The organism is Burkholderia sp. BCC1993 (genome assembly GCF_905339865.1).
In the GTDB taxonomy this organism is placed as follows: Bacteria; Pseudomonadota; Gammaproteobacteria; order Burkholderiales; family Burkholderiaceae; genus Burkholderia.
Map to the genome: position 1 here is coordinate 225,179 of NZ_CAJPGZ010000004.1, position 55,124 is coordinate 280,302.

Here is a 55,124-nt window from a genome sequence, read left to right on the forward strand (position 1 = left end):
CTTGCGGCGGATCGCGTGCATGTCGGTCTGCAGGAACACGTCGAGCCCGCATTCGACCATCGACATCGACACGATCGGCTGCGTACCGCACAGGAAGCGCGCGATGCCCGGATCGGGCGCGAAGCCCGGCTGCATCGCGAACGGCGCGCGGTGGCCCCACCAGCCCGACAGCGGCTGCGAGAAATGCGCGAGATGGCGCTGCGGTACCCACACGAACGCCGGCGAACCGGGGCCGCCGTTCAGGTACTTGTACGTGCAGCCGACCGCGCCGTCCGCGTGCGCGCCGTTCAGGTCGACCGGCACCGCGCCGGCCGAGTGCGCGAGATCCCACAGCATCAGCGCGCCCGCATCGTGCACGAGCTGCGTGACGGCCGGCATGTCGTGCATGTAGCCGGTGCGGTAGTTCACGTGCGTGATCATCGCGACGGCCGTATCCGCGCCGAGCGCGTCGGGCAGGTCCGCCGGATCGTCGATCAGGCGCAGCTCATAGCCGCCGCCGAGCTGTTCGATCAGCCCTTGCGCGATGTACAGGTCGGTCGGGAAGTTCGAGCGCTCCGACACGATCACGCGGCGCTCCGGCGCGCGTTCGGCCTGGTGGCGCAGCATCGCCGACAGCAGCTTGAACAGGTTGATCGAGATGGTGTCGGTCACGACGGTCTCGCCGGGCGCGCCGCCGATCAGCGTCGCGAGCTTGTCGCCGAGGCGGCGCGGCAGCGCGAACCAGCCGGCGGTGTTCCAGCTGCGGATCAGGCCTTCGCCCCATTCGGCGCCGATCACCTGTTGCGCGCGGGTGGCCGATGCGCGCGGCTGCGCGCCGAGCGAGTTGCCGTCGAGATAGATCACGCCGTCGGGCAGCGCGAACTGGTCGTGCAGCGTGGCGAGCGGGTCGTCGCGGTCGAGGGCGAGCGCGTCTTCACGGGTCTTGATGATCATGATGTCGGGTCAGTAGTTCGCGGGTGAATGGTCCGCGGGTCGATGGTTGGATGAATCAGGAGGACCGGCCGGGCAGCGCGCGCAGCACCGCACGCACGGGGCTCGCGTCGAGCGTCGCGAACTTCAGCGGCAGCGCGATCAGCTCGTAGTCGCCGGGCGGCACGTCGTCGAGCACGATCCCTTCGAGGATCGCCATCCGGTGCGCGCGCACGCGGTGATGCGCATCCATGGTCTTCGATTCCTGCGGGTCGAGCGACGGCGTATCGATGCCGATCAGCTTGACGCCGTGCGCGGCGAGCAGGTCGACGGTCTCGGGCGCGACCGCGCAGAAGCCGCTGTCCCATTGCTCGACGCTGGCGCGCGCATAGGTGCGCAGCAGCACGCGCGGCGGCACGCCGGCGAGCGCGGCCTCGAGGTCGGCCGGGCGCACGACCGGCGACGCGCCGATGCAGTGGATCACGCGGCACGGGCCGAGATAGGTGTCGAGCGGCACCGCGCCGATCGGCGCGCCGTCGGCATCGTAGTGGAGCGGCGCGTCGCAGTGCGCGCCGGTATGCGGCGACAGCGTCAGGCGCGCGACGTTGACCGGCGAGCCGGCCTCCATCCGCCAGACGCGTTCGACGGAAACCGGCGTGTCGCCCGGCCACACGGGGGTGGCGGGGCTGACGGGCGGCGAGATGTCCCAGAGTGTGTCCATGGCATGACGAGTCGGTGAATCGATGCTTCGAATGATAGGTGGACGCTCGCAGAAAGTGCTTGCGAAATAAACATGGACAATCCGCCCGATTGGCAGATAATTCGACTCAGAGGGAAAACGGGGACCAAAAATGCACGCGATCACGCTCGATGCCACCGACTGCCGGATTCTGGCGGTCCTGCAGGAAGAGGGCAGAATCAGCAATCTCGACCTGGCGGAACGTATCTCGCTTTCGCCATCCGCCTGTCTGCGCCGGATGCGCCTGCTCGAGGAGCAGGGCGTGATCGAGCACTATCGCGCGTGCCTGAGCCGCGAGAAGCTCGGCTTCGAGCTCGAGGCGTTCGTGCAGGTGTCGATGCGCAACGAAGAGAATCAATGGCACGAGCGCTTCGCGGAGGCGCTGCGCGAATGGCCGGAGGTGGTCGGCGCGTTCGTCGTGACGGGCGAGAGTCACTACCTGCTGCGCGTGCTCGCGCACAACCTCAAGCACTATTCGGATTTCGTGCTGAACCGGCTCTACAAGGCGCCGGGCGTGATGGACATCCGTTCGAACATCGTGCTGCAGACGCTGAAGGACGAAGCGGGCGCGCCGGTCGGGCTGGCGCGCATGGGGGCGATCAAAGCGGTGTGAGGCCGTGGAAGCCGCCGCCGTGGAACACGAGCGGCGGAGCGGCATCCGACACGGCACGCACGCCGCAGCGTTCCACTTCGCCGACGAAGATCACATGGTCGCCTTCGTCGTAGCGGCTGCGGTTGTGGCATTCGAACCACGCGAGCGCACCGTCGAGCACCGGCATGCCTGAGTTGCCGGCCGCGTGCGCGATCCCTTCGAAGCGGTCGCCCTTGTAGGTCGAGAAGCGCTTGCACAGGTCGAGTTGCGACGCCGCGAGCACGTTCACCACGTAATGGCTGTTGCTGCGGAACACCGGCGTCGACGCCGATTTGTGCGCGAGGCTCCACAGCACGAGCGGCGGATCGAGCGACACCGAGTTGAACGAGCTCGCGGTGATGCCGATCAGCTGCCCGGACGGCGCACGCGTCGTGATGACCGTGACGCCGGTCGCGAACTGGCCGAGCGCCTGGCGAAAGGCGGCCGAGTCGAAATCGGGCGGGGTGGCATGCTTCATCGGGCGGCCATCCGGATCGAAACGGACAAGCGCGGCGCGCGGCGGGTGCGGGAGGCGCGGCGGACGAAAGGCAGCAAGGCCAGGGCGGTCGGTCGGGAAGTGGTGCGCATGGCGCGATTTTAGCGGAATCGCGACCGCCGGGCCCGTGCGGACGGTGCATTGCGGGGCCAGCGTGAGATAGCGAACACAGTCGCGCGGCGCGGCGATCGGGCCGGCGGCGGCGTTTCTGGCGCGTTTTATCGCGCGCGGTCGGCGGCGCGCCCATGCGGCAGGCCATCCGCCACGCCATGCATCACGCGCGACCGCCGCGGCAGCCGCCGGGCGTGCGCTACCGCGCCGCCGCCAGCCCGAGCGACAGCGCACCCGTCAGGATCAGGCTCGACGCCCACACCGCATCGAGGTTGAACCAGCTCCGTGCGACGAACTTCAGCCCGAGATAGCGGTACACGAGCCACGCGAGCACACCGCCCGTGCCGATCATCGCGGCCGCGTGCACGGCCGCGACGACGAGCGCCATCCCGAGATGCGCGTCGACGAGCGTGGCCGCCGCGCGATGGCCGGTGTCCGTGTCGAGCCCGCAAAGCCCCAGATAGATCGGCACCAGCATCAGCCCGGCGCCGTGCGCGAGCGCGACCGCGAACGACCACAGCCCGAGCCGCGCGGGCGGAATCCGCGCGAGCGCACGCGGGTGGCGCCGCCGGATCAGCAGCACCGCGCCGAAGCCGATCACGAGCGCGCTCGCGCCGATCCGGATCGCCGTCTGCCACGCGAGCAGCGCGGCGAGCAGCCCGAACGGCAGCATCACCATGAATACCGCGAGCGCATGGCCGAGCGCGAGATAGCCGAGCGCCGCGACGAGCGCGCCGCCGCGGCGCGTCATCAACGCGTTCGACACCGCGAGCGGCCAGCCCATCGCCGGATTGAGCCCGTGATAGACGCCGCTCGCGAGCACGGCCGCCCACAGCGCGAGCGGCGCGGAGAGGCCGGCGCTCAACGCTTGACCGACGGATAGCAGAACGAGTCGGTCGAGCAGTCGCCGCCTTCCAGTCGGATCTGGTGCGCGCGATAGCCGTCGGGGAACTCGACCCAGTAGTCGTCGGCGAGCGTCAGCCCGCCGTCCGGCCCCGCATGCGCGAGCACCTGTGCGGCCGGCACGCCGTCCGGATAGAACTGGTCGTCCCACGTCGAGTAGAGCGAGTTGGTCCAGTACACGCGCCGGCCGTCGCGGCTGATCTCGACCATCTGCGGGCCGCCGGCGAACGCGCGGCCGTTCGAGTGCGGCGCGCGGCGCACGATCCCGCCGATGCGCACCGACCCCGCGAGCACCGGGTGATGCGGATCCGACACGTCGTACTGACGCATCTCGCCCGTGCCCCAGCACGATACGTACAGGAAACGGTCGTCGAGCGACAGGTCGATGTCGGTCACGAGCGGCGGCACCGCGCCGAATCCCTGGAGCAGCGGCGGCAGTTCGTCGGCGGCGGCCGGCTCGGGCGGAATCGTCGCGGTCTTCTCCACATGGAACTGGCCGTCCTCGCGCCACCAGGTCCAGATCGACCCTTCGAGATTGGTCGTGTCGACCACGACGCCGACGAACCCGTATTCGCGCACCGGATCGTGCGCGGGCCGCACTTCGAGCGCCATCTGGTGCTGCGCGCCGAGATCGATCGTCTGCACGTTTCGCCGCGCGCGCAGGTCCCAGAAATGCAGCCGGTGGCCGTAGCGGTTCGCGAGCAGGTCTTCCGGCACGATGCCGTTCTCGAATTGCGGCGGCAGCGCCCATTCGCTCGACACCATGTAGTCGCGCGGCAGGTTCCACCAGAAGTCGTAATGCTTGTCCTGCGGGCCGCGGTCGATTTCCCAGCGGCCGAGCACGTCGAAGGTCTCGCAGTCCATGATGAAGATGCCGGGCGCGCCGTCGGTGCCGTCCGGGCCCGCACCGCCGAGCGTGCTCACGTAGATGCCCTCGGGGCCGCAATGAACCGTGTGCGGCCGCGAATAGCCGGTCTTCGCGAACACCTCGCCGGGCTCGATGATCTTGTGGATGCGCGCCTGCGTCGGGTGCGGCTTCGTGTCGATCACGTAGATCCGCGACGAGCGCAGGCCCGGGATGATCAGGTAGCGGCGCTCGAGAAACGCGTGACCGGTCAGCGGCGACAGCGACGACGAGCACGCATTCCAGCCGAAGTGGTGGAATTCGTCGCCGGCGTTCGGCATCGTCACCGTGTGCACGATCTTGCCGTAGGTCGCCGAGCCGGGTTTCACGTCGATCACGGCGAGCGCGTCGGGCCTGGAAAAATCGGGGCTCAGCAACAACGTATAGGCAAATTCCTCCGCCGGCGCCTGCATCGCAAGTTCCGGCGAAGCGTGAAAGGTCGGGTCAGGCCGCATGCTCATCGTGGTGCCTCTCTCGGTTGTATCGGATCACGGGCGCACGGCCGTTCACTGCGGGCGTGCGGGTCGAACAGGTTGCGTGACGGGAATGCACCGGCGGTTGCGCGCGATTGCAGGACGCGCGGTGCGGTGCGTCAGGTCGGGAAAGCGGGGAAACGCGGTGCGCCGGATCGTCGCGCAGGCGGCGCAACGGGCGCACGGTGAGGCGAGGGTGCGTTGAACGCGACGGCGCGCGGGGCACCGGCGGTCAGGCCCGTCATGCGGGTGATTTCTGCTGAGGCGTGCATATCGATGTTCCGGCAGATGTTGTTGGCATCAGGGCGGGCATGCATCGGACGCTGCGTGCGGCCGGACGGTGTGCCGTCGCGGCGAAGCGTGCCTAAGTGTAGTCGAGAAACGCGCAGCCGGTGGTGCGCGGCGCGCATGCGGTTCTGCCGGATTCGCGCGCGAGTGAGATACTTGAACGCTGCCGCTGCCGCTGCCGCTGCCGCTGCCGCTGCCGCTGCCGCTGCCGCTGCCGCTGCCGCTGCCGCTGCGCGCCGGGCAACCGGGCAGCAACCGGGCAGCAACCGGGCAGCGGCGATAAGGACCGGCGGCGCCGGCGCGCGCCTGCGTGCCGGCCGCCGTCTTCAACGAGGGAATGATTTCATGGTGAACGAGATGCTTGAAACCGCGACTGTGGGCGGCGGGTGCTTCTGGTGCACGGAGGCCGTGTTTCTCGACGTCGACGGCGTGACGGCCGTCCAGTCGGGCTATGCGGGCGGCCATACGCGCAATCCCGGCTATCGCGACATCTGCGACGGCGACACCGGTCACGCGGAGGCCGTGAACGTGACGTTCGATCCGGCGCGCATCGGTTATCGCGAGATCCTCGAGATCTTCTTCGCGACGCACGATCCGACCCAGCTGAACCGGCAGGGCAACGACGTCGGCACACAATACCGGTCGGTCGTGTTTACGCATTCCGACGCGCAGCGCGACGTCGCGCTCGACGTGATCCGCGAACTGGAGCGCGAGCAGGTGTTCGGGCAGCCGATCGTCACGCAGGTCGTGCCGCTCGACGGCAACTACTGGCCGGCCGAGGACTATCATCAGAACTATTACGCGCGCAATCCGGGGCAGGGCTACTGCTCGGTCGTGATCGGGCCGAAGCTCGCGAAATTCCGCCAGAAGTTCTCGCACCGGCTGAAGTCGCTGCGCGGCGCGTAATCGACGCGTAATCGGCGCGTCAGCCGCAAGCGTCGCGGGCTCCGCGCCGCGACCCCTACGCCGCCTCGCTGCGCCAGTGCGCGCACGCGGCGGCGATCTCGCGCGCGAGCGCGAGGCACGACAGCGGCGCGGAGCCTTCCGCCTTGTTGTTGATCGTGATGATCACCGGCTGTCCGGCCAGCGCGTAGCGCGCGGCCAGCTCGGCGAGCGCCGCGCGCGTGGCCGGATCCTCGTCGACGAGCTTGTCGAACGGCTCGTACTTCGCTTTCGCCTGTTCGTACTTGAAGCCGCCGTGCAGGCTCCAGCGCACGATCAGCGGGCCCGGCGCATCGCCGTCGAGCAGCGCGAGCGCAGCCGCCTGGCGCAGCGGGTCGGGCATCCGCGCGTGCAGGCCGACGCAGTAGCGCACGCCGAGCGCCGCGAGCGCGCGGATGAAGCGCGGCGTGAGCAGGCTCGCGTCGCGGATCTCGATCGCGTAGCGCGTGCCGTCGGCGTCCGGCGGCAGCGGCGGCAATGCCGCGAAGAACGCCGACAGCCGGTCGATCAGCGCGGCCGGCTCGGCGAGCAGTTGATCGGGCATCGGCGAGAACTGGAACACCAGCACGCCGGCCTTCCTGCCGAGCCCTTCGAGGCACGGCTGCACGAATTCCCGGGTCGCGAGCGGCGCGTCGAGGAAGGTCGGGTTCGGGCCCGACGGCTCGCCGCGCCTGCCGCGCACGACCGCGTCGGTGACGGACGCCGGCGCCTTCACGACGAAGCGGAAGTCGTCCGGCACCTGTTGCGCGTAGCGCAGGTAATCGGCCACCGACAGCGGCCCGTAGAACGACCGGTCGAGGCTCACGCTCTTCAGCAGCGGATGCGCGCCGTACGCCTCGAGCCCTTCGCGCGACAGCTTCGTCTGCGCGAAATCGCCGTCGTAGACGATGCCGTCCCAGCCGGGGAAATACCACGACGACGTGCCGAGCCGCACATTGGGCGGCAGCGCGGCCGCGGCGGCGGCGACTTCCGCGGAAACCGGGGCGGGCGGCACGCCGCGCCGGCGCCGGCTTTTCTTCGGCGGCGCGGCCGGTGGAGACGGCTCGTCCCACAGCAGGCCGGAGGCAGGGGGCGGTTCCGCCGGTTCCTGGTCGGCGGAAGGGCGGGGCGATGCACGGCCGGGGCGCGCGGGCGACTTTGCCGGCCGCGCAGTGTCGTGTTCGTCCGGCGTCACGCGTTCGCCGGCGCCGGCAGGGTTGTCGTCATCCGCGGGCGCAGCCGCGCGCGCGTCGTCGGGCGACGCGCCACCGCCACCGAACAGGTCGAACTGCCCGTCGGCGTGCGATTCGTCCGGTTCGTCGCGCTGCTGTCGTTGCGGCGGCGTGTTGCGCCGCGTCCTGCCGTCACCCATGCATGCCCAGCGTGAAGTGCCGCCTAGCGCGGCAGCGTGTGTTCGTACATGTAGCGCCGCGACCACGGCAGCGTTTTCGCGCTGCGTCCGGCCTTGCGGCACACGATCTGGAAGATCGACACGTCGTCGTGCTCGAACGCATACGCGCAACCGGCGAGGTACACGCGCCAGATGCGGAATTTCTCGTCGTCGACGAGCGCGCGCGCCTGGTCCGCCTTCGCCTCGAAGTTCTCGGTCCAGATGTCGAGCGTGCGCGCATAGTGCCGCCGCAGGCTTTCGACGTCAATCGCCTCGAGCCCGCCGCGCTGCGCCGCTTCGAGCGCGAGGCTGACGTGCGGCAGCTCGCCGTCCGGGAACACGTAGCGGTCGATGAATTCGCCGCCGCCGAGCGCCGTTTCGCCGCTTTCCGCGTCGGTCGACGTGATCCCGTGGTTCATCGCGATGCCGTCGTCGGTCAGCAGGTCGTGCACGCGCGAGAAATAGAGCGGCAGGTTCTTGCGGCCGACGTGCTCGAACATCCCGACGCTCGTGATGCGGTCGAACTGCCCGTCGATCTCGCGGTAGTCCTGCAGGCGGATCTCGATCTTGTCCTCGAGCCCGGCGGCTTTCACGCGCGCGGTCGCGAGATCGAACTGGTTCTGCGACAGCGTCACGCCCAGGCACGTCGCGCCGAACTTCTGCGCGGCGCGCAGCACGAGCGCGCCCCAGCCGCAGCCGATGTCGAGCAGGCGCTGGCCGGGCTCGAGCTGGATCTTGGTCAGGATGTGGTCGATCTTCTTGATCTGCGCGGTCGCGAGATCCTCGTCGCCGTTCTCGAAGTACGCGCACGAGTACACCATGTTCTCGTCGAGCCACAGCTGGTAGAACTCGTTCGAGACGTCGTAGTGATACTGGATCGCCTTCCGGTCGGTGTTCTTCGTGTGATTGAAGTAGCGCCTCACGCGCGCGAGCTTGCTCGCGCTGGTGACCGTGCTGCGCGCGAGCGAATAGCTGATGTTGATGATGTCCGACAGCCGGCCTTCGATGTCGATCTTGCCCTTCACGTACGCCTCGCCGAGATTGTCGAGGCTCGGTTCGAGCAAGAGCGGCAGCGCCGACGCGCTGTTGACCTTCAGCGTGACCTGCGGCGCGCTGAAGGTGCCGAAATCGAGTTGATCGCCGTTCCACAGCACGAGGCGCGCCGGTATGTTCGCTTTCGCCCGTACCTCGTCCGCCCACTGTGCCAGCTTCTTTTCCCAGAACATTTGGATTCTCCGTTTGTTCGTTGAATCGAATACAGCCAAGTATCTTGACCGGCGCCCGCCTCCTGCGAGGCGGGCGCCCGGATGCAACACGAGACACGGCCGGCGAGCGCCGGCACCGCGGCCGCAGTTCGGCTTACGGCGACAGGCGCGAGATCGTCCAGCCCGACGCCGCAGCGGCGTCGCGCGTATAGAGCAGGCGGTCGTGCAGCCGCGACGGGCGGCCCTGCCAGAACTCGATCGCGTCGGGCACGACGCGATAGCCGCCCCAGTGCGGCGGGCGCGGCGGGTTCTCGCCGTAGCGTTCGGCCACGTCCTTCTCGCGCGCTTCGAGCGTCGCGCGGCTGTCGATCACGGCGCTCTGCTCGGACGCCCACGCACCGATGCGCGAGCCGAGCGGGCGCGACGCGAAATAGCGGTCGCTTTCGTCGGCGCTGGTTTTCTCGATCCGGCCCTCGATGCGCACCTGGCGCTCGAGCTCGATCCAGTAGAACAGCAGCGCTGCTTGCGGATGGGCGGCGAGGTCGCGCCCCTTGCGGCTTTCGTAATTGGTGAAGAAGACGAACCCGCGTTCGTCGACAGCCTTGATGAGCACGATGCGTGCCGACGGCCGGCCGTCGTCGCCGACGGTGGCGAGCGTCATCGTATTGGGCTCGGGGAGCTTGGCGGCGAGCGCCTCCTTGAACCAGCGATCGAACTGGGCGAAGGGGTCGGGGGCGGCATCGGCTTCGTCGAGCGAAGCACGCGAATAGTTGATGCGGAGATCGGCGAGAGTCGTCATGTTATGCAAACGCTTCAATCTGGGGCCAGTATAGCGAACGCGCGAGAATCGTGCGTGCACAGTGGCGCGTGCCGGCGGGGAGTTCAGGCAAAATAGAGGGCTGCTCGACTTACGTTTTCCTTGCTGCCATGTCCGCTGCCGACACCGCCCCGCTCAGTTCCTCTGATCTTACCCCGACCCCGACAATCCAGCTTGACGTGGATCGCGAGCGCCGCTTCGGCGGCATCGCGCGGCTGTACGGCGCCCCGGCGCTCGCCGCGTTCGAGGGCGCGCACGTGGCCGTGATCGGCATCGGCGGCGTCGGGTCATGGACGGCCGAGGCGCTCGCGCGCAGCGCGATCGGCACGCTGACGCTGATCGATCTCGACAACGTCGCCGAAAGCAATACGAACCGGCAGATCCACGCGCTCGACGGCAATTACGGCAAGCCGAAGGTCGACGCGATGGCCGAGCGGATCGCGCTGATCGATCCCGCGTGCCGCGTGAACCGGATCGAGGATTTCGCGGAGCCCGACAACTTCGACGCGCTGCTTGGCGGCGGCTTCGACTACGTGATCGACGCGATCGACAGCGTGCGCACGAAGGTCGCGCTGATCGCGTGGTGCGTCGCGAAAGGGCAGCCGCTCGTCACGGTCGGCGGCGCAGGCGGGCAGCTCGACCCGACGCGCATCCGCATCGACGATCTCGCGCTGACGATCCAGGATCCGCTGCTCTCGAAGGTGCGTGCGCAGTTGCGCAAGCAGCACGGCTTTCCGCGCGGGCCGAAGGCACGCTTCAAGGTCAGCGCCGTGTATTCGGACGAACCGCTGATCTATCCGGAAGCGGCCGCCTGCGACATCGAGGATGGCGCGGAGCCATCCACCGCCGCGCATGTCGCGGGGCTCAACTGCGCGGGGTTCGGTTCGAGCGTGTGCGTGACCGCGAGCTTCGGTTTCGCGGCCGCCGCGCATGCGTTGCGGGCGATCGCGGCGCGGGCCGCGGGTTGATCGGGGCGTCGATCGACGCGCAAAGGAATGTTGCGGCGCGGCAGACCCGCCGCGCGCGACAAGGCGAGTCGGCCGGGCCCTCGCGGCCCGGCCGATCGTTCGTCAGTTGAGCGCCATGCTCAGCTTGCGCCGCCACGCGGCGACGAGTTCAGGGCGATCGCCCGCCAGCTCGAACACCGAGATCATCGTGCGGCGGCCGAGGTCGTCGCCATACGCGCGGTCGCGCAACACGATTTCCAGCAACTGCTCGAGCGCGCCTTCGTACGCACGGCGCGCGATCAGGCTCTGCGCGAGGTCGAAGCGTGCCTCGAGATCGGCGGGGTTCGCCGCGATGCGCGCCTCGAGCGCGTCGGTCGGCGGCAGGTCGGCCGTCGCGTCGAGCGCATCGAAACGGGTCTTGATCGCCTGGTAGCGCGGATCGGTGCCCTCCACGGTCTGCGGCGACAGGCGTTCGGCCTCGGCGCGCGCGGCGTCCACCTGGTTGTTCGCGAGCAGCAGTTCGATCAGGTCGAGCCGCGCGTCGTCGAAGCCGGGGTTCAGCGCGAGCGCCGCTTCGAGGTGGGTGATCGCATCGTCGTAGCGCGATTCGGCGATCGCGTATTGTGCGGCGCGGCGCTCGGCTTCGTCGGGCGCGGGTAGCAGCCGGTCGAGGAACGCGCGCAACTGGCCTTCCGGCAGCACGCCGATGAACTGGTCGACGGGGCGCCCGTCGGCGAACGCGATCACGTGCGGGATGCTGCGCGTCTGGAAGTGCGCGGCGAGCTCCTGGTTCTCGTCCACGTTCACCTTCACGAGCTTCCAGCGGCCTGCGTAGTCGGCTTCGAGCTTTTCGAGCAGCGGACCGAGCGTCTTGCAGGGGCCGCACCACGGCGCCCAGAAGTCGACCAGCACGGGCGTGTCCAGCGACGCCTCGATGACGTCTTTCTCGAAAGTGGCAAGCGTGGTGTCCATGTCGTTCTCTTTCGGTTCGAATGTCGTCAGGATGGGGGCGGCGCGCCCCTTTTTCAACGCGGCTTCGACTCGGGCAGCGGAATCCACTCGGTTTCGCCGGGCACCTTGCCCATTTCCTGGTTCGTCCACGCCTGTTTCGCGCGCTCGATCGCGTCGCGGCTGCTGGCGACGAAGTTCCATTCGATGAAGCGCTCGCCGTCGATCTTGTCGCCGCCCAGCAGCATCGCGCGCGCGCCGTTGCCGCTCGCGAGCGTGGCGGTGGCGCCCGGTGCGAGCACGGCCATCTGCTCGGCCGGCACCGGCGTGCCGTCGATCGAGAGGTCGCCTTCGACCACGTAGACCGCGCGCTCCTCGTGCGACGCGTCGAGTTCGAGGCGGCCGCCGGCCGCGAATTCGGCGGCGACGTACAGCGTGCGCGAGAACGTCGTGACGGGCGAGCGCAGGCCGAACGCGTCGCCGGCGATCACCGTCAGCGACACGCCGTTCTCGTCGCGCTTGGGCAGCGTGTCGGCCGCATGGTGCTCGAACGACGGCTCGGTGGTCTCGTTGGCAACCGGCAGCGCGACCCAGGTCTGGATCCCGTGCACCGTGTGGCCGCTCGCGCGCTGCGCGTCGGGCGTGCGCTCCGAGTGGACGATGCCGCGGCCGGCCGTCATCCAGTTCACGTCGCCCGGCACGATCTCCTGCAGCGAGCCGAGGCTGTCGCGGTGCAGGATCGCGCCGTCGAACAGGTAGGTGACGGTGGCGAGCCCGATATGCGGATGCGGGCGCACGTCGAGCCCGGTGCCGGCCGGCAGCGTCGCGGGCCCCATGTGATCGAAGAAGATGAACGGGCCGACGAGGCGTGCGGCGAGCGCGGGCAGCGTGCGGCGCACCTGCAGGTTGCCGATGTCGCGGATGTGCGGCTTCAGCAGGGCTTTGATCGGATCGGTCATGGCGGGCCTCGTGGGGAACGGCGGGAATGCCGGTCATTGTACTGGCGGCACGGCGGTCACGCGTGCAACGGGGAACGCCGGATGCCCGCCGCGCCATGCGGCCGCGGGCAGGCACGCGTCATGCGGCGCGTCGATGGCGCCGTGCCTGGCGCCGATTCCATGTGCGCCGCGCGGGTATCGGGCCATGCGGCGAAATTCGGTAGACTGAACGGCTTCAGCAAACCATCCGACAAAATCGAGGAGACGCCGATGATGGCCCCGAAGGACTTGCTGCTCGCGCTGGTCGTGATCCTGGCGTGGGGCGTGAACTTCGTCGTGATCAAGGTCGGCCTGCACGGCATGCCGCCGATGCTGCTCGGCGCGCTGCGCTTCACGCTCGCCGCGGTGCCCGCGGTGTTCTTCGTGCGCCGGCCGCAGATTCCGTGGCGCATGCTGATCCTGTACGGCGCGACAATCCAGCTCGGCCAGTTCGTGTTCCTGTTTACCGGCATGTACGTCGGCATGCCGGCCGGCCTCGCGTCGCTCGTGCTGCAGTCGCAGGCGTTCTTCACGCTGGTGTTCGCGATGCTGTTCCTCGGCGAGCGGCTGCGCGTGCAGAACCTGGTCGGGCTCGCGATCGCCGCGGCCGGACTCGTTGTGATCGCGGCGCAGGGCGGCCGCGCGATGACGCTCGCGGGCTTCCTGCTGACCCTCTGCTCGGCCGCGATGTGGGCGTTCGGCAATATCGTCACGAAGAAGGTGGGCAAGGCCAACCTGGTGTCGCTCGTCGTGTGGGCGAGCCTCGTGCCGCCGGTGCCGTTCTTCCTGCTGTCGCTGTGGTTCGAGGGGCCGCAGCGGATCGAGGCCGCGCTGCTCGGGCTGAACGGCGCGTCGATCTTCGCGGTCGTCTATCTCGCGTTCGTCGCGACGCTGGTCGGCTACGGCTTGTGGAGCCGCCTGATGTCGCGTTATCCGGCCGCCCAGGTCGCGCAGTTCTCGCTGCTGGTGCCGATCGTCGGGCTCGCGTCGTCGGCGCTGTTGCTCGACGAGCAACCGACGGGCGCGCAGCTGATCGGCGCCGCGCTCGTGATGGGCGGGCTCGCGGTGAACGTGTTCGGCGGGAAGCTCGCGCGCCGCTTCGCGGCGTCGTGACGCGCCGGCACGCAGCGCGTGCCGGCGGCGGGGAAGGGCGGCCGGTCAGGCCATCCGGCTCTTCGCGAGCGGCGGATTCGCAGCGAAGTAACGCTTGATGCCGCGGAAGATCGCGTCGGCCATCTCGTCGCGGTAGCTGTCGTCGTTGAGCCGGCTTTCCTCTTCCGGATTGCTGATGAACGCCGTCTCGACGAGGATCGACGGAATGTCGGGCGCCTTCAGCACCGCGAACCCGGCCTGCTCGACCGAGCCCTTGTGCAGCTTGTTGATGCCGCCGACTTCCTTCAGCACGTAGTTGCCGTAGCGCAGCGAATCGCGGATCTGCGCGGTCGTCGACATGTCGAACAGCGCGCGGCTGACTGCCGCGTCCTGGGTCTTGATGTTGATGCCGCCGATCAGGTCGGACGAGTTCTCCTTGTTCGCGAGCCAGCGCGCCGCGGCGCTCGACGCGCCGTGGTCGGACAGCGCGAACACCGACGAGCCGCGCGCGGACGGCGTCGTGAACGCATCGGCGTGGATCGACACGAACAGGTCGGCGCCGACGCGGCGCGCCTTCTGCACGCGCACGTTCAGCGGCACGAAGAAGTCGGCGTCGCGCGTCATCATCGCGCGCATGTTCGGCGCGCCGTCGATCTTCGCGCGCAGCTTCTTCGCGATGTCGAGCGCGATGTGCTTCTCGTACGTGCCGCCGCCGCCGATCGCGCCCGGATCCTCGCCGCCGTGGCCCGGATCGATCGCGACCGTCAGCAGGCGCACGGTGCCGCCCTTGCCGGATTTCGGCGCGGTGAACTTGTAGGTGTCGCCGTCGTCTTCGCTGTCGTCGCGGCGCGCGATGACGGGCGGCGGCTTGACGGCCGGCTTCGCGGGCGTGGCAGGCGAAGACGGCGTCGCGGCGGCCGGCGGCGTGCGCGGCGCGGCCGGGGTGTTCTGCGCGAAGCGCTGGAAGAACGCGTCGCTGTTGTCGTTGCCCGCGACGGGCGGCGTCGCCGGCCCGTTCAGCGCGCTCGGCGGCTGCACCTGCTGCGCGCGCGCGGTGTCGTTGAGCGCCTGTTCCTTGCGTTCCGTCTGCGCGATCAGGTCGGTCAGCGGATCGGGCGCGATGGCCGGATACAGGTCGAACACGAGCCGGTACTTGTAGGTGCCGACCGGCGGCAGCGTGAACACCTGCGGCTTCACCGAGCCTTTCAGGTCGAACACCATCCGCACCACGTGCGGCTGATACTGGCCGACGCGCACCGACTGGATCTGCGGATCGTTCGGCGCGATCTTCGACACGAGGTCCCGCAGCGCCTGGTCGAGATCGAGCCCGTTCAGGTCGACGACGAGCCGGTCGGGCCCCTGCAACAGCTGTTGACTATTCTGCAGCGGCTGGTCGGATTCGATCGTGACGCGCGTGTAATCGCGCGCAGGCCACACACGCACGCCGAGCACGGACGACGCGTGCGCGAGCCGCGGCGCGACGAGGCCGAGCACCAGCGTCGACGCGCCCGCGCACAGGATCTGGCGGCGCCGCCAGTTGTGCGTGGCGGTGGCCGCCGATTCGATCGAGCGGAACGGTTTGATCAACATCTTTTGAGACATGCCTTTCCTGAAGCGCTGTACGCACGGACGGTGAGGGCGCGGCCGTCGCCATCCACGTCGAGCGAGAAAACCAGATCGGGCACGCCGAGCAGGGGGCCCGCCTGCTGCGGCCATTCGACAAGGCAGATCGCGCTGGAATTGAAATACTCGCGAAAGCCTGCGTCGGACCATTCGGCCGGATCGTTGAATCGATACAGATCGAAGTGATAGACCTCGAGTTCCCCGTCGTCGCGTGCGAATGCGTACGGTTCGACGAGCGTGTAGGTCGGGCTGCGCACGCGCCCCGGGTGGCCGAGGCCGCGCAGGATCGCGCGTACGAGGGTCGTCTTGCCCGCGCCGAGGTCGCCGATCAGCTGGATCTGCAGCCCGTTGAACGCGTGCGCATGGGCGAGTTCGCTGCGCGCCGCGTCGAGCGCGCGCGCGAAGCGGGTGCCGAAGGCCTCGGTCGCCGCTTCGTCGGCGAGTGCGATCACGCGCTCCGCGAGCGGGGCGGGCAGCGTGTCGGCATGAGGCGTATGGGACGTGGCTGGCATTCTCGTAAAATAGTGCGATGAACCGATTACCGGAACTCGCCGCATCCGACAGGCCTTCGACTCGTGCCGAAGGCGCGGCGCCGTGCGCGCTCGATGATGCGACGTTGACTGCGCTCGCCGCGCGCATCAGGGCGTGGGGGCGCGAATTGGGTTTCGGGGCGATCGGCATCAGCGATACCGATCTCTCGGATGCCGAAGCAGGGCTCGCCGCCTGGCTGGAAGCCGGGTACCACGGCGAAATGGATTATATGGCGAAACACGGGACGAAACGCGCGCGGCCGGCCGAACTTGTGGCCGGTACGCGACGCGTGATCTCGGCGCGGCTCGCCTATCTGCCGGCCGAAACGCTTGCCGCCGACGCGCCCGATGCGTCATCCGGCGCACTTGTGCCGCATGACTGGCGCGCCCGCGAGCGCGCGCGTCTCGACGATCCGCAGGCGGCCGTCGTGTCGATCTACGCACGCGGCCGCGACTATCACAAGGTGCTGCGCAACCGGCTGCAGACGCTCGCGGAGCGCATCGAGCGCGAGATCGGCACATTCGGCTACCGCGTGTTCACCGATTCGGCGCCGGTGCTCGAGGTCGAGCTCGCGCAGAAGGCCGGGGTCGGCTGGCGCGGCAAGCATACGCTGTTGCTGCAGCGCGACGCGGGTTCGCTGTTCTTCCTCGGCGAAATCTACGTCGACGTGCCGCTGCCGACCGACGCGCAAACGGCGCCCGAGCGCGCGCCCGAGACGCCCGGCGCGCACTGCGGCAGCTGCACGCGCTGCATCGGCGCGTGCCCGACGGGCGCGATCGTCGAACCGTATCGCGTCGACGCGCGCCGCTGCATCTCGTACCTGACGATCGAACTGAAAGGCAGCATTCCGGAGCCGCTGCGGCCGATGATCGGCAACCGCGTGTACGGTTGCGACGACTGCCAGCTCGTGTGTCCGTGGAACAAGTTCGCGCAGGCCGCGCCCGTCGCCGATTTCGACGTGCGGCACGGGCTCGACCGCGCGACGCTCGTCGAGCTGTTCGCCTGGGACGCCGACGCGTTCGACACGCGGATGCAGGGCAGCGCGATCCGGCGCATCGGTTACGAAAGCTGGCTGCGCAATCTCGCGGTCGGGCTCGGCAATGCGTTGCGCGCGCCGGCCGATCGGCTCGCACCCGAAGCGCGCACCGCGATCGTCGCCGCGTTGCGCGCACGGGCCGACGATCCGTCGCCGGTCGTGCGCGAGCATGTCGAATGGGCGCTGCGCGCCGCATGAAGGCGGCGTAAAGTGTCGTCGGCGCGCGGCGGCGCCGCGTGTTTCACCGGTCAGGAGAAGCTCATGTTCAACGCAGTCATCGACGCGCCGTTCGGCAAGGTCGGCATCCGCACCGATGCCGCGGTGGTGCGCGAGATCGTCTATCTGCCCGGGTCGGTCAAGTCGGTCGATCCGGATTCGCCGCTCGCGAAGCGCGCGGTCGAGCAGATCGAACGGTATTTCGAGCGCGCGTCGGCGCGCTTCGACCTGCCGCTCGCCGACGTCGGCAGTGCATTCCAGCACCGCGTGTGGAACGTGATCAGCGACATTCCGCCGGGCACGGTGCTGACCTACGGGCAGGTCGCGAAGCGGATCGGCAGCGCGCCGCGCGCGGTCGGCCAGGCGTGCGGCGCGAACTATTTCCCGCTCGTGATCCCGTGTCATCGCGTCGTCGCGGCCGGTGGCCTCGGCGGTTTCGCGAACCACGACGACAATGGCTATTACCAGAAAGTGAAGCGCTGGCTGCTGGCGCATGAAGGCGTGCCGTACTGATGAGCGAACCGTTGCTTTCCCCCGACTCCGACTCCGATTCCGCGTCCGACGCCAGCGATGCCGCGGCCGCCGCATCGCCCGCGCTGCTCGCGAGCCGCGCGTCGATCGACGTGTTCTGCGATGCGCTGTGGCTGGAGCACGGGCTCGCGCGCAACACGCTCGATGCGTACCGGCGCGACCTGGCGCTGTTTTCGCAATGGCTGGCCGCGACGCACGACACGTCGCTCGACTCGGCCGACGAAGCGATGGTGACGGGCTACATCGCCGCGCGCAGCGACGGCAAGGCGACGTCGTCGAACCGGCGGCTGTCGGTGTTCCGGCGCTATTACGGCTGGGCCGTGCGCGAGCGTCACGCGAGCGCGGACCCGACGCTGCGGGTCACGTCGGCGAAGCAGGCCGCGCGGTTTCCGTCGACGCTGTCCGAGGCGCAGGTCGAGGCGCTGCTCGGCGCGCCCGACGTCGGCACGCCGCTCGGCCTGCGCGATCGCACGATGCTCGAGCTGATGTATGCGAGCGGGCTGCGCGTGAGCGAGCTCGTCACGCTGAAGACCGTCGAGGTCGGGCTCAACGAGGGCGTCGTGCGTGTGATGGGCAAGGGTTCGAAGGAACGGCTCGTGCCGTTCGGCGAAGTCGCGCACGGCTGGATCGAGCGCTATCTGCGCGACGCGCGGCCCGCGTTGCTCGGCGCGCGCGCGGCCGACGCGCTGTTCGTGACCGCGCGCGGCGACGGGATGACGCGCCAGCAGTTCTGGAACATCATCAAGCGCCACGCGCAGCAGGCCGACGTGCGCGCGCACCTGTCGCCGCATACGCTGCGGCACGCGTTCGCAACGCACCTGCTGAACCACGGCGCCGACCTGCGCGTCGTGCAGCTGTTGCTCGGCCACAGCGACATCTCGACCACGCAGATCTACACGCACGTCGCGCGCGAGCGGCTGAAGACGCTGCACGCGCAACACCACCCGCGCGGCTAGCGCGGCGCGCGCCGGCCCACGTGCCGGATGCGGCCGGCGCCGCGCGTCACGCGAGTTCGCGCAGCTTGTGCTTCAGCACCTTGCCCGTCGATGCGGCGGGCAGCGCATCGAGCACGCGGATGCGCGCGGGGCGCTTGTACGGCGCGAGCCGTTCCGCGCACCACGCCTGCAGCGCGGCCTCGGTCGCGGCCGCGCCCGGCACCAGCTCGACGAACGCGAGCACTTCCTCGTTGCCCTCGACCGCGCGGCCGACGACGGCCGCCTGCACGACGTCCGGGTGCGCGTTCAGCACCTGTTCGACCTCGACCGGATACACGTTGAAGCCCGAGCGGATGATCAGCTCCTTGCTGCGGCCCGCGATCGTCACCGAGCCGTCCGCTGCCTGGCGCGCGAGATCGCCGGTGCTGAGCCAGCCGTCCGGCGACACGGCCGCGCGCGTCGCATCCGCATTGCGGTAGTAGCCGAGCATCACGTTCGGCCCGCGCACGCGGATTTCGCCCACTTCGCCCGGCGGCACGTCGGTGCCGTCCGCTGCCACGATCCGCATCTCGACGCCGGGGATCGGCACGCCGACCGAGCAGTCGGTACGCGGCGCGTCGAGCGGCGTCTGCGTGATCGTCGGGCTGCTCTCGGTCATGCCGTAGCCGTTGTGCAGCGGCACGCCGTATACGCGCTCGACGCGCGCCTTCAGGTCGGCGTCGAGCGGCGAGCCGCCCGAATACGCGAAGCGCAGCCGCGGCGCGCGCCATGCGTGCGCGTGCGTGTGCAGGTGCTCGAGCAGTTTCGCGTGCATCGCGGGCACGCCCTGGAAGATCGTCACGCCTTCGTCGGCGAGCGCGACGCGCACGGCCTCCGGTGCGAAGCGCGGCGCGAGCCGTAGCGTCGCCCCCGCGTACAGGCTGCCGAGGCAGACCGACGCGAGCCCATACACGTGCGACACGGGCAGCACCGTATAGACGACGTCGTCGGGCGACACGCCGCGCAGTGCGCTCGACGTCGCCGCGATGAACAGCAGGTTGCGGTGCGACAGCATCACGCCTTTCGGCGTACCCGTCGTGCCGGTCGTGTAGATCAGCGCCGCGCACTGCGCGGCCCCGTCGGGTGCCACCGGCTCGCCGGGCGCGCTCGCGTCGACGCGGTACGACCACGCGCCGATGTCGACCGGCAGCGCGTCGGCGGGCGTCGCGTCGTGGCGCGCCGCGTGCGTGCGCGCATCGGGCGATGCTTCCGTCGCGAACGCGATCAGTTTCGGCCGCGCGTGCGCGGCGATTGCATCGAGCTCGCCGGCCGACAGCCGCGCGTTCGACACGAGCGCCCATGCGTCGACGCGCGCGGCCGCGAACAGCAGCACGATCTGCGCGACGCTGTTTTCCGCGACGATCATCACGCGATCGCCGCCGCGCACGCCAAGGCGCGCGAGCCGCTCGGCGGCCGCATCGACGGCCTGCGACAGCTCGCCGTACGACAGGCGGCGCGCGTCCTCGATCAGCGCCGGGTGCGCGGGCGCTTGCGCGGCCCGGCGGGCGGGCACGTCGGCGATGCGGCCGGGCAGCACGGCGAGCAGTGCCGCGACGTCGAGCGGCGCGGATGAGCGGACAGGCGAGGACATGGCGTCTCCAGAAGAAGGCCGTGCGGTGGCGCGGCGAGTTTTGCGAACGATCGTGCCATGGCGGCGGGCGCGCCACAATCGGTCAATCGGGCAATAGCACTTCGCGAGGTCCGCAATGATGACGACGCGGCGTGGCGACGGGTGCGCTCGCCCGGGACCCGGGGTCCCGGGCAGAGAAGGGTCGCGAGTATACCGCCGGTGCGCGGCACACCGCCGCGAACACCGAACGGTGCGATGGCGCGATGACGACCGCCCGCCGGTCATTCGCCATTAAAATGCCGCCATGAGCAAATCCAGACACGTGTCCGAGACACCCGCGACCCAGCTGCTGCGCCGCCATGGCGTCGCCTTCGGCGAGCATCCGTACGATTACGTCGAGCACGGCGGCACCGGCGAGTCGGCGCGCCAGCTCGGCGTCGACGAGCACAGCGTCGTGAAGACGCTCGTGATGGAGGACGAGCACGCGAAGCCGCTGATCGTGCTGATGCACGGCGACCGCACGGTGTCGACCAAGAACCTCGCGCGGCAGATCGGCGCGAAGCGCGTCGAGCCGTGCAAGCCCGACGTCGCGAACCGCCATTCCGGCTATCTGGTCGGCGGCACGTCGCCGTTCGGCACGCGCAAGACGATGCCCGTGTACGTCGAGTCGACCATCCTCGAATTGCCGGCGATCTACCTGAACGGCGGCCGCCGCGGCTACCTTGTCAGCCTCGCGCCGGCGGTGCTCTCGACGCTGCTCGGCGCGACGCCCGTGCAGTGCGCGAGCGTCGACTGAGGGTTTCACCTTCGTGGCAGGCCGCGCTCGTTCGGTAGAATGGGCGCCGTTTCGGCCGGTCGGCCCGCACGGCCGGCTGCCACGGCCTGCCGGCGGTTCGCCGCGGCGGCGCCTGCCCCATCGGGCCGGCCTGCCGTACCCGGCCGTCCCTTTACCGATTCGTTGAAAGAAGAGTTCTCCGCATGCAGATCCTGCTCGCCGCACTTGTTGCCTACCTGATCGGTTCGGTGTCGTTCGCCGTCGTCGTCAGCACCGCGATGGGCCTGGCCGATCCCCGTTCGTACGGGTCGAAGAATCCCGGCGCGACCAACGTGCTGCGCAGCGGCAACAAGAAGGCCGCGATCCTGACGCTCGTCGGCGACGCGTTCAAGGGCTGGTTCGCCGTCTGGCTCGCGCGGCACTTCGGGCTGTCCGACGTCGCCGTCGCGTGGGTCGCGATCGCCGTGTTCCTCGGCCACCTCTATCCGGTGTTCTTCCGCTTCCAGGGCGGCAAGGGCGTCGCGACCGCGGCCGGCGTGCTGCTCGCCGTGCACCCGGTGCTCGGCCTCGCGACCGCGCTGACCTGGCTGATCGTCGCGTTCTTCTTCCGCTATTCGTCGCTCGCGGCGCTGGTGGCGGCCGTGTTCGCACCGGTGTTCGACGTGTTCCTGTTCGGCACCGGCCACAACCCGGTCGCGTGGGCCGTGCTCGCGATGAGCGTGCTGCTCGTGTGGCGTCACCGCGGCAATATCTCGAAGCTGCTGGCGGGGCAGGAAAGCCGGATCGGCGACAAGAAGAAGGCAGCGTCCGACGGCGGCGCGCAGGACGGCGGGAAGGCCTGAGGAAGGGGATTGCCGCTGCCGCCCGCCGGGGCGTCCCGCATGCGGGGCCCGGCGGCGCGGCGTGACCGGTCGACGGCGCGGTCGACGGCGCGCTTGACGGCGCGGCCGACCGCGTCGATCAGTCGCGGAAGTTGTTGAAGTCGAGCGGGGTGTCGGTCACGTCCTTGCGCAGCATCGCGATCACGCTCTGCAGGTCGTCGCGCTTCGTGCCGGCCACGCGCACCGCGTCGCCCTGGATGCTCGCCTGCACCTTGATCTTGCTGTCTTTCACGAGCCTGACGATCTTCTTCGCGAGGTCGCCCGTCACGCCCTTCTTCACGGTGACGACCTGCTTGACCTTGTCGCCGCCGATCTTCTCGACCTTGCCGTAGTCGAGGAAGCGCACGTCGACGTTGCGCTTCGCGAGCTTGTTGATCAGCACGTCCTTGACCTGGCCGAGCTTGAAATCGTCGTCGGCGAACAGCGTCAGCTCGCGCTCCTTCTGCTCGACGCGCGCGTCGGAGCCCTTGAAGTCGAAGCGCGTCGAGATTTCCTTGTTCGACTGCTCGATGGCGTTCTTCACTTCGATCATGTTCGCTTCGGAAACGACGTCGAACGATGGCATGGCATTCTCCCTTGAGATGCGGGCGCCCGGCTGGCGCGCGGGCACTCGCTATAATTGCGGACTGTTTGCCATTTTACCGATGCCCCTCCGTTTGCCCAAGGCCGGCCGTATGCCCGCCCGGCGGACGTGACCGCGAATGCCGATGCCTCCTGACGATTCCGCCCTGTCGCTGCTCCCCGACCATCCGCTCGCCGCGCACAACACGTTCGGCATTGCCGCGAAGGCGCGCTTTGCCGCGCGCGTCACGCATGCGGCGCAGTTCGAGGCGCTGCACCGCGATCCGCGCGTCGCGTCGCTGCCGCAGCTCGTGCTCGGCGGCGGCAGCAACGTCGTGTTCACGCACGATTTCGACGGCGTCGTGCTGCTCGACGAGATCGCCGGCCGCCGCGTCGTGCGCGAGGACGACGACGCGTGGTACGTCGAGGCCGGCGGCGGCGAGACCTGGCACGCGTTCGTCGCGTGGACGCTCGAGCACGGGATGCCGGGCCTCGAGAACCTTGCACTGATTCCGGGCACCGTCGGCGCCGCGCCGATCCAGAATATCGGCGCGTACGGCCTCGAGATGAAGACCTATTTCGACTCGCTGGTCGCCGTCGAGCTCGCGACGGGGCGCAGCGAGCGCTTCGACGCCGCGCGCTGCGCGTTCGGCTATCGCGACAGCTTCTTCAAGCGGGAAGGGCGCGGCCGCTTCGCGATCGTCGCCGTGACGTTCCGGCTGCCCAAGCGCTGGACGCCGCGGCTCGGCTACGCGGACGTCACGCGCGAGCTCGACGCGCGCGGCATCGCGCCCGACGCGGCGACCCCGCGCGACGTGTTCGACGCCGTTGTCGCGATTCGCCGCGCGAAGCTGCCCGATCCGCTCGTGCTCGGCAACGCGGGCAGCTTCTTCAAGAATCCGGTGATCGACGTCGCGCAGTTCGACGCGCTGCGCGCACGCGCACCCGAAGTCGTGTCGTATCCGCAGCCGGACGGGCAGGTGAAGCTCGCGGCCGGCTGGCTGATTGACCGCTGCGGCTGGAAAGGGCGCGCGCTCGGCGCGGCGGCCGTGCACGACCGGCAGGCGCTCGTGCTGGTCAATCGCGGCGGCGCGACGGGCGCCGACGTGCTCGCGCTGGCGCGCGCGATCCAGGACGACGTGCGCGAACGGTTCGGCGTCGAGCTCGAACCCGAGCCGGTGTGGCTGTAACGCGGTTTTGCACCGCGCGGTTCATTCGCGTTCGTCCGACCCAACAAAAAAGCGCCGATCGACGATCGGCGCTTTTTTTCGCATGCCGCGCGGATGGCGGCGATGCGCGAGTAATGCGTGCCGCAGTCAGTGCTTGAGGCGGCCGAGCAGCAGGAACTCCATCAGCGCCTTCTGCACGTGCAGGCGGTTTTCCGCCTCGTCCCACACGACGCTCTGCGGGCCGTCGATCACGCCGGCCGTCACTTCCTCGCCGCGATGCGCGGGCAAGCAGTGCATGAAGAGCGCGTCGGGGTTCGCGTGCCCCATCATTTCCTCGTCGACGCACCAGTCGGCAAACGCCTGCTTGCGCGCTTCGTTCTCGGCTTCGAAGCCCATGCTCGTCCACACGTCGGTCGTCACGAGATCGGCGCCCTTGCACGCTTCGTTCGGATCGTCGAACACCTCGTAGAACGGTGCGCTGTCCGGCGCCACCAGCTTCATGTCGAGCGCATAGCCCGGCGGCGTCGACAGGCGCAGCTTGAAGCCGAGGATCTGCGCGGCTTCGATCCACGTGTACAGCATGTTGTTCGCATCGCCGACCCACGCGACCGTCTTGCCGGCGATCGGGCCGCGGTGCTCGTAGTACGTGAAGATGTCGGCGAGCACCTGGCACGGGTGATATTCGTTGGTCAGGCCGTTGATCACCGGCACGCGGGAGTTTTGCGCGAAGCGCGTGATCACGTCCTGCTCGAACGTGCGGATCATGATGATGTCGACCATCCGCGAGATGACCTGCGCGGAATCCTCGACCGGCTCGCCGCGGCCGAGCTGCGTGTCGCGCGTGCTCATGAACACCGCGTGGCCGCCGAGCTGGAAGATGCCGGCTTCGAACGACAGGCGCGTGCGCGTCGAGCTCTTCTCGAAGATCATCGCGAGCGTGCGGTCGTGCAGCGGGTGATAGGTCTCGTAGTTCTTGAATTTGCGCTTCAGGATACCCGTGCGTTCGAGCACGTACTCGTAGTCTTCCAGCGAGAAATCCTTGAACTGCAGGTAGTGACGAATGGTTTTGGCGGTCATGAAACGAAATACGGCGGGTCTGAACCGGCCGGCGGGGCCGGACGGCGCCGCCGTCGGGTGTGGATAACTCAAAGCAGCATAAAGGATTTTCTGTGCTTTGACGAGCCGCGACGAAAACCGGGTTGGGATCGTGGCGCACGCTGGAAGGCACCGGAAGAGGGGCGGCGAGACGACGCGCGATGCCGCGCTGCGGTATAATTCAAAAGTTTTCTCCAGCCCGGCAGGCAAGCCTCTTCGCGCTCTGCCGGACACAAGCCATGCGCTGCACAAATCCGGTGCGGCGCGCCGGCGGCACGCATCGACGGCCTGTTTTTCGGGATATCGAAGCGCGAGTGCCGCCGTCCGCTCGAGCTTTGTGTTCGCGTATCCGGGCGCTGTCGCCTGGACATCGCCGGGCCGTCACCTGGGTAACCACATGGCTGAAACCCCTCCGACCGAATTCTTCATCCAGGGCATTACGAAAGACGGGAAAAAGTTTCGCCCGAGCGACTGGTCGGAGCGTCTGGCCGGCGTGATGGCCTGCTTCGGGCCCGGTGCGAGCGGGCCGAATGCGCGCCTGAAATATTCGCTGTACGTGCGCCCGACGATGCTCGGCGACCTCAAATGCGTGATCCTCGATTCCCGGCTGCGCGACATCGAGCCGATGGCGTTCGATTTCGTGCTGAATTTCGCGAAGGACAACCACCTCGTCGTCACCGAGGCGTGCGAGCTGCCGGACTACCACGAGAAGAAGTGAGTTCGACGGGCGAGGGCGCATGCCGCGCCCCTGCCTGGCGGTCGTCCGGCGCGATGCGCGGGCGACGCACAGCAAAAAAGCCCGCCTAGGCGGGCTTTTTTGCGATCGCAGGAAACAGGAGCGCCCGCCGAAGCGGGCACACCGGATTTACGCTGCTGCCTGCAGGCCCTTGACGGCTGCGGCGAGGCGGCTCTTGCTGCGAGCGGCCTTGTTTTTGTGAACGATCTTCTTGTCGGCGATCGTGTCGATCGTCTTCACGGCAGCCTTGAACAGCTCGGCAGCCTTTGCCTGGTCGCCGGCTTCAACAGCCTTGCGAACCGACTTGATCGCGGTACGGAATTTCGAGCGCAGCGCCGAGTTGTGCGAATTTGCCTTCGCGGCTTGGCGGGCGCGCTTGCGTGCTTGTGCGGAGTTAGCCATGACGGTTCCTTATCCTGTCCTGTTTCCAGAGCTTGGAGCCTGACGGCCAAGCGCTGCTTTTCGATCCGTCCCCTGAGAGCGATTGCCCAGGGGCGCATAAAAAACGGTGATTTTAACCGAGGCCGAGACATGAAAACGACAGGCGCCGTGCATGTAACAGGCTCAGAAACCGGCGATTATAGCAACAAAATCAAGCGCGTGGCAAGGTCAACGTGACGTCGGCCGGACGGGGGCGCCTGCGACATGCGCCCTTTTCGCCATCCGCCCGTGCCGGGACACGCAACGTCCGTATAATAAGCGCCCCATGAATCTATTCCGAGCCCTGCTGACGGTCAGCGGCTTCACGCTGCTGTCGCGCGTGACCGGACTGGCCCGCGAGACGCTGATCGCCCGTGCGTTCGGCGCCAGTCAATACACCGACGCGTTCTACGTCGCTTTCCGCATTCCGAACCTGCTGCGCCGCCTGTCTGCCGAAGGCGCGTTCTCGCAGGCGTTCGTGCCGATCCTGGCCGAATTCAAGAACCAGCAGGGGCACGATGCGACCAAGGCGCTCGTCGACGCGATGTCGACCGTGCTCGCGTGGGCGCTCGCCGTGCTGTCGGTCGTCGGGATCGCCGGCGCGTCGTGGGTCGTGTTCGCGGTCGCGTCCGGCCTGCATACCGACGGGCAGGCGTTCCCGCTCGCGGTCACGATGACGCAGATCATGTTCCCGTACATCGTGTTCATCTCGCTGACGACGCTCGCGTCCGGCGTGCTGAATACCTACAAGAGCTTCTCGCTGCCGGCGTTCGCGCCGGTGCTGCTCAACGTCGCGTTCATCGCCGCGGCCGTGTTCGTCGCGCCGCACCTGAAGGTGCCGGTCTACGCGCTCGCGTGGGCCGTCATCGTGGGCGGCGTGCTGCAGTTCATCGTGCAGCTGCCGGGGCTGAAGAAGATCGACATGGTGCCGCTGATCGGCCTCAACCCGGTGCGCGCGCTGCGTCATCCCGGCGTGAAGCGGGTGCTCGCCAAGATGGTGCCCGCGACGTTCGCGGTGTCGGTCGCGCAGCTGTCGCTGATCATCAACACCAACATCGCGTCGCGGCTCGGGCAGGGTGCGGTATCGTGGATCAACTACGCCGACCGCCTGATGGAGTTCCCGACCGCGCTGCTCGGCGTCGCGCTCGGCACGATCCTGCTGCCGAGCCTGTCGAAGGCGCACGTCGACGCCGATTCGCAGGAGTATTCGGCGCTGCTCGACTGGGGGCTGCGCGTCACGTTCCTGCTCGCGGCGCCGAGCGCGCTCGCGCTGTTCTTCTTCGCGACGCCGCTCACCGCGACGCTGTTCAACTACGGCAAGTTCGACGCACATACGGTCACGATGGTCGCGCGCGCGCTCGCGACCTACGGGATCGGTCTCGTCGGCATCATCCTGATCAAGATCCTCGCGCCGGGCTTCTACGCGAAGCAGGACATCAAGACGCCGGTGAAGATCGCGATCGGCGTGCTGATCGTCACGCAGATCTCGAACTACGTGTTCGTGCCGCTGATCGGCCATGCGGGCCTCACGCTGAGCATCGGCGTCGGTGCCTGCCTGAACTCGCTGCTGCTGTTCCTCGGGCTGCGCAAGCGCGGCATCTACCAGCCGTCGCCCGGCTGGCTGCGCTTCTTCGTGCAGCTGATCGGCGCGGCACTCGTGCTCGCGGGCCTGATGCACTGGTGCGCGATCAACTTCGACTGGGCCGGCATGCGTGCGCAGCCGCTCGATCGCATTGCACTGATGGCCGCGTGCCTCGTGCTGTTCGCTGCACTATATTTCGGTATGTTGTGGGTGATGGGCTTCAAATACGCTTACTTCAGAAGGCGCGCCAAGTGACGACCGCAATGACCCGCGTCCTCGACTACTTCAGCACGCTCGTGGCGGACGACGACAGTCTGCCCGTCACGGAAACCGCGCTGTCGCTTGCGCAGGACGCGTATCCCGACCTCGACCTGCAGGGTACGCTGGCCGAACTCGACATCCTGGCCGCGCGGCTGAACCGCCGGCTCGCCGACGATGCGGACCTGAAGGACCGCGTCGCCGCGCTCAACGAGTTCTTCTTCCGCGAACTCGGCTTCGCATGCAATCACAACGATTACTACGACCCCGATAACAGCCACCTGAACGCGGTGCTCAAGCGGCGGCGCGGGATTCCGATCTCGCTGTCGGTGCTGTACCTGGAGCTCGCCGAGCAGATCGGCGTGCCGGCGCGCGGCGTGTCGTTCCCCGGCCACTTCCTGCTGCGCGTGACGCTGCCGGACGGCGACCTGATCATCGATCCGACCAACGGCCATTCGCTGTCCGAGGCCGAGATGGTCGAGATGCTCGAGCCCTACGTCGCGCGTGCGGCGGGCGCGGTCGACAGCGCGTTGCGCGCGCTGCTGCAGCCGGCCACCAGCCGCGAGATCATCGCGCGGATGCTGCGCAACCTGAAGACGATCTATCTGCAGACGGAACGCTGGCAGCGGCTGCTCGCGGTGCAGCAGCGGCTCGTGATCCTGCTGCCGGAACAGCTCGACGAAGTGCGCGACCGCGGCTTCGCGTATGCGCGGCTCGACTACCTGCGCCCCGCGCTCGAGGATCTCGAGCAGTATCTCGGCGAGCGGCCCGATGCGGATGACGCGACCGTCGTCGAATCGCAGGTGACCGAGTTGCGGCAGCGGATGCAGCGCGACGGCGAGGACTAACCGTCGCAGTCTCACCGGAGCCCCGAACGTCAACACGCCCGCATCGCGGGCGTTTTTTTGCGGTTGCCTGCACTTACTTCGGCTGCATCCGGATCGCGCCGTCGAGGCGGATCACTTCGCCGTTGAGCATCGGATTCTCGACGATCTGGCGCACCAGCATCGCGTATTCGTCGGGTTTGCCGAGCCGCGGCGGGAACGGCACCATCGCGCCGAGCGCGTCCTGCACGTCCTTCGGCATCCCGAGCAGCATCGGCGTCTCGAACAGCCCGGGCGCAATCGTCATCACGCGGATGCCGTGGCGCGACAGGTCGCGTGCGATCGGCAGCGTCATGCCCGCGACACCGGCCTTCGACGCCGCATACGCGGCCTGGCCGATCTGGCCGTCGTACGCGGCGACCGACGCGGTGCTGACGATCACGCCGCGTTCGCCGCCGGCGTTCGGCGCGGCCGCGGCCATCGCGGCGGCCGCGAGCCGGATCATGTTGAAGGTGCCGACCAGGTTCACGTTGATCGTCTTCGCGAACACGTCGAGCGGATGCGCGCCGTCCTTGCCGACGGTTTTCGCGGCGGGCGCGATGCCCGCGCAGTTCACGAGCCCGCGCAGCGTGCCCGCGCGCGTCGCGGCGTCGACCGCCGCCTGCGCATCGGCCTCGCTCGACACGTCGCAGCGCACGAATACGCCGCCGAGTTCGCCCGCGAGCGCCGCGCCGGCTGCTTCGTTGAGGTCGGCGAGCACGACCGTGCCGCCGGCCTGCGCGAGCATGCGGGCCGTTCCGGCGCCGAGGCCCGATGCGCCGCCTGTGATCAGAAAGACGTTGCCGCGAATCTCCATCACTGTCTCCTTGGTTGGGGCCGATGCCGGTCGATCGGCGGAACGGCCGGTACGCCGGTTTGCGCGGCGCACGCGATCAGTCGATTGTACGGGGCGCCGTCGCACGCCGGCTTCAGCGGCACGGTCGTGCGAACCCAGGTCAGACGAAACGGCTGCGGCAGACGAAAAAAAAGCCGCCCGGAAAGGGCGGCTTGCGGTGCACGACGCGGTGCTTACTTCAGTGCGTCGAACGCACGCTCGCGGATTTCGTCCACGCTGCCGAGGCCCGAGATCTTGCGATACTGCGGGGCCTTCAGGCCGTTTTCCTCGCCGCGCTGCGCCCAGTCGCCGTAGTACGTGATCAGCGGCTTGGTCTGTGCTTCGTACACTTCGAGACGCTTCAGGACGGTTTCTTCCTTGTCGTCGTCGCGCTGGATCAGCGGTTCGCCCGTCACGTCGTCCTTGCCCTCGACCTTCGGCGGGTTGAACTTCACGTGGTACGTGCGGCCCGATGCCGGGTGCGTGCGGCGGCCGCTCATGCGCTCGACGATCTCCGAGAACGGGACGTCGATTTCGAGCACGTAGTCGATCGCGACGCCGGCTTCCTTCATTGCGTCAGCCTGCGCGATCGTGCGCGGGAAGCCGTCGAACAGGTAGCCGTTCGCGCAGTCGGCTTCCTTCAGGCGCTCCTTCACGAGGCCGATGATCAGCGCGTCCGGCACGAGCTTGCCGGCGTCCATGTAGCCCTTCGCCTCGACGCCGAGCGGCGAGCCGGCCTTGACGGCCGCGCGCAGCATGTCGCCCGTCGAGATTTGCGGGATGCCGAACTTTTCCTTGATGAAGTTTGCCTGGGTACCCTTGCCCGCGCCGGGCGCGCCCAACAGGATCAAACGCATGGTGATATCTCCGGTATGTAGATTCGTGTGGCGAGACGCAAAAGCGTCGGCGACAGCGTGCGCGGGGCTTGCCTTGCGCGCGGCGGACCGGTCTGATGCGGCGCGTCGGCGAAAGGCGACGCGCGGCTGCCGGGACGGGCCGTGGCGGGGTCAAGCTAGGACGCGCGGGTCGCGGACGGCTCGCACAATCGCCTGATTATGCCACGGGTTATTTTGAACCCGGCCGAAAAAGGGCCTGCACGCGTGCGAGATCGGCCGGCGTATCGATGCCGGCTTCGGGTGCATGCTCGGTGATCAGCACCGCGATGCGCTCGCCGTGCCACATCGCGCGCAGCTGTTCGAGCTGCTCGGCCTGCTCGATCGGCGCCTGCGCGAGCGACGGATAGGTGCGCAGGAAACGCGCGCGATATGCGTAGAGTCCGATGTGGCGGTAGACCGGAAAGGCCGGTGCGGGCATGGCCGCGACGTCGGGCCAGTGCGGCTGGTACGCATCGCGGCTCCACGGAATCGGCGCGCGCGAGAAGTACATCGCGACGTGGCGCGCGTCGAGCGCGACCTTCACGATGTTCGGGTTGAACACATCGGCCGCGTCGTGGATCGGGTGCGCGGCGGTCGCGATCGCGCAGTCCGGGTGCGCGGCGAGGTGCGACGCTACGTCGCGGACGAGCGCCGGGTCGATCAGCGGCTCGTCGCCCTGCACGTTGACGACGACGGTGTCGTCGCTCCACCCGAAGGTCGCGGCGACTTCCGCGAGCCGGTCGGTGCCGGACGGATGGTCGGCGCGCGTCAGCACCGCTTCGAAACCGTGCTCGCGGGCCGCGTCGAGCACGCTCTGCGCGTCGGACGCGACGAGCACCTGCTGCGCGCCCGCTTCGCGCGCGCGCTCGGCGACGCGGACGACCATCGGCTTGCCGCCGAGATCGGCGAGCGGCTTGTTCGGCAGGCGCGTCGACGCGAGCCGGGCAGGAATGACGGCGATGAAGGGCTGCGGATGAGTCATCGGGGCTGAGCGGTGAGAAGAGCGGGGCGGGCGGCGCGTCGAAGGCAGGCCGCCCGGCAGGGGCCGGCACGCGGCCGCAAAGGAGCGCGGCCGGGTGCCGGTGCAGCGGTGCGGCGTTTAGCTGCCGGCCGGGCCGGCGGGGTCGACCGGCGTGCCTTCGACGGTCTGGCGTGCTTCGTCGACGAGCATCACGGGGATGCCGTCGCGGATCGGGTAGGCGAGCTTGTCCGCGTTGCAGATCAGCTCCTGCGCGGCGCGGTCATAGTGGAGCGGGCCTTTGCAGATAGGGCACACAAGGATTTCAAGCAGGCGAGCGTCCACGGAGTTTCTCCACAACGAGGGCAATGAGGCGAGGATCGAGCGCGGCTTCGACGGGGACGACCCACAGCCGAGCGTCGCGCCAGGAAGCGCCCAATTTTACTGCATCCTTCTCGGTGATCAGGATCGCATCGACCGCGTCGTCGACGAACGGATTGTCGGCGAACGCGTAATGGTCGGGCAGCGCGCGCGTCGCCGGCGCGAGGCCGGCCGCACGCAGCGTCGCGAAGAAGCGTTCCGGCGCGCCGATGCCGGCCGCGGCGAGCACGCGCTCGTGCGCGAACTGCGACAGCGGGCGGCGCAGCGCCGGCTGGTCGAGGTGCCACGCGGCGCCCGGCGTGAGCGCGAGCGCATAGGTGTCGGGCCACGGCGGCAGCGCGCCGCTGTACGGATCGTTGACGAGCGTCGCGTCGCGGTGGCGCGACAGCGGCTCGCGCAGCGGCCCGGCCGGCAGCAGGAAGCCGTTGCCGCCGAGCCGGTGGTCGAACACGACGAGCTCGACCGTGCGCGCGAGGCGGTAGTGCTGGAGGCCGTCGTCGCTGACGATCACGTCGACGTCCGGGTGCGCGGCGCGCAGCGCCTGCGCGGCCGCGACGCGGTCGGGGCACACCCACACGGGCGCGCCGGTGCGGCGCGCGATCAGCAGCGGTTCGTCGCCGGCCGCGCGCGCGCGCGACGCGGGCGTGACCGCGGTGGGCGCCTTCACGTTCGCGCCGTAGCCGCGCGACACGACGCCCGGCGTGAAGCCGGCCGCGCGCAGCGCGTCGACGAGCGCGATCACGGTCGGCGTCTTGCCGGTGCCGCCGACGGTCACGTTGCCGACCACGACGACCGGCACACCGACGTCGACCGGTTGCTTCCAGCCCTGCGCGTAGGCCGTGCGGCGCAGTGCCGCGCACAGGCCGAACACGCACGCGAACGGCGTGAGCGCCCACGCGAGGGCGCCGCGTCGCTGCCATTCGCGCGTGAGGCGCGCTTCGAGCCGCGCGAGCGGGCCGCCGGGCGCGCTCATCGGGCCGGGCGCGGCGCGTCGTGCGCCGCGGCGTGGGACGGATTCGTCAAGACGGATTCTCCGTGGGGCGGCGCGTGCCGCAAGGGGTTCGGAAGGCGGCACTCTAGCGCGCCGCACGCGGGCGCGGCAAGCGCGGCCGGGCGACGCACCCGATGGGGCCGGATCGGAGCGGGCTGTGGATAACTCTGTGAAAAACTCCTTGCCTGTCCGCGTCAAACGCCCGCCGGGTGGACATCGAATCGGCGGCAAATCGAACCGAAAGCTTTAAAAAACGATAAAAATCAATGCGTTGTAAGGAATCGTCTGGATTTTTCCGCGGTTTTGAAGTGTTTTTGATGGACGATTGCCAGAGTGTGGACACCTTCCGAATGTTGCAGCGCGGGCAGCCGGCGCTGGACGCCGCGCGCGTGTCGGACTATCTTGTCGCCGCCAGCATTCATCCGACCGCCCATGCTTTCCGACTCTCCTTTTTCTGCTCCCGGCGCGACCCGCGGCGGCGACGAAGTGATTCCCGTTTCGGCGCTCAATCGCGCGATTTCGACGATGCTCGAGCGCTCGTTTCCGCTGCTGTGGATTTCGGGCGAAGTGTCGAATTTCACGCGCGCCGCGAGCGGCCACTGGTATTTCTCGATCAAGGACCAGCAGGCGCAGATGCGCTGCGTGATGTTCCGCGGTCGCGCGCAGTACGCGGAATTCACGCCGCGCGAAGGCGACCGGATCGAGGTGCGCGCGGTCGTCACGATGTACGAGCCGCGCGGCGAAGTGCAGCTCAACGTCGAGGCCGTGCGGCGTACCGGCCAGGGGCGCCTCTACGAGGCGTTCCTGCGGCTGAAGGCGCAACTCGAGGCCGAAGGCCTGTTCGCGCCCGAGCGCAAGCGGCCGCTGCCGGCGCACCCGCGCGCGATCGGCATCGTCACGTCGCTGCAGGCCGCCGCGCTGCGCGACGTGCTGACCACGCTCGCGCGCCGCGCGCCGCACATCCCGGTGATCGTCTATCCGGCGCCCGTGCAGGGCGCGGGCTCGGCCGAGAAGCTCGTCGCGGCCGTGCAGGCCGCAAACGCGCGGCGCGAGGTCGACGTGCTGCTGGTCTGTCGCGGCGGCGGGTCGATCGAGGATCTGTGGTCGTTCAACGACGAAGCGCTCGCGCGTGCGATCGCGGCGAGCGAACTGCCGGTCGTCAGCGGCGTCGGCCACGAAACCGATTTCACGATCGCGGACTTCGCGGCCGACCTGCGCGCGCCGACGCCGACCGGCGCGGCCGAGCTCGCGAGTCCGCAGCGCGCGTTGCTGTTGCGCGAGGTTGCCGACCGGCAGCGCGCGCTTGCGCGCAGCCTGGAACGCGGGCTCGAGCAGCGTGCGCAGCAGCTCGACTGGCTCGCGCGCCGGCTCGTCAGCCCGGCCGAACGGCTGCAGCGGCAGCGTACCCACGTCGAGCAACTGGCGGTGCGGCTCGCCTCGGCGGCGTCGCGGCCGGTGCGCGACGCGCGTGCGCGTTTCGCGCTCGCGCAATTGCGCTGGCAGCGCGCGCGGCCCGACCCGGCGCAGGCGCGTCAGGCACTCGCCGGGCTGTCGCAACGTCTCGCGGTGGCGCTGCAGCGCCGTCACGAGCGCGATACCGCGCGCGTGTCGGCCTGCGCGGCGCGGCTCGAGGTGCTGAGCCCGCAGCGCACGCTCGAGCGCGGCTACGCGGCGCTGATCGACACGCAGACCGGCCGCGCGGTGCGCGCGCCGAATGCGCTGAAACCGCAGCGCCGCCTGACCGTGCATCTCGCCGAAGGCTCGGCCGACGTATCGCTCGCCGACGTGCAGCCGCGGCTGACCGATACGATCTGACGACGGCGGCGTAAGCGAAACGAAGGTCACGCGCCCGGCGGCCCGGATGCACGGGGCGCGCCGGGCGCGGGAACGGAGGCTGCGCATCGTCGTCTCGTCCTGCCGGATGAAGCGCCAGCGGCGATTTTCTGCATACCGCGGATAAATGCCCGTGAGTTTGCGGGGATATTCGGACTCGCCTACAATCGGACGCTCGGCAGCATTCAACACAGCCTCCCTACATACTCAACGAAGGAATCGCCATGGCTCATACGCTCCCGCCGCTCCCGTACGCTGAAGACGCACTCGCGCCGACCATCTCGAAAGAGACGATCGAGTACCACTACGGCAAGCATCATCAGGCTTATGTGACGAACCTGAACAATCTGATCCCGGGCACGGAATTCGAAAACCTGTCGCTGGAAGAGATCGTGAAGAAGTCGTCGGGCGGCATCTTCAACAACGCCGCGCAAATCTGGAACCACACGTTCTTCTGGAACAGCCTGTCGCCGAACGGCGGCGGCGCACCGTCGGGCGCGCTGGGCGACGCGATCAACGCGAAGTGGGGTTCGTACGACGCGTTCAAGGAAGCGTTCACGAAGGCCGCAGTCGGCACGTTCGGTTCGGGCTGGGCATGGCTCGTGAAGAAGGCCGACGGTTCGCTCGACATCGTGTCGACGAGCAACGCCGCCACGCCGCTGACGACGGCCGACAAGCCGCTGCTGACGATCGACGTGTGGGAACACGCGTACTACATCGACTACCGCAACGCACGTCCGAAGTTCGTCGAAGCGTTCTGGAACATCGTGAACTGGGACTTCGCAGCGAAGAACTTCGCGTAAGTCCGGGCGTCCCGCGCGCCGTTGCGCGCGCGGCACCCCAAAAGGAAGCCCTCGTCACGAGGGCTTTTTTGTTTTTGTCGGGCGGGAATCGATGCGTGGCACGCGCCGGCTCAGGCGAGCGTCGTCGACAACCAGCCGAGCGCCGCGCTCGCGATCACGACGGCCCACGGCGGCACCCGCCAGAACACGAGCGCGACGAACGCGACGAGCGCCGCCGCGAAGTCGCGCGGCGACACGATCGTTTCGCTCCACACCGGGTGATACAGCGCGGCGAGCAGCAGCCCGACCACCGCCGCGTTCACGCCCGCGAGCGCGGCCTGCATGCGCGTGCTGCGGCGCAGGCGTTCCCAGAACGGCGCGGTGCCCGCGACGAGCAGGAACGACGGCGCGAAGATCGACACGAGCGCGATCGTCGCGCCGAGCCAGCCGGTCGGCGCGTCGCGCAGCGACGCACCGAGGAACGCCGAGAACGTGAAGAGCGGCCCCGGCACGGCCTGCGCGGCACCGTAGCCGGCCAGGAACGCCGCATCGCCGACCCAGCCCGGCGCCACGACGGCCGCCTGCAGCAGCGGCAGCACGACGTGCCCGCCGCCGAACACCAGCGCGCCGGTGCGAAAGAATGCGTCGGCCACCGCGAGGGTGTGCGAATGCAGCGCGCCCGCCGCGAACGGCAACGCGACGAGCAATGCGGCGAACAGCAGGAGCCACAGCGCACCCGCGCGATGCGACACGTGCAGCGGCAGCGGATCGTGCGCGCCGCGCTCGGGCTGCGGCAACAGTACGAGCCCGGCCGCGCCGGCCGCGACGATCACGGCCACCTGCAGCCATGCGGCCGGCACGAGCAGCGCGAGGCAGGCCGCGACCGCCATCAGCGTGGCGCGGCGCGCATCCGGGCACAGCGTGCGCGCCATGCCCCACACCGCCTGCGCGATCACCGCGACCGACACGATCCGCAGCCCGTGCAGCGCGCCGGCCGCGACCGGCATGCCCGCTGCGTGCATGCCGAGCGCGAACAGCATCATCAGCAGCGCCGACGGCAGCGTGAAGCCGAGCCATGCGGCGAACATCCCCGCATAGCCCGCGCGCGACAGGCCGATCGCCATCCCGACCTGGCTGCTCGCCGGCCCCGGCAGGAACTGGCACAGGCCGACGAGATCGGCATACGCGCGTTCGCTCAGCCAGCCGCGCCGCGTGACGAACGCGTCGCGGAAGTAGCCGAGATGCGCGACGGGCCCGCCGAACGACGTGAGGCCGAGCCGCAGGAACGCGACGAAGACAGGCCACGTGTGGCGGGAAGGGGCGGTAAGGGTGGACGTGTTCAAGCGCGTGTGCGGGGAGAAGGACGAACGAGCCGCCACGATAGCGCGAAGCGATGACGGCGGGAATGCGGCGTTGCGGCGATCGCGCGATGGCGTCACGACGGGCGCGTCAGCACGGAGGCGGCGCGTAGTCGGCGCGTCGTCAGTGCGTGCCGTCGGGCAGCCCACTCGCGCGGCGCAGCGCGCCGACGTCGACGAGTTCGATCTCGCCGACATGCAGCCGCACGACGCCATCGGCCTGCAGCGCCTTCAGCAGCTGGTTGGTGGTTTGCCGTGTGAGTGACAGCATCGCCGCGAGCTTTTCCTGCGACAGCCGGATGCGCGTGCGGCCGGCGCTGATCCCGCCGTAGCCGTCGGCGATCATCAGCAGCCGAGCGGCAAGCCGCTGCGCGGCCGGCATCACGCTCATCGATTCGACGGTCAGGAAGCTCAGCCGGAGCTTTTGCGCCATCAACAGCGCGAACTGCCGCCAGTATTGCGGCGTCGTGTCGAGAATCGCGAGCAGCGCGCCCTGCGGGACGTGCAGCAGCAGCGTGTCGTCGAGCGCGATCGCGTCGTGCGTGCGCGGCTGGCCGTCGAACAGCGCGATCTCGCCGAACCACGTGACGGGTTCGGCGACCGTCAGCAGCGCTTCCTTGCCCTGCGGATCGACCGCGCCTATGGTGAGGGAGCCGGCCAGCACCGCATACAGCCCGCATGGCGGGTCGCCGCGGCGGAACAGCGCGTGGCCGGCCGGCAGGTGCCGCAACGCGGCGCGAGCGAGCAGGTCGCCGCGCAACGCCGGCGGCAGCGCGGCGAACCACGGGTGCGCTTCGATCTGCGGCAGGTACGGGGCGAGCGGCGAGGGCATGGGCGCGCGATGTCGGGTAGCTGACAGAGCTTCTTGGGCGTGACGCGCATCATAGCGCTCGATGATCGTTCAGGAGACACCATGAAGACGCTCGAAGACCACCTTTCCCAGTATGCGGCCTACCATCGCGACGCGCGCAACATCGCGACGCATCTGGTCGGCATTCCGATGATCGTGTTCGCGGTCGAGGTGCTGTTGTCGCGGCCGGCGCTCGGCACGCTGGCCGGTGTTGCGCTGTCGCCGGCGCTGCTGCTCGCGGTGGCGTTCGCGGTGTTCTACCTGCGCCTCGACCTGCGCTTCGGGGCGGTCATGACCGCGCTGTTCGCTTTCGGCCTGTGGGCCGCGCAGACGCTCGCGCTGCTGCCGACCGCGCAATGGCTCGGGATCGGCATCGGCGGGTTCGTGGTCGGCTGGATCGTGCAGTTCGTCGGGCACTGGTTCGAGGGGCGCAAGCCCGCGTTCGTCGACGACCTGGTCGGGCTGATGGTCGGGCCGCTGTTCGTCGTCGCCGAAGTCGCGTTTTTCGCGGGCCTGCGCGGCGACGTGCGCCGTGAGGTCGAGCGGCGCTCGGGACCCGTGCACGGCGGCGCGCATTCGCATGTGTGACACGTCGGCCGCGCCGGCCTGCATGGTCGGCGCGGACGCGGTCGGCTGCGCCCTCGGCGGCCGGTTCGCGGCGGCATCGCGGCCGGCCCTGGCGCGGCGATGCGCTGTGGGCCGAACTGACCGCGCGGGCGACCTGCGAGCGGCGCGGGGCCGCGCGTCGCCCGCCACCCCACGCGCGAGGCGCAACGGCTAAGATGCGGGGTGCGTCGCACGACAGGACGCGTACGCGGAGCAACCGCCATGGTGGATCGCCCGACTCTCGATGCCTACGAAGCCCATGCCGCGCAATACGCGCAGGACTGGCTCGACCAGGCCGCCCCCGACGACATGTATGCACTGCTAGAGCAGTATTTCTCGCCCGGGTCGACGGCCGACGTCGGCTGCGGTGCGGGACGCGACACCGCGTGGCTCGCTTCGCGCGGATTCGACGTGCGCGGCTACGATGCGAGCGCCGCGCTGCTCGCCGAGGCGCGCTTGCGCCACCCGTCGCTGACCTTCGAGCTGGCTGCGCTGCCGGCGCTCGCCGGCGTGCCGGCCGGCGCGTTTCGAAACGTGTTGTGCGAGACGGTCGTCATGCATCTCGAACAGGCGGATGCCGCAGCGGCGGCCGCGCGGCTGGCCGCGCTGCTGATGCCCGGCGGCACGCTGTACCTGAGCTGGCGGGTGGCCGGCAACGGCGCGCTGCGCGACGAGCGCGGCCGCTTGTATACGCCGCTCGATTCGGCGCGCATGCATGCGGCGCTCGGCGCCGGCATGCACGTGATCGACGAGCACGAGGTGGTCAGCGCGTCGTCCGGCAAGCGCGTGCACCGGCTGATCGCGCGCCGGGCTAGCGACCTCGACGGCGCCGCGTGAGCGCGGCCGCGCGAACTCATTCGCGGTTGAGTGCCGCTTCCCAGTTGATGTCGACGCACAGCACCTGCATGCCGGTCGCGACCGGCGCGGCGATCGATGCGGTCACGCACAGGTGCGCTTCGTTGATCGACAGGTACGGCGGCGTCAGATGCACGCGGCCGGGCGCGCGCGTCGCGTGGATGAAGTAGGGGCGGCGCTCCCAGCTTGCGCCTTCCGAATGCAGCAGCGGCCGGAAGCGCTTCGCCCGCTGCGAGACGCTGCCGCGCGCGAGCACGTTGTCGCCGATCTGGCGGCCCGATGCATCGAGCAGGAAGCAGCGCGCGGTTTCCGGCAACCCGAGCACGGCGCCGGCGGCGTCGATCAGCGATTCGCCCGCGACGAGCTTCTGGCTGGCTTCCTCCAGCGCGGTGACATACGGCGCGAGGCGTTCGGCCTGCGTGCGCTCGCGTTGCGCGACGCGCAGCCGCAACGCGGCCGACAGCGTATCCATGCAGCCTGCGGCGGCCTGCGGTTGCACGGGGTCGACGCTCGGCCCCGCGAAGTACTGCCCCTGCACGAAATCGACGTCGCATTCGAGCGCGATCATCGCGTCGCGCTCGGTCGAGAGCCCGCCCATCAGCACGAGCTGGCCGGATTCGTGCAGCAGCGACACGAGCCCGGGCAGTACGCGCTCGAGATGCGAGTGTTCGCTCGCCTGCGCGAGGATCCCGCGGTCGAGCGTGACGATGTCGGGGTGCAGGTGCCACACGCGGTCGATGTTCGAATGCTTCGCGCCGAAGCCGCCGAGCGCGATCAGGAAGCCGGCCTTGCGCAGCCCGTCCACGATCGCCGCATAGCGCGGCGTCTCGCCGCCCGCCTGCTCGGGCACCTCGAGCACCACGCGATGCGGCGGCAGGCCGAGCGCCTTCAGGTTCGCGAGCAGCGCGTCGCCGTAGATGGTGTCCATCAGCGCGGCCGGATGCAGGCTCAGGAAAAGCCATTCGTCGTGACTGTCGAACGCGTGGAAGTTGCCGAGATGCAGCGATTCGGCGAGCCGGCCGAGCTCGAGCAGGTCGCCGCGCCGCGCCGCCTGCGTGAACACCTCGTGCGACGCGACCTGGCGGCTGTCCTCGTCATGCGCGCGCAGCGACGCGTGATAGCCGATCGCGCGGCGGTGCGACACCGAGAAAACGGGCTGGAACACGCTGAATACGGTGTATGCGCCGTACAGCACGGTGCGCCGCTTCCCGTCGTCGCCGGCGACGGGGCGGGGCGGCTGGAAGCCGGGTGGATCGATGTCGATCATGCTCATGATGTCGGCCGAAGGAAGACTGCCAGTTTACCTACAGAATAGGCGAGCAAGAAGCATGCACGGCATCGCGCCCCGTGCGGCGGGCCGTCGCGGCCGGCAGCGGTCGCGCGGCGCGGCCGTGCTGCACCGACATGGTGCGCGGCGCGCCGCCGTGGCGATTGCGGCGGCGCGCGCCGTGCGTCATGCGCGTTCGGATGGATCGGTCTTGTGCTGCGTGCCGCCGCGGATGTCGGGCGCGAGTTGCGCGAAGATCCACGCGGACGCGGCCGTGATGATCCCGACGCAGATGAAGGTCGCATGGAACGCGGGCAGCGTGTTGCTCGGCGTCACCGTGCGCAGCATCCCGGTGAAGGTGGCCAGCAGCGCGCCCGCGACCGTGACGCCGAGGCTCATCGACAGCATCTGCACGAGCGAGAACAGGCTGTTGCCGCTGCTCGCGCCGCCGGTGCCGAGATCCTTCAGCGTCAGCGTGTTCATCGCGGTGAACTGCATCGAGTTGAAGCCGCCGAACAGCGCGAGATGGACGACCTTCACCCACACCGGCACCGTGTCGCGCATCAGCGCGAAGCTCGCCATCATCACACCGACCATGATCGTGTTCGCGAGCAGCACCTTGCGGTAGCCGTGCTGCGTGATCAGGCGCGTGATGATCCGTTTCGAGAACATCCCGGCCGCCGCGACCGGCAGCATCATCAGCCCGGCCTCGAATGCCGAATAGCCCAGACTCACCTGCAGCAGCAGCGGGATCAGGTACGGCATCGCGCCGCTGCCGATCCGCGCGAACAGGTTGCCGAGCAGGCCGACGCTGAACGTATGGATCTTGAACAGTTCGAGCGAGAAGATCGGCTGCGGCGCGCGCACCGCGTACAGCCCGTACGCGACGAAGCACGCGAGGCTCAGGATCAGCAGCACGAGCACGGCCGCGTGCTGCATCCCGAGATCGGCGAGCCCGTCGAGCGACAGCGAGATCGCGACCATCCCGATCGTCAGCAGCAGATAGCCCTTGAGGTCGAAGCGGCCGACGGCCGGGTTGCGCGCGTCGGGCATCGAGTAGAAGGTCGCGACGCAGCCGGCGACGCCCACCGGCACGTTGATCAGGAAGATCCAGTGCCACGACGCGATCTTCACGAGCCAGCCGCCGAGCGTCGGCCCGATCAGCGGCCCGATCAGCCCGGGAACCGCGACGAACGACAGCGCGGGCAGGTAGCGTTCGGCCGGGAAGGTGCGCAGCACGGCCAGCCGCCCGACCGGCAGCAGCATCGCGCCGCCCACCCCCTGCACGACGCGGAACACGACGAGCTGCGACAGCGTATGCGCGTTCGCGCACAGCAGCGAACCGAGCGAGAACACCAGGATCGCGCTGAAGAACACGCGCCGTGTGCCGAACGTGTCCGCGAGCCAGCCCGAGACGGGAATCATCACCGCCATCGTCAGCGAGTAGGCGATCACGACCGACTGCATCCGCAGCGGCGATTCGCCGAGACTCACTGCCATCGACGGCAGCGCCGTGTTGACGATCGTCGCATCGAGCGTCTGCATGAAGAAGCCCGTCGCAACGAGCCAGAGCATCACGGTGAGATTCTTTTCGCCGGGGGCGGCGGCGGGCGGGCGTTGGAACATGGGGACGGACCGGTGGCGCGGGACAGCCGCCATTGTAGGCAAAGCCGCCGGGCCACGCAGGATCGGTCCGGACGCCTGTCCGGCGGCGGACCGGTACAGTTCAGTCGAAAGTGTCCGCAGGCGTATCTGTCCGCATGTCGCCACTGTCCGAAATACTGGCGTCATCGAACCCACCCGACCCGGAGGCGGCCATGCGCGAACTGCGACTCTACGAGATGGACGGCAACGAACCGGCCGGGCGGTGGCGGATTGTCGATCGCACCGCGTTGCAGGTCGCGGACGGCGATCTGTGGGTGACGATCGAGGGCCGGCCCGACGATCACTGGTTGCACGCCGGCGAGACCCTGGCGCTGCTGCCCGGCATGCGCGTATGGATCAGCGCGGCGGCGGGCGGCGCGGTGTTCGCGTTCGGCCCGCAGGCGGCGCCGGCCGCGCAGGCTGCGCCGAGCGCGTGGCGGCGGCTCGCCGCATGGCGCGGCGGCCGTGCTCAGGCAGCCGCGTCGCTGCCGACGTAGCGCGCGCGGGGCCGGATGAGCTTGCCGTCCGCGTACTGTTCGAGCGCATGCGCGATCCAGCCCGCGGTGCGGCCGGCCGCGAACAGCGTGAACGCGGCGCCGTCGGGCAGCGCAAGCGTGCGCTCCAGCACCGCGAGCGCGAAATCGATCGACGGCCGCAGGCCGGTCGCCGCCTCGACGCGCGCGGCGAGCGCGCCGGCGATGCGCAGCGGCGCCCGGGCGGGCAGCGTCGCGTGCAGTGCGTCGAGCAACGCGCGTGCGCGCGGATCGCCGTCGGGATAGAGCGGATGCGCGAAACCGGACAGCGCCGTGCGTGCGCCGTCCGCCCGTTCGTCGTGCGCGACGCGCAGCGCGAGGTAGCGGTCGAGGTCGGCGGCCCGCGCGGCTTCGTCGAGCAGGGCGCCCGCGCGGAACGTCTCGCCGCCGTGGCGCGGGCCCGACAGCGCTGCGAGCCCGCCCGCGATCGCACCGAACAGGTGGGTGCCGGTCGACGCGATGCAGCGCACCGCAAAGGTCGACGGGTTCAGTTCATGATCGGCGCAAAGCACGAGTGCGCGGCGCAGCAGGTCGGCTTCGTCGCGCCGCCGGATCCGCCACGCGGCGGCGAGCTGTCGATGCACGGGCGCGTCGCCCGGCGCGATGCCGGCCAGCGCGGCCGTCGTCACGCGCAGCAGCAGCGTGGCCGCGCCGAACTGCGCGTCGCGCCCCTGCGCCCACAGGCGCGGCAGCGAGGCGGCCGCGGCGGGGAGCAGCACCAGCGTGCGCTCAAGCGGCGCGAGATGGGCCCAGCGGCGGGCCCAGTCTTCCCACTGCGCGGCGTCGAAACCGGTCGACGCAAGCGCTGCCTCAGCGAGCCGCGCAGGCGGACAATCCCACAGGCGGGCCGCCGTTTCCTCGAGCGTCGCGTCGTTCGCGAGCGCGATCGCATCGGCGCCGCGATAGTGCAGGCGCCCGTCGGCGATGTGCGTGATCCGCGATTCGAGCACGGGCACGCCCCAGTCGAGCGAGCGTTCGGCGACGCCGCCCGCGCGTTTTGCATCGGCGCGGCGGCGCGCGAGCAGGCGCACCTCGTCCGCGTCGTAGCGGCGGCGCTTGCTCGCGCCGTCGGGCAGCGAGCGCAGCAGGCCGCGGCTCACATAGGCGTAAAGGGTGCTCACGCTGACACCGAGGATGCCGGCGGCTTCCGGCGCGCTGAGGGACGTCATGCCGATCGCTCCTGTCGGGGCGCATGAAGCGCGGCCCGGCTACAACTATTCGTTATGCATTGATTCGCGCAATCAAGATTGATCGCGCCTGTCGCGAATTCTAGACTCGAATCCGTCTCCTCAACGGTTCGCCTCCACCATGACCCCCGAACTCGCATTGACCCGCTTGTGGCAACTCGCGCACGGCGAACCGCGCGCACTGGCCCGCGCGGCCGTGGTGGGGCAGGACCCGACGCTGCCGTCGGCGTTCCACGTCGGCACGCTCGCCGCGGCGACGATCGCGGCAGCCGGGCTCGCGGCGGCCGAATGCCACCGGCTGCGCACGGGCGTCGCGCAGCGCGTCGACGTGTCGATGCGCGACGCGCTCGTCGCGTTTCGCAGCGAACGCTACCTGCGCGTGGACGACGGCCTGCCGCCCGAGCCGCGCCATCCGGTGACGGGCTTCTACGACACGCGCGACGGGCGCTGGATCCAGCTGCATGCGAACTTTCCGCATCACCTGCACGGGATTCTCGACGTGCTCGGCAGCGGCCCGCAGCGCGATGACGTGGCCGCGGCGATCCGCACGTGGGACGGCGCGGCACTCGATACCGCGCTGGCCGAGGCCGGTCTGTGCGCGGCATTGATCAGAACCCCTGACGAATGGGCGGCGCACGACCAGGCACGGGCACTCGCGTCGCTGCCGCTGTTCGAGATCGAGCGGATCGGTGACGCGCCCGTCGAGGCGATCGGCCACGGCGCGCCCGACCAGCCGCTCGCGGGCGTGCGCGTGCTCGATCTCACGCGCATCATCGCGGGGCCGGTCGCGGGCCGCACGCTGGCATCGCACGGGGCACAGACGCTGCTCGTCAACGGCCCGCACCTGCCGAACATCGCGTCGCTCGTGATCGACAACGGGCGCGGCAAGCGCTCGACGTGGATCGACCTGCGCGAGGCGGGCGGTGTCGCCACGTTGCGCGCGCTCGCACGCGACGCCGACGTATTCCTGCAGGCCTATCGCCCCGGCGCGCTCGCGGCACGCGGGTTTTCGCCGCAGGCGCTGGCGGAGCTGCGGCCCGGCATCGTCTGCGTGTCGGTGTCCGCATACGGGCACGCGGGGCCGTGGTCGATGCGGCGTGGCTTCGATAGTCTCGTGCAGTCGGCGAGCGGTATCGCCTGGCACGAGCAGCACGCCGCGCACGCGGACGGCCCGCGCCATCTGCCGTGCCAGGCGCTCGATCATGCGACGGGTTATCTCGCGGCGTTCGGCGCGATGATCGCGCTCGCGCGCCGTGCGACGGAAGGGGGGAGCTGGCACGTGCGGCTGTCGCTCGCGCAGACGGGGCGCTGGCTGCAATCGTTCGGTGTGGTGCCGGACGGCCTGCGGGCGCCGGATTTCACGTTCGACGACGTGCGCGACCGGATCGATCGGAGCGCGTCGCCGTTCGGCACGATCGATGCCGTGCGTCCGGCCGAACGCCTGTCGGCGACAGCGCCGCGCTTCACGCGGCCGCCCGTGCCGCTCGGCACGGACGAAGCATGCTGGCTGTGAGCGCCGGCGGCGCCGTACGCCGTGAGTATTGCCGGCGTTACTTGCGTAGTTCGACGACGAAGTCGTAGTAGTCGTTGCGGCAGTAGGTATCGGTGAGTTCGATCGCGCGCTGGTCGGCCGTATAACCGATCCGTGTGATCAGCAGCAGCGCGTCGTGCGGTGCGATGCCCATCTGTTGCGCGATCTCGTCGGTCGCGTTGACCGCGCGGAAATGCTGCAGTGCGCGCACGATCGGCGTGCCGCGCGCTTCGAGATAGCTGTACAGCGAACCGCCGATCGCCTGCGGATCGGGAATCAGCGTGGCGGGGAACGTCGAATTCTCGACGGCCATCACGATGCCGTCGGCGAGGCGCAGGCGTTTCAGCCGTGTAACGGAGGCGGCCGGCGACAGGCCGAGCTGGATCACTTCGTCGCGATTCGCCGGCTGGATTTCGCGCTCGAGCCATTGCGAACTCGGCTTGAAGCCGCGGCGCTCGAGCATCTCGCTGAAGCTCGACAGCCGCGACAGCGGATCCTCGTAGCGCGGCCGGATGAAGTTGCCGGCACCCTGCGTGCGGCGGATCAGGCCCTGCTCGACGAGCAGCGCGATCGCCTTGCGCGCGGTAATGCGCGACACGCCGAGCGCTTCGGACAGCACGCGTTCGGACGGCAGCGCCTCGCCGGCCGCCCAGCGATTGTCGTGGATCGCGTCGCCGAGCTTGCGGGCGAGCTGCAGGTAGAGCGGCGTGTCGTTGTCGGGGTCGGGGCGCAGGTCCTGCCAGCGGTCGTCCGTGGGTGCCTTCATGGAATGGGTATCGATCAGGGTGCCGGCCATTCTAAGTCATCATGCGGCGCCGTTATAGCCGGTTTTTGCCGTGTAACAGGTGGACGCCGCACCGATTGACTACACTGATGCGTCGTATTTGATGCTTCGGCCGCGGGTGCGCGGCCACGAATCCGCAGCGAGGAGCGCATGACAGACACGATCGCCACGGTCGTCCTGCCGGACGGCGAGACGATTCCGAAACTCGGCCTGGGTACCTGGGAAATGGGCGAGCGGCCTGCGCGCCGCGCGGACGAGATCGCCGCGTTGCGCGAGGGGATCGATCTCGGGATGACGCTGGTCGATACCGCCGAGATGTACGGTGACGGCGCGACCGAGGCACTCGTCGGCGAGGCGCTCGCCGGCCTGCGTGACGACGTGTTCCTGGTCAGCAAGGTGTATCCGCATCACGCGAGCCGGCGCGGCGTCGTCGCCGCGTGCGACGCGAGCCTCAAGCGCCTGCGTACCGATCGTCTCGACCTGTACCTGCTGCACTGGCGTGGTTCGGTGCCGCTCGAGGAGACGGTCGAGGGGTTCGAGGCGCTGCGGCGCGCGGGCAAGATCCGCCACTGGGGCGTCAGCAACTTCGATACGGCCGACATGGCCGAGCTCGTCGACGAGGCGGGCGGGGGCGCGTGCGCGACCAACCAGATTCTCTACAACATCGCGCGGCGCGGCCCGGAATTCGACCTGCTGCCGTGGCTCGCCGATCACCGGATGCCGGCGATGGCCTACAGCCCGGTCGATCACGGACGGCTGCCGAAGCGTTCTCCGCTCGATGAAATCGCGCGGCAGCGCGGCGTGTCGGTCACGCGCGTCGCACTCGCGTGGGTGCTTGCGCAGCCGGGCGTGTTCGCGATTCCGAAGGCGTCGCGGATCGAGCACGTGCGCGACAATCGCGCCGCGCTCGATCTCGTGTTGAGCGATGACGAGCGCGCGCAACTCGACGGGTACTTCCGTCCGCCGCGCAGCAAGCGCGCGCTCGAAATGCTCTGACCGCGTCGGGTCAGGCGACGCGTCGGTCAGTGGCCATGGCCACTGGACGATCCGCCGTTGCTGCCGTTGCCGCCGTTACCACCGTGGCCGCCGGCACTGCCATTGCCGTTCCCGTTGCCGACGCCGTTGGCACCGCCGTTGCCGGCGCCGCCACTGCCGTTGCCGTTGCCATTGCCGCCGCCGTTGCCGTGACCTCCGGTGCCATGGCTGCCGCCGCCGGAGCCACCGCCGGAGCCACCGCCGGAACCGCCGCCGGAGCCACCGCCGGAGCCACCGCCGGAGCCACCGCCGGAGCCGCCGCCGGAACCACCGCCGGAACCACCGCCGGAGCCGCCGCCGGAACCACCGCCGGAGCCACCGCCGGAACCGCCACCGGAACCACCGCCGGAACCACCACCGGAACCACCACCGGAACCACCGCCGGAACCACCACCGGAACCACCACCGGAACCACCGCCACCGTGGCCTCCGCCACCGCCGGAACCGCCGCCACCGCCAGAGCCGCCACCGCCGTGACCTCCGTCGCCGTGGCCCCCGCCACCGCCGGAGCCGCCGCCACCGTGGCCCCCGTCGCCGTGGCCTCCGCCACCGCCGGAACCGCCACCACCGTGACCTCCGTCGCCGTGACCCCCGTCGCCGTGGCCTCCGCCACCGCCGGAGCCGCCACCACCGTGACCTCCGTCGCCGTGACCCCCGTCGCCGTGGCCTCCGCCACCGCCGGAGCCGCCGCCACCGTGGCCTCCTTCGCCGTGGCCTCCGTCGCCGTGGCCTCCGTCGCCATGGCCCCCGTCACCGTGGCCTCCATCACCGTGGCCTCCGTCACCGCCGGAGCCGCCACCGCCGGAGCCGCCACCGCCGGAGCCGCCACCGCCGGAGCCGCCACCGCCACCGCCACCGCCACCGCCACCGCCACCGCCACCGCCACCGCCACCGCCACCGCCACCGCCACCGCCACCATGGCCGCCCCCGGAAGTACCGCCCCCGGAAGTACCACCACCGGAAGTACCACCACCGGAAGTACCACCACCGGACGTACTGCCCCCGGAAGTACCGCCACCGGACGTACCACCGCCCGAACCCCCGCTGCCGGAAGCATTGCCGCCGCGGCCGGTGCCCCCCGAGCCCACCGAGCCGTTCGTCCCGCCCGTTGTCCCGCCGACGCCTGCCGGGCCGACGGTGCCATTGCCGTTGTTTCCGCCGCTACCCGGGCTGGCGCTCCCGCTTCCGGTCGTTCCGCCGCTACCGATGCCGCCGTTGCCGCCATTTCCGCCGTTGCCTCCGCCGGCATACACGCGCACCGAGCAAGCAGCCGGATTGGCCGCACATGACGCCGCGTTTTCGGCCAACATCATCACGGTGTCCGCGCTGGCCGCGGCGTCAGGCGCCGCGTTCTGCTCGATCTGGGCGGTTGGGGAAGTGGAAGTGCCGTCACCCGGCAGCACGGTCACAGGAACGACGGTTGTCGTGTCCTGAGCAACGGCATACGAGCAGCAGCACGCAATCGCGGCTGCGGCCAGCAGGGTCATGCGATAGCACCGTCCCGTCGCGCGGGACAGTTGTTTCGTTCTGCTCATCATTGGCCTCCCGATGCGCGCGATGCCTCGACACGCGCGTTCATCAACGTGTGGAGCAGGGGACCAGCAACGATGCAGTGTCGTTTCGGCGGCCGACGTGTGTTCGATCGGCGCCGGAAGCTAGCCGCGAACACGAGTCGGCACGCGGGCCCGCCGTGCGAATCCCTAACTGCGAGATTCGTGCCACCGGCCGGCTATGCCCGCGGCGCAAGGCGCGCATGTAGTGCGCGACAGCGTGCGATACGTCGTCGTGAGGTTTTTGTTTCCGAACTGAAACGTCTGACTACGTCTGGCGCGCCGTCGTGTCGGCAGCACGCGGCCAGCGATGGCAGAGGATCGACGCGATCCAGGCGACGAGAAAGAGTGCGACGATGCCGTAACCGATCGCGCCGAAGCGTTCCCCGAGTGCATCGAGCGCATCGCGTACGGGGCCCGTCAACGACAGCTTGTCGGCGAGCAGGCCGGCGGCCTCGATCCCGCCGATGGCCAGCGCGACGGCCGCCGACAGCAGCGTGATGCTCGCGTTGTAGAGCAGCTTGCGCCGCGGGTCGTCCATCGCCCATCCGTACGCATGAATCATCAGGACATTGTCGGTCGAGTCGATCAGCGTCATGCCGGCGGCGAACAGCGCGGGAAACAGCATGACCGCATAGAGCGGCAGCGCGTGGCTCGCCTGTGCGGCCGCGATCGCGAGCAGCGCGATTTCTGTTGCAGTATCGAAACCCAGGCCGAACAGCACCCCGGCCGGATACATGTGCCAGCTCTTCGACACGAAGCGGAACAGCGGACGCAGCAGCCGACCGACGAGGCCGGCCGGAGGATGTGCATGCGCGGCGTCGTGCGCCTGATCGGGCGCGTCGCGATAGCGCCGCCACACGTCGCGCAGGATCACCAGGTTCATGCACGCGAGCACGAGCAGGAAGGTGGCCGACACGGCCGTGCCGATCGTGCCGCCGATCTCGCGGAATGCGTCGAAGCGGTCGCGCAGTGCGAACGCGCTCAGCGCGATGCCGAGCGTCGCGGCGATCACGATCGTCGAGTGGCCGAGCGAGAAGAACAGGCCGACCGTCACCGGACGCTGGCCGTCCTGCATCAGCTTGCGCGTCGCGACGTCGATCGCGGCGATGTGATCGGCGTCGACTGCATGACGCAGGCCGAGCCCGTACGCGATCGCCGCGGTGCCGAGCAGCAGCGGATGGTCGCGCAGCACCGCGAGTGCCCACAGCCAGACGGCGACGTTCGCGGCGATCAGGCCGGCATACAGCATCAGCAGGCGGCGCAGGGCAGGGGGGCGTGGCATCGGCAGGGTTCCGTCGGACGAATCGCGATGCATTGTGGCATGCGAAAAAAATGCCTGGTTTGCCGATCGAAAACGTCGCCGGCCGGTCGCATCGCTGCGTTCGACGGACGAAAAAAAGCCCGTCCGGAACCGGACGGGCTCGTGCTTGCCGCGCAGCAGTGCGCAGGCGCGCCGTGCTTACTTCACTTTCGCGTTGATCACGGCTTCCGACACGTTCGCCGGCGTTTCCGCGTAGTGCTTGAACTCCATCGTGTACGTCGCACGGCCTTGCGTCGCCGAGCGCAGCGACGTCGAATAGCCGAACATCTCCGCGAGCGGCACCTCGGCGCGCACCAGCTTGCCGCCACCGCCCGCGATGTCTTCCATCCCCTGCACGATGCCGCGCCGGCTCGACAGGTCGCCCATCACGTTGCCCATGAAGTCCTCGGGCGTCTCGACCTCGACGGCCATCATCGGCTCGAGCAGCACCGGCTTTGCCTTGCGCATCGCTTCCTTGAACGCCATCGAGCCGGCCATCCGGAACGCGTTTTCGTTCGAGTCGACGTCGTGGTACGAGCCGAACGTCAGGTGCACCTTCACGTCGACCACCGGGTAGCCCGCGAGCACGCCGCTCTTCAGCGTCTCGGTGATGCCCTTGTCGACGGCCGGGATGAATTCGCGCGGAATCACGCCGCCCTTGATCTCGTCGAGGAACTCGTAGCCCTTGCCGGGGTTCGGCTCCAGCGTGATCACCGCATGCCCGTACTGGCCGCGCCCGCCCGACTGCTTGACGAACTTGCCCTCGACATCGGATGCCGTCGTGCGCACCGTTTCGCGATACGCGACCTGCGGCTTGCCGACCGTCGCCTCGACGCCGAACTCGCGCTTCATCCGGTCGACCAGGATTTCGAGGTGCAGCTCGCCCATCCCCGAAATGATCGTCTGGCCGGATTCCTCGTCGGTCTGCACGCGGAACGACGGATCTTCCTGCGCGAGACGGTTCAGCGCGAGGCCCATCTTCTCCTGGTCGGCCTTCGTCTTCGGCTCGACGGCCTGCGAGATCACCGGCTCCGGGAATTCCATCTTCTCGAGGATGATCGGCTTCGCCGGATCGCACAGCGTGTCGCCCGTCGTCGCTTCCTTCAGGCCCACGGCCGCCGCGATGTCGCCCGCGCGCACTTCCTTGATTTCCTTGCGCTCGTTCGCGTGCATCTGCAGGATCCGGCCGAGCCGCTCCTTCTTGTCCTTCGTCGCGTTCAGCACCGTGTCGCCCGATTCGACGACGCCCGAATACACGCGGAAGAAGATCAGCTGGCCGACGAACGGATCGGTCATGATCTTGAACGCGAGCGACGAGAACGGCTCGTCGTCGCTCGGGTGACGTTCCGCCGGCTTCTCCGGATCGTGGAAGTCGTGGCCGAGGATGGCCGGCACGTCGACCGGCGACGGCAGGTAGTCGATCACCGCGTCGAGCATCGCCTGCACGCCCTTGTTCTTGAACGCGCTGCCGCACAGCATCGGCACGATCTCGTTGGCGATCGTGCGCTGGCGCAGCGCGGCCTTGATCTCGTCCTCGGTCAGCGATTCGTGGTCGTGCAGGTACTTCTCGAGCAGTTCCTCGCTGGCTTCCGCGGCGGCCTCGACCATCTTCTCGCGCCATTCGTGCGCGAGCTCGACGAGATTCGCGGGGATGTCTTCGTACGTGAACTTCACGCCCTGGCTTTCGTCGTCCCAGACGATCGCCTTCATCTTCACGAGATCGACGACGCCCTGGAAATGATCTTCCGCGCCGATCGGAATCTGGATCGGCACGGCGACGCCCTTCAGGCGCTCGCCGATCTGGCGCTGCACGCGGAAGAAGTCCGCGCCGATGCGGTCCATCTTGTTGACGAACGCGATGCGCGGCACCTTGTACTTGTTCGCCTGGCGCCACACGGTTTCGGACTGCGGCTGCACGCCGCCGACCGAGTCGTAGACCATGCACGCGCCGTCCAGCACGCGCATCGAGCGCTCGACCTCGATCGTGAAGTCGACGTGCCCGGGGGTATCGATGATGTTGATCCGGTGTTCGGGATAGTTGCCGGCCATGCCTTTCCAGAAGGCCGTGGTCGCAGCCGACGTGATCGTGATGCCGCGTTCCTGCTCCTGCTCCATCCAGTCCATCGTGGCCGCGCCGTCGTGCACTTCACCGATCTTGTGGCTCACGCCGGTGTAAAACAGGATGCGCTCGGTCGTGGTGGTCTTGCCGGCATCGATGTGAGCGCTGATCCCGATATTGCGATAGCGCTCGATGGGGGTTTTGCGGGGCACGTGAACCTCCTGGTGGTTCGGATCGTAAGCGGACCGGCTGCACCGGCCCGGGCTGGAACTAGCGAGATTTAAAGCATAGCGCTTGTCCGTGGCTTTTGCAGATGCGGGCAGTGTGCGCCGTATCAAGGCGGCCGCGGCCGCCGGCCGGCGAAAAAAAAGCCGGCGCCCAACAAGCAGGGCGGCCGGCTTCGGTCGATGCGCGGCGGCGCCGCGGCAATGGCCGTTACTGGGCCTTGGGCAGCCCGTCGAGCTTCATGCCCGGCTTGATGCCCTTCGCCGCGAACCAGCCCTTGCTCATTTCGAGCGCATAGACACCGTTGTTGCGCGGGCAGTGGTTGTCGGTCGTCTCGGCCTTCATCTCGTCGATGTCGGTAATCGTGCCGTCCGCGCGGACGAACGCGATCGACAGCGGGATCAGCGTGTTCTTCATCCAGAAGCAGTGCACGGCGTTCTCGTTGAACACGAACAGCATGCCTTCGTTCGGCGCGAGCTGCGACCGGTACATCAGCCCCTGTTCGCGATCGGCGTCGTTCGCGGCGACGGCCGCGTCGATCACGTACATGCCGGCGCGCAGCTTCACGCGCGGGAACTCGCTCGGCTGCTTGGCGCCGGGCGGCACCTGAGCGTGGACGGTCTGCATGCCGAGTGCGAGGACGGCGAGCGCGGCGGGAAACACGGCGGCGCGCGCAAGGCGGCCGAGCGACGAGCGCAGGGAGAATCGCACAGCAGGGCTCCTATCGGGAAAACGAGACCCGCATGGTACGCGAAGCGCGCCGGCGGGCACAAAAAAGAAAAAGGCAGATCGCCTCGCGGTGATCTGCCTTTCAACGCCGTAAGAACGGCAAGACTGCGTGTTCTTGACTGCGTTATTACAACCAGCTTGCTTAGTTCGAAGCAGCTGCCGGTGCTTCGGCTTCGCTAGCTGCCTTCTTAGCTGCGTGGTGCTTCTTCTTTGCGTGGTGCTTCTTGGCAGCGTGCTTTGCCGGTGCCGAAGCAGCTGCCGGAGCAGCAGCCGAAGCAGCTTCCGGAGCCGAAGCTTGTGCGAATGCTGCCGTTGCGAAGAGGCCAGCGACCAGAGCGGCGATCAGTTTGTTCATGTTGTGTTCCTCAGCTTTAGTTAATTAACCAAATGACCCGGCAATAGGAGTCATGTCGTCTAACGGTGCCATCCACCTTTCGGTTGACAGACGCTTTGAGAAATTTCTCTTTGCGCTGCGGGCGCCGAATCGTATTCGAAGAAAACGTCGCTTTCGTGACGCAAACACGGAAATACCGGTTCGGCTGCCAATGCCGGATAGCTAAGGGTGGCATCTGCGTGGTTTAACGCGCGATCTTCGCCGGCGGTTGACGAAAAAGATGACGAAAAATTCGGACGTCCCGAAATTCGTCATTCGGCGCGTGCGAAACCGTCCCACGGGCCCCGCGGCGGCAGCGCGATTGTTTCGCCCGGTGCAATGCCGAGCGCGAATATGTCGAGCGCGCCAATGCCGACACGCACGAGACGCAAGGTCGGGAAGCCGATCGCGGCCGTCATCCGGCGCACCTGCCGGTTCTTGCCTTCGGTGATCGCGAGCTCGATCCACGTGGTCGGGATCGCGGCGCGATAGCGGATCGGCGGGTTGCGCGGCCACAGCGCATCGGGCGGTTCGATGAATTCGGCGCGGCACGGGCGCGTCACGTAGTCGCCGAGATCGACGCCGCGCGCGAGTGCCTTCAGGTCGGCCGGCCCCGGCGCGCCGTCGACCTGCGCCCAGTAGCGCTTGACGAGCTTGTGGCGCGGCTCGGCGATGCGCGCCTGCAGCGTGCCGTCGTCGGTGAGCAGCAGCAGGCCCTCGCTGTCCGCGTCGAGCCGGCCGGCCGGGTAGACGCCGGGTGTGGTTACCCAGTCGCCGAGCGACGGCCGCGTCTCGTGCGCGGAAAACTGGCAAATCGTGCCGAACGGCTTGTTGAGGGCGATCAGGGTCATGGCGGGGCGCCCGCCCGGCGTGCCGCGGGCGGCGGGACGGGCGGTCTATGGCAAATGGCGGAATCTTAATGCATAATACGGAACGGCAAGTCCTCTGTCTTATATAAGACATAAGGGAAGACTTGATACGCAGCGTCGCGCTTCGTGCCGCCGGCCCCGGTTGGGGCGCTAGAATAGCGGCTCGCTGTTGCCGTCACGAAGGTGGCAAGGCCACCTCGCCGCGCGCAGTTTCGACCAGCATCACCTGCTCAGCCACGTCACTGGAGTCGATCATGCCGTATCAGCACATCAAGGTTCCGGAAGGCGGTGACAAGATCACCGTCAACAAGGACTTCTCGCTCAACGTTTCCGATCAGCCGATCATTCCCTACATCGAAGGCGACGGTACGGGCTTCGATATCACGCCGGTCATGATCAAGGTCGTCGACGCGGCGGTCGCGCATGCCTACAAGGGCAAGCGCAAGATTCACTGGATGGAGATCTTCGCGGGCGAGAAGGCGACCAAGGTGTACGGTCCGGACGTGTGGCTGCCGGACGAGACGCTGCAGGTGCTGAAGGAATACGTGGTGTCGATCAAGGGGCCGCTCACGACCCCGGTCGGCGGCGGCATCCGTTCGCTGAACGTCGCGCTGCGCCAGGAACTCGACCTCTACGTCTGCCTGCGCCCGGTCCAGTATTTCAAGGGTGTGCCGTCGCCGGTGCGCGAACCGCAAAAGATCGACATGGTGATCTTCCGCGAGAACTCGGAAGACATCTACGCGGGCATCGAATGGGCCGCGGGCTCCGAGCAGGCGAAGAAGGTCATCAAGTTCCTGCAGGAAGAGATGGGCGTGAAGAAGATCCGTTTCCCGGAAACCTCGGGGATCGGCGTCAAGCCCGTGTCGACGGAAGGCACCGAGCGTCTCGTGCGCAAGGCGATCCAGTACGCGATCGACAACGATCGCAAGTCGGTCACGCTGGTGCACAAGGGCAACATCATGAAGTTCACGGAAGGCCTGTTCCGTGACGCCGGCTATGCGCTCGCGCAGAAGGAGTTCGGCGGCGAGCTGATCGACGGCGGCCCGTGGATGCGCGTGAAGAACCCGAAGACGGGCAACGAGATCGTCATCAAGGATTCGATCGCCGACGCATTCCTGCAGCAGATCCTGCTGCGTCCG

General features: G+C 68.9%; 54 protein-coding genes (2 of these 54 running past the window's edge). 21 read left to right on the top strand and 33 right to left on the bottom strand.

Annotation, left to right across the window (positions count from 1 at the left end):
• Together kynU and kynB are read right to left on the bottom strand one after the other, a co-directional pair.
• Positions 1–933: the 5' portion of a kynureninase gene (kynU, locus tag U4Y91_RS08100; RefSeq protein WP_415750451.1), read on the bottom strand. 324 nt of this gene lie to the left of the window's left edge; the window shows 933 of its 1,257 coding nt (coding positions 1–933); its start codon is at positions 931–933; the stop codon falls past the left edge of the window.
• A gap of 55 nt (positions 934–988) precedes the next feature.
• On the bottom strand, positions 989–1,630 hold the full coding sequence (gene kynB, locus U4Y91_RS08105) for an arylformamidase (protein ID WP_321804652.1): 642 nt from the start codon (positions 1,628–1,630) through the stop codon (positions 989–991).
• A gap of 130 nt (positions 1,631–1,760) precedes the next feature.
• On the opposite strand from kynB, the gene U4Y91_RS08110 reads away from it, so the two are divergent.
• Entirely contained in the window at positions 1,761–2,261 is a 501-nt protein-coding gene (locus U4Y91_RS08110; RefSeq protein ID WP_044844460.1) for an Lrp/AsnC family transcriptional regulator, read from the top strand.
• On the opposite strand, the gene U4Y91_RS08115 is transcribed toward U4Y91_RS08110, so the two are convergent.
• The 3 genes from U4Y91_RS08115 to U4Y91_RS08125 form a co-directional block, all read right to left on the bottom strand.
• Complete coding sequence (locus U4Y91_RS08115) at positions 2,248–2,757, bottom strand: flavin reductase family protein (protein WP_044844459.1); 510 nt, start codon at positions 2,755–2,757, stop codon at positions 2,248–2,250. The two genes, U4Y91_RS08110 and U4Y91_RS08115, sit on opposite strands and share 14 nt — an antisense overlap.
• 328 nt (positions 2,758–3,085) lie before the next feature.
• Entirely contained in the window at positions 3,086–3,751 is a 666-nt protein-coding gene (locus tag U4Y91_RS08120) for a hypothetical protein (RefSeq protein ID WP_321804653.1), read from the bottom strand.
• Positions 3,748–5,154, bottom strand: coding sequence for a selenium-binding protein SBP56-related protein (locus tag U4Y91_RS08125; RefSeq protein WP_321804654.1), 1,407 nt, complete (start codon positions 5,152–5,154; stop codon positions 3,748–3,750). The genes U4Y91_RS08120 and U4Y91_RS08125 overlap by 4 nt, the downstream gene beginning before the upstream one ends.
• Positions 5,155–5,799: 645 nt before the next feature.
• Here U4Y91_RS08125 and msrA point away from each other — a divergent pair.
• On the top strand, positions 5,800–6,360 hold the full coding sequence (gene msrA, locus U4Y91_RS08130; RefSeq protein WP_321804655.1) for a peptide-methionine (S)-S-oxide reductase MsrA: 561 nt from the start codon (positions 5,800–5,802) through the stop codon (positions 6,358–6,360).
• A gap of 55 nt (positions 6,361–6,415) precedes the next feature.
• Here the strand turns inward: msrA and U4Y91_RS08135 are convergent, their stop codons facing one another.
• The 3 genes from U4Y91_RS08135 to pdxH all read right to left on the bottom strand — a co-directional run bounded on the left by U4Y91_RS08135 (position 6,416) and on the right by pdxH (position 9,769).
• Entirely contained in the window at positions 6,416–7,747 is a 1,332-nt protein-coding gene (locus tag U4Y91_RS08135; protein ID WP_321804656.1) for a DUF72 domain-containing protein, read from the bottom strand.
• Positions 7,748–7,770: 23 nt separating this feature from the next.
• On the bottom strand, positions 7,771–8,991 hold the full coding sequence (locus U4Y91_RS08140; RefSeq protein ID WP_321804657.1) for a cyclopropane-fatty-acyl-phospholipid synthase family protein: 1,221 nt from the start codon (positions 8,989–8,991) through the stop codon (positions 7,771–7,773).
• A gap of 133 nt (positions 8,992–9,124) precedes the next feature.
• Positions 9,125–9,769, bottom strand: coding sequence for a pyridoxamine 5'-phosphate oxidase (gene pdxH, locus U4Y91_RS08145; protein WP_321804658.1), 645 nt, complete (start codon positions 9,767–9,769; stop codon positions 9,125–9,127).
• 128 nt (positions 9,770–9,897) lie between these two features.
• Here pdxH and tcdA point away from each other — a divergent pair, with 128 nt between their 5' ends.
• Complete coding sequence (gene tcdA / locus U4Y91_RS08150; RefSeq protein ID WP_044848556.1) at positions 9,898–10,755, top strand: tRNA cyclic N6-threonylcarbamoyladenosine(37) synthase TcdA; 858 nt, start codon at positions 9,898–9,900, stop codon at positions 10,753–10,755.
• 102 nt (positions 10,756–10,857) lie between these two features.
• Here the strand turns inward: tcdA and trxA are convergent, their stop codons facing one another.
• Entirely contained in the window at positions 10,858–11,706 is an 849-nt protein-coding gene (trxA, locus tag U4Y91_RS08155) for a thioredoxin (RefSeq protein WP_321804659.1), read from the bottom strand.
• A 53-nt stretch (positions 11,707–11,759) separates the two neighbouring features.
• A complete protein-coding gene (locus U4Y91_RS08160; protein WP_321804660.1) occupies positions 11,760–12,641 on the bottom strand; it encodes a pirin family protein in 882 nt (293 codons plus the stop codon).
• A gap of 252 nt (positions 12,642–12,893) precedes the next feature.
• Between U4Y91_RS08160 and U4Y91_RS08165 the strand changes: the two genes are divergently transcribed.
• Positions 12,894–13,772: an EamA family transporter gene (locus U4Y91_RS08165; protein WP_321804786.1), complete on the top strand. Its 879-nt coding sequence runs from the start codon at positions 12,894–12,896 to the stop codon at positions 13,770–13,772.
• Positions 13,773–13,817: 45 nt separating this feature from the next.
• Here U4Y91_RS08165 and U4Y91_RS08170 read toward each other — a convergent pair whose 3' ends face one another.
• Together U4Y91_RS08170 and tsaE are read right to left on the bottom strand one after the other, a co-directional pair.
• Entirely contained in the window at positions 13,818–15,353 is a 1,536-nt protein-coding gene (locus tag U4Y91_RS08170) for an N-acetylmuramoyl-L-alanine amidase (protein WP_321804661.1), read from the bottom strand.
• A complete protein-coding gene (tsaE, locus tag U4Y91_RS08175; RefSeq protein ID WP_321804662.1) occupies positions 15,335–15,886 on the bottom strand; it encodes a tRNA (adenosine(37)-N6)-threonylcarbamoyltransferase complex ATPase subunit type 1 TsaE in 552 nt (183 codons plus the stop codon). The genes U4Y91_RS08170 and tsaE overlap by 19 nt, the downstream gene beginning before the upstream one ends.
• A 17-nt stretch (positions 15,887–15,903) precedes the next feature.
• Between tsaE and queG the strand changes: the two genes are divergently transcribed.
• The 3 genes from queG (at position 15,904) to xerD (ending at position 18,644) form a co-directional block, all read left to right on the top strand.
• Entirely contained in the window at positions 15,904–17,139 is a 1,236-nt protein-coding gene (queG, locus tag U4Y91_RS08180; RefSeq protein ID WP_321804663.1) for a tRNA epoxyqueuosine(34) reductase QueG, read from the top strand.
• 63 nt (positions 17,140–17,202) lie between these two features.
• On the top strand, positions 17,203–17,670 hold the full coding sequence (locus U4Y91_RS08185) for a methylated-DNA--[protein]-cysteine S-methyltransferase (RefSeq protein ID WP_321804664.1): 468 nt from the start codon (positions 17,203–17,205) through the stop codon (positions 17,668–17,670).
• Positions 17,670–18,644 carry a site-specific tyrosine recombinase XerD gene (xerD, locus tag U4Y91_RS08190; RefSeq protein WP_321804665.1) on the top strand — a complete coding sequence of 325 codons (975 nt, stop codon included), beginning with the start codon at positions 17,670–17,672 and terminating at the stop codon, positions 18,642–18,644. The genes U4Y91_RS08185 and xerD overlap by 1 nt, the downstream gene beginning before the upstream one ends.
• 46 nt (positions 18,645–18,690) lie before the next feature.
• Here the strand turns inward: xerD and U4Y91_RS08195 are convergent, their stop codons facing one another.
• Positions 18,691–20,253 carry a class I adenylate-forming enzyme family protein gene (locus U4Y91_RS08195; protein ID WP_321804666.1) on the bottom strand — a complete coding sequence of 521 codons (1,563 nt, stop codon included), beginning with the start codon at positions 20,251–20,253 and terminating at the stop codon, positions 18,691–18,693.
• A 283-nt stretch (positions 20,254–20,536) separates the two neighbouring features.
• Here U4Y91_RS08195 and ybaK point away from each other — a divergent pair, with 283 nt between their 5' ends.
• Entirely contained in the window at positions 20,537–21,028 is a 492-nt protein-coding gene (gene ybaK, locus U4Y91_RS08200; protein WP_321804667.1) for a Cys-tRNA(Pro) deacylase, read from the top strand.
• 182 nt (positions 21,029–21,210) lie between these two features.
• Entirely contained in the window at positions 21,211–21,849 is a 639-nt protein-coding gene (plsY, locus tag U4Y91_RS08205; protein WP_321804668.1) for a glycerol-3-phosphate 1-O-acyltransferase PlsY, read from the top strand.
• A 118-nt stretch (positions 21,850–21,967) separates the two neighbouring features.
• On the opposite strand, the gene U4Y91_RS08210 is transcribed toward plsY, so the two are convergent.
• Complete coding sequence (locus U4Y91_RS08210) at positions 21,968–22,453, bottom strand: YajQ family cyclic di-GMP-binding protein (RefSeq protein WP_014896235.1); 486 nt, start codon at positions 22,451–22,453, stop codon at positions 21,968–21,970.
• Positions 22,454–22,589: 136 nt separating this feature from the next.
• Between U4Y91_RS08210 and murB the strand changes: the two genes are divergently transcribed.
• Positions 22,590–23,639 carry a UDP-N-acetylmuramate dehydrogenase gene (murB, locus tag U4Y91_RS08215; RefSeq protein ID WP_321804669.1) on the top strand — a complete coding sequence of 350 codons (1,050 nt, stop codon included), beginning with the start codon at positions 22,590–22,592 and terminating at the stop codon, positions 23,637–23,639.
• 126 nt (positions 23,640–23,765) lie between these two features.
• Here murB and argF read toward each other — a convergent pair whose 3' ends face one another.
• A complete protein-coding gene (gene argF / locus U4Y91_RS08220) occupies positions 23,766–24,695 on the bottom strand; it encodes an ornithine carbamoyltransferase (RefSeq protein ID WP_044848569.1) in 930 nt (309 codons plus the stop codon).
• A gap of 415 nt (positions 24,696–25,110) precedes the next feature.
• Here argF and U4Y91_RS08225 point away from each other — a divergent pair, with 415 nt between their 5' ends.
• Positions 25,111–25,431 (top strand): DUF3579 domain-containing protein, encoded by a 321-nt coding sequence (locus U4Y91_RS08225; protein ID WP_321804787.1) that lies wholly within the window; start codon positions 25,111–25,113, stop codon positions 25,429–25,431.
• Positions 25,432–25,578: 147 nt separating this feature from the next.
• On the opposite strand, the gene rpsT is transcribed toward U4Y91_RS08225, so the two are convergent.
• Positions 25,579–25,851, bottom strand: coding sequence for a 30S ribosomal protein S20 (gene rpsT / locus U4Y91_RS08230; protein WP_006482211.1), 273 nt, complete (start codon positions 25,849–25,851; stop codon positions 25,579–25,581).
• Between the two features lie 304 nt (positions 25,852–26,155).
• Between rpsT and murJ the strand changes: the two genes are divergently transcribed.
• Positions 26,156–27,706 carry a murein biosynthesis integral membrane protein MurJ gene (murJ, locus tag U4Y91_RS08235; protein ID WP_321804670.1) on the top strand — a complete coding sequence of 517 codons (1,551 nt, stop codon included), beginning with the start codon at positions 26,156–26,158 and terminating at the stop codon, positions 27,704–27,706.
• 8 nt (positions 27,707–27,714) lie between these two features.
• Positions 27,715–28,557 carry a SirB1 family protein gene (locus U4Y91_RS08240; RefSeq protein WP_321804671.1) on the top strand — a complete coding sequence of 281 codons (843 nt, stop codon included), beginning with the start codon at positions 27,715–27,717 and terminating at the stop codon, positions 28,555–28,557.
• A gap of 73 nt (positions 28,558–28,630) precedes the next feature.
• On the opposite strand, the gene U4Y91_RS08245 is transcribed toward U4Y91_RS08240, so the two are convergent.
• From U4Y91_RS08245 to lpxK, 5 genes are all read right to left on the bottom strand, one after another.
• A complete protein-coding gene (locus U4Y91_RS08245) occupies positions 28,631–29,389 on the bottom strand; it encodes an SDR family NAD(P)-dependent oxidoreductase (protein ID WP_321804672.1) in 759 nt (252 codons plus the stop codon).
• Positions 29,390–29,601: 212 nt separating this feature from the next.
• Entirely contained in the window at positions 29,602–30,264 is a 663-nt protein-coding gene (adk, locus tag U4Y91_RS08250) for an adenylate kinase (protein WP_044848575.1), read from the bottom strand.
• Between the two features lie 208 nt (positions 30,265–30,472).
• Positions 30,473–31,264, bottom strand: coding sequence for a 3-deoxy-manno-octulosonate cytidylyltransferase (gene kdsB, locus U4Y91_RS08255; protein WP_321804673.1), 792 nt, complete (start codon positions 31,262–31,264; stop codon positions 30,473–30,475).
• A 117-nt stretch (positions 31,265–31,381) separates the two neighbouring features.
• The gene (locus U4Y91_RS08260) at positions 31,382–31,585 is read right to left on the bottom strand and encodes a Trm112 family protein (RefSeq protein ID WP_006750935.1); all 204 of its coding nucleotides are present in this window, start codon (positions 31,583–31,585) and stop codon (positions 31,382–31,384) included.
• A complete protein-coding gene (gene lpxK / locus U4Y91_RS08265; RefSeq protein WP_257775605.1) occupies positions 31,566–32,594 on the bottom strand; it encodes a tetraacyldisaccharide 4'-kinase in 1,029 nt (342 codons plus the stop codon). Before lpxK ends, U4Y91_RS08260 begins: the two co-directional genes overlap by 20 nt.
• 450 nt (positions 32,595–33,044) lie before the next feature.
• Between lpxK and xseA the strand changes: the two genes are divergently transcribed.
• Both xseA and sodB read left to right on the top strand, forming a co-directional pair.
• Positions 33,045–34,427, top strand: a complete 1,383-nt coding sequence (gene xseA / locus U4Y91_RS08270; RefSeq protein ID WP_044848578.1) for an exodeoxyribonuclease VII large subunit — start codon at positions 33,045–33,047, stop codon at positions 34,425–34,427.
• Positions 34,428–34,669: 242 nt separating this feature from the next.
• Positions 34,670–35,248 carry a superoxide dismutase [Fe] gene (gene sodB, locus U4Y91_RS08275; protein ID WP_044848579.1) on the top strand — a complete coding sequence of 193 codons (579 nt, stop codon included), beginning with the start codon at positions 34,670–34,672 and terminating at the stop codon, positions 35,246–35,248.
• Between the two features lie 110 nt (positions 35,249–35,358).
• Here sodB and chrA read toward each other — a convergent pair whose 3' ends face one another.
• Positions 35,359–36,570, bottom strand: coding sequence for a chromate efflux transporter (gene chrA, locus U4Y91_RS08280; protein WP_321804674.1), 1,212 nt, complete (start codon positions 36,568–36,570; stop codon positions 35,359–35,361).
• Positions 36,571–36,709: 139 nt separating this feature from the next.
• Positions 36,710–37,417 carry a Crp/Fnr family transcriptional regulator gene (locus tag U4Y91_RS08285; protein ID WP_321804675.1) on the bottom strand — a complete coding sequence of 236 codons (708 nt, stop codon included), beginning with the start codon at positions 37,415–37,417 and terminating at the stop codon, positions 36,710–36,712.
• Between the two features lie 81 nt (positions 37,418–37,498).
• Here U4Y91_RS08285 and U4Y91_RS08290 point away from each other — a divergent pair, with 81 nt between their 5' ends.
• Together U4Y91_RS08290 and U4Y91_RS08295 are read left to right on the top strand one after the other, a co-directional pair.
• On the top strand, positions 37,499–38,023 hold the full coding sequence (locus tag U4Y91_RS08290) for a DUF962 domain-containing protein (protein ID WP_321804676.1): 525 nt from the start codon (positions 37,499–37,501) through the stop codon (positions 38,021–38,023).
• Between the two features lie 240 nt (positions 38,024–38,263).
• Positions 38,264–38,878 (top strand): class I SAM-dependent methyltransferase, encoded by a 615-nt coding sequence (locus U4Y91_RS08295; RefSeq protein ID WP_321804677.1) that lies wholly within the window; start codon positions 38,264–38,266, stop codon positions 38,876–38,878.
• 16 nt (positions 38,879–38,894) lie between these two features.
• Here U4Y91_RS08295 and U4Y91_RS08300 read toward each other — a convergent pair whose 3' ends face one another.
• Entirely contained in the window at positions 38,895–40,169 is a 1,275-nt protein-coding gene (locus tag U4Y91_RS08300; protein ID WP_321804678.1) for an EAL domain-containing protein, read from the bottom strand.
• A 180-nt stretch (positions 40,170–40,349) separates the two neighbouring features.
• A complete protein-coding gene (mdtD, locus tag U4Y91_RS08305; protein WP_321804679.1) occupies positions 40,350–41,789 on the bottom strand; it encodes a multidrug transporter subunit MdtD in 1,440 nt (479 codons plus the stop codon).
• 191 nt (positions 41,790–41,980) lie between these two features.
• Between mdtD and U4Y91_RS08310 the strand changes: the two genes are divergently transcribed.
• The gene (locus U4Y91_RS08310) at positions 41,981–42,304 is read left to right on the top strand and encodes a DUF2917 domain-containing protein (RefSeq protein WP_321804680.1); all 324 of its coding nucleotides are present in this window, start codon (positions 41,981–41,983) and stop codon (positions 42,302–42,304) included.
• On the opposite strand, the gene U4Y91_RS08315 is transcribed toward U4Y91_RS08310, so the two are convergent.
• A complete protein-coding gene (locus tag U4Y91_RS08315; protein ID WP_321804681.1) occupies positions 42,277–43,509 on the bottom strand; it encodes a citrate/2-methylcitrate synthase in 1,233 nt (410 codons plus the stop codon). The genes U4Y91_RS08310 and U4Y91_RS08315 overlap by 28 nt on opposite strands.
• A 139-nt stretch (positions 43,510–43,648) precedes the next feature.
• Between U4Y91_RS08315 and U4Y91_RS08320 the strand changes: the two genes are divergently transcribed.
• The gene (locus tag U4Y91_RS08320) at positions 43,649–45,040 is read left to right on the top strand and encodes a CoA transferase (protein WP_321804682.1); all 1,392 of its coding nucleotides are present in this window, start codon (positions 43,649–43,651) and stop codon (positions 45,038–45,040) included.
• A gap of 37 nt (positions 45,041–45,077) precedes the next feature.
• Here the strand turns inward: U4Y91_RS08320 and U4Y91_RS08325 are convergent, their stop codons facing one another.
• Positions 45,078–45,824: a GntR family transcriptional regulator gene (locus U4Y91_RS08325; protein WP_044845577.1), complete on the bottom strand. Its 747-nt coding sequence runs from the start codon at positions 45,822–45,824 to the stop codon at positions 45,078–45,080.
• Positions 45,825–45,992: 168 nt separating this feature from the next.
• Here U4Y91_RS08325 and U4Y91_RS08330 point away from each other — a divergent pair, with 168 nt between their 5' ends.
• Positions 45,993–46,838 (top strand): aldo/keto reductase, encoded by an 846-nt coding sequence (locus U4Y91_RS08330; protein WP_321799094.1) that lies wholly within the window; start codon positions 45,993–45,995, stop codon positions 46,836–46,838.
• A gap of 10 nt (positions 46,839–46,848) precedes the next feature.
• Here the strand turns inward: U4Y91_RS08330 and U4Y91_RS36755 are convergent, their stop codons facing one another.
• From U4Y91_RS36755 to U4Y91_RS08360, 6 genes are all read right to left on the bottom strand, one after another.
• The gene (locus U4Y91_RS36755) at positions 46,849–47,796 is read right to left on the bottom strand and encodes a hypothetical protein (RefSeq protein WP_415750452.1); all 948 of its coding nucleotides are present in this window, start codon (positions 47,794–47,796) and stop codon (positions 46,849–46,851) included.
• An 899-nt stretch (positions 47,797–48,695) separates the two neighbouring features.
• On the bottom strand, positions 48,696–49,712 hold the full coding sequence (locus U4Y91_RS08340; protein ID WP_321804684.1) for a HoxN/HupN/NixA family nickel/cobalt transporter: 1,017 nt from the start codon (positions 49,710–49,712) through the stop codon (positions 48,696–48,698).
• A gap of 177 nt (positions 49,713–49,889) precedes the next feature.
• Positions 49,890–52,001 carry an elongation factor G gene (fusA, locus tag U4Y91_RS08345; RefSeq protein WP_044845578.1) on the bottom strand — a complete coding sequence of 704 codons (2,112 nt, stop codon included), beginning with the start codon at positions 51,999–52,001 and terminating at the stop codon, positions 49,890–49,892.
• A gap of 223 nt (positions 52,002–52,224) precedes the next feature.
• A complete protein-coding gene (locus tag U4Y91_RS08350) occupies positions 52,225–52,725 on the bottom strand; it encodes a DUF192 domain-containing protein (protein WP_321804685.1) in 501 nt (166 codons plus the stop codon).
• A gap of 160 nt (positions 52,726–52,885) precedes the next feature.
• Positions 52,886–53,098 carry a hypothetical protein gene (locus U4Y91_RS08355; protein WP_072465376.1) on the bottom strand — a complete coding sequence of 71 codons (213 nt, stop codon included), beginning with the start codon at positions 53,096–53,098 and terminating at the stop codon, positions 52,886–52,888.
• Positions 53,099–53,388: 290 nt separating this feature from the next.
• Positions 53,389–53,967 carry a pseudouridine synthase gene (locus U4Y91_RS08360; RefSeq protein WP_321804686.1) on the bottom strand — a complete coding sequence of 193 codons (579 nt, stop codon included), beginning with the start codon at positions 53,965–53,967 and terminating at the stop codon, positions 53,389–53,391.
• 272 nt (positions 53,968–54,239) lie between these two features.
• On the opposite strand from U4Y91_RS08360, the gene icd reads away from it, so the two are divergent.
• Positions 54,240–55,124, top strand: partial view of an NADP-dependent isocitrate dehydrogenase gene (gene icd / locus U4Y91_RS08365; RefSeq protein WP_044845581.1) — the 5' portion only. It continues 372 nt past the right edge of the window; only the first 885 of its 1,257 coding nucleotides appear in the window; it begins with the start codon at positions 54,240–54,242; the stop codon falls past the right edge of the window.

Bases quoted from the DNA above. Each gene is read 5' to 3' on its own strand.
- U4Y91_RS08210 (WP_014896235.1), bottom strand. From the start codon at position 22,453: ATGCCATCGTTCGACGTCGTTTCCGAAGCGAACATGATCGAAGTGAAG.
- U4Y91_RS08170 (WP_321804661.1), bottom strand. From the start codon at position 15,353: ATGTCTCAAAAGATGTTGATCAAACCGTTCCGCTCGATCGAATCGGCG.
- kdsB (WP_321804673.1), bottom strand. From the start codon at position 31,264: ATGACTCATCCGCAGCCCTTCATCGCCGTCATTCCTGCCCGGCTCGCG.
- U4Y91_RS08325 (WP_044845577.1), bottom strand. From the start codon at position 45,824: ATGAAGGCACCCACGGACGACCGCTGGCAGGACCTGCGCCCCGACCCC.
- U4Y91_RS08310 (WP_321804680.1), top strand. From the start codon at position 41,981: ATGCGCGAACTGCGACTCTACGAGATGGACGGCAACGAACCGGCCGGG.
- sodB (WP_044848579.1), top strand. From the start codon at position 34,670: ATGGCTCATACGCTCCCGCCGCTCCCGTACGCTGAAGACGCACTCGCG.
- U4Y91_RS08300 (WP_321804678.1), bottom strand. From the start codon at position 40,169: ATGAGCATGATCGACATCGATCCACCCGGCTTCCAGCCGCCCCGCCCC.
- mdtD (WP_321804679.1), bottom strand. From the start codon at position 41,789: ATGTTCCAACGCCCGCCCGCCGCCGCCCCCGGCGAAAAGAATCTCACC.
- U4Y91_RS08140 (WP_321804657.1), bottom strand. From the start codon at position 8,991: ATGTTCTGGGAAAAGAAGCTGGCACAGTGGGCGGACGAGGTACGGGCG.
- xseA (WP_044848578.1), top strand. From the start codon at position 33,045: ATGCTTTCCGACTCTCCTTTTTCTGCTCCCGGCGCGACCCGCGGCGGC.
- U4Y91_RS08165 (WP_321804786.1), top strand. From the start codon at position 12,894: ATGGCCCCGAAGGACTTGCTGCTCGCGCTGGTCGTGATCCTGGCGTGG.
- U4Y91_RS08225 (WP_321804787.1), top strand. From the start codon at position 25,111: ATGGCTGAAACCCCTCCGACCGAATTCTTCATCCAGGGCATTACGAAA.
- queG (WP_321804663.1), top strand. From the start codon at position 15,904: ATGAACCGATTACCGGAACTCGCCGCATCCGACAGGCCTTCGACTCGT.
- U4Y91_RS08290 (WP_321804676.1), top strand. From the start codon at position 37,499: ATGAAGACGCTCGAAGACCACCTTTCCCAGTATGCGGCCTACCATCGC.
- U4Y91_RS08240 (WP_321804671.1), top strand. From the start codon at position 27,715: ATGACCCGCGTCCTCGACTACTTCAGCACGCTCGTGGCGGACGACGAC.
- kynB (WP_321804652.1), bottom strand. From the start codon at position 1,630: ATGGACACACTCTGGGACATCTCGCCGCCCGTCAGCCCCGCCACCCCC.
- U4Y91_RS08320 (WP_321804682.1), top strand. From the start codon at position 43,649: ATGACCCCCGAACTCGCATTGACCCGCTTGTGGCAACTCGCGCACGGC.
- xerD (WP_321804665.1), top strand. From the start codon at position 17,670: ATGAGCGAACCGTTGCTTTCCCCCGACTCCGACTCCGATTCCGCGTCC.
- U4Y91_RS08245 (WP_321804672.1), bottom strand. From the start codon at position 29,389: ATGGAGATTCGCGGCAACGTCTTTCTGATCACAGGCGGCGCATCGGGC.
- msrA (WP_321804655.1), top strand. From the start codon at position 5,800: ATGGTGAACGAGATGCTTGAAACCGCGACTGTGGGCGGCGGGTGCTTC.
- U4Y91_RS36755 (WP_415750452.1), bottom strand. From the start codon at position 47,796: ATGGTGGCGGTGGCGGTGGCGGTGGCGGTGGCGGTGGCGGTGGCGGTG.
- murJ (WP_321804670.1), top strand. From the start codon at position 26,156: ATGAATCTATTCCGAGCCCTGCTGACGGTCAGCGGCTTCACGCTGCTG.
- U4Y91_RS08295 (WP_321804677.1), top strand. From the start codon at position 38,264: ATGGTGGATCGCCCGACTCTCGATGCCTACGAAGCCCATGCCGCGCAA.
- U4Y91_RS08160 (WP_321804660.1), bottom strand. From the start codon at position 12,641: ATGACCGATCCGATCAAAGCCCTGCTGAAGCCGCACATCCGCGACATC.
- U4Y91_RS08360 (WP_321804686.1), bottom strand. From the start codon at position 53,967: ATGACCCTGATCGCCCTCAACAAGCCGTTCGGCACGATTTGCCAGTTT.
- plsY (WP_321804668.1), top strand. From the start codon at position 21,211: ATGCAGATCCTGCTCGCCGCACTTGTTGCCTACCTGATCGGTTCGGTG.
- U4Y91_RS08315 (WP_321804681.1), bottom strand. From the start codon at position 43,509: ATGACGTCCCTCAGCGCGCCGGAAGCCGCCGGCATCCTCGGTGTCAGC.
- U4Y91_RS08330 (WP_321799094.1), top strand. From the start codon at position 45,993: ATGACAGACACGATCGCCACGGTCGTCCTGCCGGACGGCGAGACGATT.
- U4Y91_RS08340 (WP_321804684.1), bottom strand. From the start codon at position 49,712: ATGCCACGCCCCCCTGCCCTGCGCCGCCTGCTGATGCTGTATGCCGGC.
- tsaE (WP_321804662.1), bottom strand. From the start codon at position 15,886: ATGCCAGCCACGTCCCATACGCCTCATGCCGACACGCTGCCCGCCCCG.
- U4Y91_RS08185 (WP_321804664.1), top strand. From the start codon at position 17,203: ATGTTCAACGCAGTCATCGACGCGCCGTTCGGCAAGGTCGGCATCCGC.
- U4Y91_RS08115 (WP_044844459.1), bottom strand. From the start codon at position 2,757: ATGAAGCATGCCACCCCGCCCGATTTCGACTCGGCCGCCTTTCGCCAG.
- tcdA (WP_044848556.1), top strand. From the start codon at position 9,898: ATGTCCGCTGCCGACACCGCCCCGCTCAGTTCCTCTGATCTTACCCCG.
- trxA (WP_321804659.1), bottom strand. From the start codon at position 11,706: ATGGACACCACGCTTGCCACTTTCGAGAAAGACGTCATCGAGGCGTCG.
- U4Y91_RS08135 (WP_321804656.1), bottom strand. From the start codon at position 7,747: ATGGGTGACGGCAGGACGCGGCGCAACACGCCGCCGCAACGACAGCAG.
- ybaK (WP_321804667.1), top strand. From the start codon at position 20,537: ATGAGCAAATCCAGACACGTGTCCGAGACACCCGCGACCCAGCTGCTG.
- lpxK (WP_257775605.1), bottom strand. From the start codon at position 32,594: ATGAGCGCGCCCGGCGGCCCGCTCGCGCGGCTCGAAGCGCGCCTCACG.
- U4Y91_RS08285 (WP_321804675.1), bottom strand. From the start codon at position 37,417: ATGCCCTCGCCGCTCGCCCCGTACCTGCCGCAGATCGAAGCGCACCCG.
- U4Y91_RS08125 (WP_321804654.1), bottom strand. From the start codon at position 5,154: ATGAGCATGCGGCCTGACCCGACCTTTCACGCTTCGCCGGAACTTGCG.
- U4Y91_RS08355 (WP_072465376.1), bottom strand. From the start codon at position 53,098: ATGAACAAACTGATCGCCGCTCTGGTCGCTGGCCTCTTCGCAACGGCA.
- U4Y91_RS08110 (WP_044844460.1), top strand. From the start codon at position 1,761: ATGCACGCGATCACGCTCGATGCCACCGACTGCCGGATTCTGGCGGTC.
- rpsT (WP_006482211.1), bottom strand. From the start codon at position 25,851: ATGGCTAACTCCGCACAAGCACGCAAGCGCGCCCGCCAAGCCGCGAAG.
- adk (WP_044848575.1), bottom strand. From the start codon at position 30,264: ATGCGTTTGATCCTGTTGGGCGCGCCCGGCGCGGGCAAGGGTACCCAG.
- U4Y91_RS08195 (WP_321804666.1), bottom strand. From the start codon at position 20,253: ATGTCCTCGCCTGTCCGCTCATCCGCGCCGCTCGACGTCGCGGCACTG.
- argF (WP_044848569.1), bottom strand. From the start codon at position 24,695: ATGACCGCCAAAACCATTCGTCACTACCTGCAGTTCAAGGATTTCTCG.
- murB (WP_321804669.1), top strand. From the start codon at position 22,590: ATGCCGATGCCTCCTGACGATTCCGCCCTGTCGCTGCTCCCCGACCAT.
- pdxH (WP_321804658.1), bottom strand. From the start codon at position 9,769: ATGACGACTCTCGCCGATCTCCGCATCAACTATTCGCGTGCTTCGCTC.